Below are 55,305 nucleotides of genomic sequence, written 5' to 3'. Positions count from 1 at the left end.
CGGGGCCCACCCCTTACCATTCCGAACAGGGAAGTTAAGCCCGTCTGCGCCGATGGTACTGCTACACCAAGTGGGAGAGTAGGCCGCCGCCTTTTTTCGAAGTCTCCCCATCGCAAGATGGGGGGACTTTTTTTTTGCCCTATGCCCAAGCGATCTCGCAACTTTCAAGGGCAGGCCGCTGGCACGGTCCGTTCCCGCAGCCGCCCCTATAACGTTTTACCAGTATTTGTTGATGGACTTTGAACGCACGCCTTATTGCGTGATCAGTTCCCGTTTCACTTTGTGCGACGCTTCCCCTGCACCCAGGGACGGTCATTAATTGATACATTAATAAATTGGCACATTGATCTATTTAACAATTAGTACATTTCCAAATTGGCCCACCTTCAAATCTTTCAATTTCAAGATCACTTAATTGATACATTGCTACATTAAGCAATTGTTACATTGAACAAATGGCAGATTAAATTATTCTTTTACCAACGAGCAATATTCAACGCCATCCCAAAATAGTTTCAACAATACCTTTTGAGTAACCCATTTTTTAATATCTTGTCTCTTCATAAATAAAATAATACAATGAAAAACAATTTTGCATATCTAATGAGCCTAGTGCTGTGCCTAGGAATTTTGAATACTAGTACAGGTCAAGTTGGGAGTAAGGAGAAAAAGAAAAAAGATGGTTGGATCTCCCTGTTTAATGGCAAAAATTTGGATGATTGGAAAGTTGGGGAAAATGCCCATACCTTTTCAATTGAAGATGGTGCAATTAAAGTTGCTGGTCCTAAGGCCCATTTGTTTTATGTAGGAGATGTTGAGAACCATGATTTTGATAATTTTGAATTCAAGGCTTCCGTAATGACCAAGCCAGGAGCCAATTCAGGTATTTATATCCATACCCGCTACCAGGATGCCAGTTGGCCGGTATATGGTTATGAGGTACAGGTAAACAATTCGCAAGGGGATTGGAAACGTACCGGTAGCTTATATGATATAGTTAATGTTATTGAAACCTATGTTGGAGATGATGAATGGTATACGGAATATATCAAAGTAGAGGGCAAGAGAATTATAATTAAAATAAACGATATAGTTGTGGTAGATTACACTGAGCCGGAAAATCCTAAACGCGACGCGGGGGAACGCCAGCATAGGGTACTTAAAGGTGGGACTTTTGCGCTACAAGGTCATGATCCGAAAAGTGTTATCTATTACAAGGATATAATGGTGAAACCTTTACCTTAATTCCAACCAATAATAGAATTTAAATGTACTTACCTACGCCTTTAACTAAAATTATCTGTGTTATTATTCTTGGGTTTCTTAACATTGCCTGCCAGCAAGAAGCTGAAAAGGTAAAACAAAAACCCAATGTGGTTTTTATATTGGTGGATGATCTTGGTCTTGTTGATCTTAGTATTACTGGTAGTTCCTATTATGAAACACCTAATATTGATAAATTGGCCAAAGAAGGCATGATTTTTACTCAAGGATATGCTGCCAGCCGGGTATGTAGTCCGTCCAGGGCCAGTATCATGACCGGAAAATTTACGGCCAGGCATGGAATCACTGATTGGATCGGAGCAGCATACGGTTCAGCTTGGAGAGCTCATAATCGGCACGATAAATTGTTGCCTGCCGAATATGTGCATACCTTGCCGGCTAACGATGTTACCATAGCTGAGGCTATGAGGGAGAAGGGGTATAAAACTTTCTTTGCCGGTAAATGGCATTTGGGGTCCGAAGGCTCGTATCCTGAAGATCATGGTTTTCAAGTCAATAAGGGGGGTTGGGATAAGGGTAGTCCAATGGGGGGATATTTTTCACCCTGGGATAATCCAAAATTACCCAACAAGGTTAAAGGTGAGAACCTTAGCATGCGTTTAGGTAACGAAACAGCCGATTTTATTAAACAGCATAAGGATTCTACCTTTTTCGCCTTTCTTTCCTTTTATGCCGTACATGGACCAATTCAAACTACCGATCAAAAATGGCAAAAATATAGGGATAAAGCCCAGAATAGGGGGCTGGCAGAGAGTGGGTACAAAATGGAAAATGTTTTGCCTATTCGTATTGTACAGGACAATCCTATTTATGCCGGACTTGTAGAAAGTATGGACGATGCCGTCGGAGTAGTATTGGATGCAATTAAAAACGCCGGCTTGGAGGACAATACTATTGTTGTATTTACTTCGGATAATGGGGGAGTAGCTTCTGGCGACTCTTTTTCAACGAGTAATCTCCCTTTAAGGGGAGGAAAGGGATATCAATGGGAAGGTGGTATTCGGGAGCCTTACTTTATAAAAGTACCTTGGTTAAAAAATGGAGGTTCGCAAAGTGATTTTCCAGTTATTGGTACCGATTTTTATCCCACCATCTTGGATTTGGCCGATATCGACCTAAAACCGGAACAACATTTGGACGGTATAAGTCTGAGACCGTTGTTGGAAGGGGAACAATTGGTTGTAGATAGACCTTTGTTTTGGCATTATCCGCATTATGGCAATCAGGGAGGTGAACCCTCCTCTATAATTCGGAGAAAGGAATGGAAGCTAATACATTATTGGGAAGATGATAGGGAAGAGCTATATCATTTGCCCTCTGATACTGCAGAACAAAACAACGTTTTTTCGGAACACCCGGAGGTTGCCACGGCTCTTGGTGAAGAACTTAAAGCATGGCTTTCCGAGGTTGGGGCAAGATTTGCCGAGGAGGATCCTGAATACGATCAAAAATTGGCAAAGGAGCGAAAAGATATAATCAAAAGTGAATTGTGGCCAAGGTTGGAAAATGAACGGTTGAATGTTCTGTCCGAAGATTTTGAACCCAATGCCGATTGGTGGGGTAGCAAGGTAACCAAAGATTAGTTTTTGTAGATTGGTACGGTTTTTTCAAATGGGTTCGAGAGAAACCCTTCTAACAAAATTAGGACCATGGAATTTGTGTCCTAATCTTAGGCAATAAAGCCCTGTCCCTAGTTTTTGTCAAGAATGTATTTGGATTCTATCTTTTCCATAATCAAAATCTTGGAACTCAACTCCATTCTGTCTATTCCTTTGACCTCCAATAATACTTGGTAATATTTAGGGAGCACTCCAAATTTTTCCTTTAATCCCTCCTCCAATTCATTAAGTAATTTTGGAGATGTGAAATATTTTAAACTTTGCGAAGCCGCAGTATCCCATAGGCCTCCAAATAAAAATATATTGTTGTTGTTGGGTCCTGGGACCTTAGTAATTAATCCGTAATCCGTGTGATGTCCATTTGGGTCTCCGTAAGGGAGATACTCTATTTCTTTTCCTTCCAGATCTTCGCGATAAACAATACTTTGGTTTTGGCCATTGTAGAATAACTTGGGACTTTTTAAATAGTCCTTGAACATTCCAAAAGTTTTCATCATCCCTATAACCATAAAATTGTTGTCCGGCAGTTCTTTGGGATTAAAGCGCACCATATTCCGAATAGTAAAGTCACTTTGATTGTACGAGAATATTTCACTCAAATCTTTAATCCATAGTGCGCTGTTGTATATGAGTAGGCTATAACTCAAGGGCTCATATTTTATATTCGTTTGGGAGTGATCCAAGGTAAACTGGTCGTAGTCCTCCAATGAATTTATGAAGGGATCCCTAATTATTTTTTTTGTGCCTTTTGTGGTATCCTCTTCTTCGAATATAAAAAGGTCTCCTAGTACAACCATTAATGGTTTATGATCCGCCAATAAATCCGTCCAGAGACCGTCTTTGTTTATAGGATTGGTATTGTAGTTTGTGGGATAGAAGAAGGCATTATAGGCTAAGGAAAGTATTAATAGGAGGAATAATGTGATTCCAATTCTCCTATTTAAGAAATTGGAGTCCTTCTTTTTAACTAATTTCCTTTCAACAAATTTAACCTCGTAACTTCCCTTTGGTATCTGAACAATTATCTTATCGTGTTTTCCTTCAGTGGAATAGTATGTCCCCAGTTTTTTACGAAGGTTATATGCATATACCCTAACCAATGTACTCTGCGAGGGGTCAAAGTCGGTTTTTCCCAGAATTTCAGATGCTATTGTTGTTTCTTTTGGTATGTTTTTTTGTAAGGTACTGCTAACTAAATATTGTAGTAAGTTGGAATAGGTATTGGAGTTGCCAAAGGATTTACTAGCAATTATTTTAGCAATGATTTGGCTGTATTTATGATTATTTTTCATTTTAGATTGGCAATGGTTAAATATAATCAATAATTATTAACAGTTAATAAAACTGTTTATGAATGAATTAACAGTTAAATACTTATGTATATTTGGATTAGTCAGGTAAATAGGGATGAACTAAAATGACATGTACTTTTAGAAAGGAGTATGGATAGATTATTTGTTTTGACGAAAATGAACGTTTCAATCCATTTGCCACCAGAATTGTTTATTTGAAATTGCAATTGAGGATATTACATTGGGAAAAACAATTATGATATAAGTCCATGAAGTTTTATAGAATTTATGTAATTATAGGTATAACCGTCTTATTTAATAGCTGTGGTTGGAATGCACCAGCGGAAGTGGAATTGGCGCTACAACAAACACCGGATATAATAGATTTTAATTATCATGTAAAGCCAATCCTTTCAGATAAATGCTTTTCGTGTCATGGTCCGGATACGGATAATCAGAAGTCAGACTTAAGATTGGATAATGAAGAAAGTGCACTTTCTGCTCACGGCGACTCCAAAACTTTTGCAATTGTTCCAGGTAAGCCTGGTGCTAGTGATCTAATTAAACGTATTCTTTCTGATAATCTCTCTGAGAAAATGCCTCCGCCGGAATCTAATTTGTCTTTGAGCAATAAAGAAATTGCAATTTTGGCCAAATGGATAGAGCAGGGCGCGGAGTATAAACCTCATTGGTCTTTTATAAAGCCTAGTTCACCTGAACTGCCACGAATACAGGATTCGAACTGGGCGAAAAATGAATTGGATTATTTTGTTTTTGAGCGACTTGAAAAGGAAAAATTGGAACCTTCTATACGTGCTTCAAAAGAATCATTAATTCGTAGGTTGAGTTTTAATTTAACAGGACTTCCTCCAAGTCTGGTGGAGATGAATGCTTTTGTGGCCGATACATCGGCTGATGCGTATGAAAAATTGGTGGATAGGCTATTGTCTAGTCCGGCCTACGGAGAAAGAATGGCCGCTGATTGGATGGACGTTGCTAGATATGCGGATAGCGATGGTTATCTGGATGATAAACATAGGGATTTTAGTCCCTATCGGGATTGGGTAATAAAGTCGTTTAATGAAAATATGCCCTACGATGAATTTACTACCTTACAATTGGCTGGTGATCTTATACCCGAACCAACTAAGGAGAGTGTTTTGGCAACAGCTTTCAATAGACTCCATAAAAGGAATTCCGAGGCGGGAATTATTTTTGAAGAATACCGTGTTGAATATGTCGCCGATAGGGTGTTAAGCGTGGGGAAGGCCTTCATGGGACTTAGTATGGAATGCGCAAGGTGCCATGATCATAAATACGACCCCATAAGTCAGAAAAATTATTATGAAATGGCCGCATTTTTTAATAATACCAATGAATTCGGTTCTGCTGTCTACGGTCCTGCTCAGGTACCAGGACCATCGCTTCTTTTGACGGATAAAGAGGCTGATAAGGTTTTGGAATTTATTGACAATGATATTGTTAAAGCGGAAGACGATCTGAAATCCCTGCAAGTATCTGTTCCCGAGAATTTTCAAAATTGGTCGTCAAGCCCTTCAGCGATAAGGAAATCTGTAGAGAATGGGTATTCGGGTAGCCTGATCGCCTACTATCCTTTCGATTCGTTTTTGGAAAAAGGCAATAAGAAATATGTAAGTCCAAATAAGGTTGATAATTCTCAGGCTGCTGTGATTAATGAACCTATTTTTAAGAAAGGAGCCATGAACAATGGTGTTTTCTTAAACGACTTTACTTCGATAAGTTTGCCAGGGAAGATGGGTTGGTTTGATCAGACCGATCCGTTTACAATTTCACTCAGTGTTTATCCAGATACCCAATATGATGACGCTGCCCTGTTTTATCATTGTGAAGACTTGAGGTTGGGGTTAAAAGGGTACTCCATGTTCTTGGAAAACAACCAGCCAAAATTTATTATGGCTTTTTCTTGGCCAACAAATGCAATTCAAATTAAAGCCAAACAACAAATTCCGGAAAAGGAATGGACAAATATAGCTGTCACTTATGACGGTTTGGGGAAAGCTGGCGGGATACACATGTATTTAAATGGGAAAGAGATTCCAGTGGAAGTGGAAATAGACCACCTTTATAAATCTATATTGTTCCAGCCTAATTTGCATACCTATGGTTTTAATGGTTTTGGAATGGGTATTAGGAACCATATGAAGACCTTTATTAATGGCGGGATGGATGAACTTAAAATTCACAATGCTGAATTGTCGGCCTTGGAAGTAGCCTATAGTTTTGATGCCAGTATTCCTGACGAAATGTTTAAGAACCCTGCAACTTCTATAAATCTACCTATATTATTAGCCCATTATGAATTGAGGGAAAATGGCAATCTCAAGGATGTAAAGGAAAGCATAAGGGGGTTCAATAGGGAGAAGAACCAAGTTTTGGATACAATTCAGGAAATTATGGTCATGGGTGATTTGCCAAAACCACGGTCCACCTATCTTTTGGAGAGAGGTGCCTATGATGCCCGGGGAGAAGAAGTATTTCCAGGTGTACCCGAGGAGGTGCTTCCTTTTAGCGACACCCTACCTAGAAATAGATTGGGTCTAGCAATGTGGTTGTTCGATAAGGAAAATCCGGTTACAGCTAGGGTTTTTATGAACAGGTTATGGCAAATGCATTTTGGTTCTGGTCTAGTGTATTCCTCCGACGACTTTGGTAACCAGGGCGGTCTACCCTCACACCCGAAATTGTTGGATTGGCTGGCGGTTGAATTTATGGAATCTGGATGGGACGTAAAGGCAATGCACAAATTGATTGTGATGTCTGCCACTTACCAGCAAAGTTCCATGTTAACCCCTAAGCTTGAAGAAAGGGATAAAGAAAATATATTGCTGGCCAGGGGTCCTAGTTTTCGCATGACGGCTGAAATGATTAGGGACAATGCGCTAGCCATCAGCGGTCTTTTGTATTCAAAGATCGGAGGTCCTAGTGTCTATCCGTATCAACCTGAAGGACTTTGGGATGAGATAAGCAATAAGCCTTGGCGCTATAAATATTTGCAGGAACCGGGTGAAGGTCTTTACAGGAGGAGTTTATATACCATTTGGAAAAGGACATCGGGTCCACCATCCATGCTGATTTTTGATGTGGGGGAAAGAGGGGTCTGTACGGTAAAGCGGAGACAGACCAGTACTCCACTGCAGGCCTTAGTGCTCCTTAACGACCCCCAATTTTTGGAGGCCTCTAGAGTAGTTGCCGAAAACTTGATATCGGATTATGGCGGGGATGTGGATCTTCAATTGCAAAAGGCATTTGTGTTATGTACCGGTAGAAATCCCAATAAAACCGAATTAGGAGTTTTAAGTGAATTCCATAAGCAGGAGTTGGAGCGATTTTCCAAGACTACCGAGGATGCCTTAGCTTATGTAAGTATAGGAAGTTCCGAGGTAAAACATAATACTGATCCCGTTAAGTTGGCTGCTTTGGCAACAGTTGTAAATGGGGTGATGAATACTTTTGAAGGATATACTATAAGATAAAAGGGATATGGAAGATTTTAAAAAACACATGGAGTTTATGGAAACCCGCAGGGGATTTTTAAAGAAATCGGCCTTGGGATTTGGATCCATAGCCTTGAGTAGTTTATTAGGACCTTCATCCTTGTATGGTAGTGATATGCTGGCCAGCGCACCACGGAATAAATCGGGAGGTGTATTGGGGACTACCCATTTTCCGGCTAAAGCTAAAAGGGTAATCTATCTTTTTCAAAGTGGAGGGCCATCACAATTGGAAACCTTTGATTATAAGCCGGAATTGATAAAATGGCACGGAAAGGAAATACCCCCATCGGTTCAGGGAACCCAACGAAATTCTGGGATGGTATCCAGTCAATCTACTTTTCCTTTGGTCAAATCTATTTACGATTTTAAACAATATGGACAATCGGGTGCTTGGGTAAGTGAAATCTTTCCACATACGGCCAAGGTGGTGGATGATCTCTGCATTATTAACTCCATGCGTACCGATGCCATTAATCATGAGCCAGCCGTAATGTTCTTGCAGACAGGTAGTCAACAAAGCGGCAGGCCATCCATTGGTTCCTGGCTTAGTTATGGATTGGCAAGTGATAATAAAAACCTACCAAATTTTGTAGTCCTATTGTCTAAGGGGGGAGGGGCGCAACCCCTAAGTTCAGCTGCTTGGGGCAACGGATTTTTGCCATCTCATCACCAGGGTGTGCAATTTAGGTCAGGCAAGGATCCTGTGCTTTACTTGAACAATCCCCACGGGGTCCATGATGAAGATCGTAGGAGGGCGTTGGATTATATTTCTCAGCTAAACAGTCATCAATATGATATTTGGCAGGATACAGAGATACAATCCAAAATAAATCAATATGAAATGGCCTACAAGATGCAAAACTCTGTGCCCGAAGCCGTGGATACCAAAGAGGAGCCGGACCATATTTATAAATTATATGGGGAAGATGCCAGAATACCTGGAACTTACGCTGCTAATTGTTTACAGGCAAGACGATTGGCGGAAAGGGATGTAAAATTTATACAGTTGTACCATATGGGCTGGGATCAACATGGTGGACTCCCAGGCGGTATAAAGAAGCAAGCACTTGGAACAGACCAAGCCACCGCAGGTTTGATCAAAGATCTTAAACAGCGAGGTTTGTTGGAAGATACCCTAGTAGTTTGGGGAGGTGAATTTGGACGCACCAGTTTTTCTCAAGGTAGGTTAACGGCTGATAACTATGGTAGGGACCATCATCCGGGCTGTTTCACTATGTGGATGGCAGGGGCAGGGGTAAAGGCGGGCATGGTATACGGCAAGACAGATGAATTTAGTTATAACGTAATAGAAAATGAAGTGCATGTACACGATTTTCAAGCGACCTTGCTTCATCTTCTGGGCATTGATCATGAAAGATTAACCTTTAAACATCAGGGCAGACGGTATAGATTAACTGACGTTCATGGCCATGTCGTGAAAGACATTCTTTCATAAAGTTTAGCAATATGATTTCAGGAAGAAAATTTGTTAGTGCAACATTTAGGGGTAATACTTTTTTGGTGGCTTCTATTCCCTATTAACCAAACTATCCCATTTGTTATTACTATTGGCGATTTGGACTCATGGCTTCCGAAGACGCTTATTTTACCTTGAATTAATCAAAAAAAAACCCAACCCATTTTAATAGGTTGGATTTCTTAATTTATTGGAACAAATACAAAAGACTTTAAACCCTTGGTAAGTCTCCCTCTCCTTTTAATGGTAAATAGGACGTTCCCATCAGATAGGTGTCTACATGGTAAGCAGCTTGTCTACCTTCGGAAATAGCCCAAACTATTAAGGATTGTCCTCTTCTTTGGTCCCCAGCAACAAATACACCAGGTACATTGGTCTTATAATCCGCCTCACTAGCTTTAATATTGGTACGTGCGTCCGCTTCAAGGCCCAATTGCTCAGCAATAGTCATTTCGGATCCTGTGAAACCCATTGCCAATAGCGCCAATTCACATTTCCATTCCTTTTCAGTATTCGGAACTTCCTTAAGCGTAGGTCGTTTTCCAGGAACAGAAATCCACTCTACTTCAGCAGTAATAAGTCCTTTCAAATTCCCATTTTTATCACCGACAAATTTCTTAGTGGAAATGCTAAAGAATCTTTCAACACCTTCTTTGTGCGATGAACTTGTTCTTAAGCGCATGGGCCAAAATGGCCAAGGTTGATCATCAGGCCGCCCTACAGGTGGTTTTCCTAAAATTTCGAAATTGGTTACAGAAGTGGCTCCGTGCCTGATGGAAGTTCCAATACAGTCGGATCCGGTGTCTCCACCACCGATAACCACAACATTTTTGTTTGTGGCTTTAATTTCTTCGCCTAGATCTTTAATGCCATCTACACGCTTATTATTCTGTTTTAAGAAATCCATGGCTTGTACCACTCCTTTAAGGTCCGCCCCTTCTATTGGCAATCCTCTTCTTACGGTAGCTCCTCCGCTAAGGACAATGGCATCAAATTGATCATTAAGTTCAGTGGCTGAAATATCCACACCTACATTAACCCCGGTCTTAATTATAATACCTTCGTCGACCAATATTTTCACCCTTCTATCAATGATGGTTTTTTCCATCTTAAAATCAGGAATACCATATCGCAGAAGACCGCCAACTTTTTCATCCCTTTCGTAAAGTGTAACAAGATGACCAGCTCTATTTAGTTGTTGGGCTGCTGCCAGGCCGGCAGGTCCTGATCCAATAACGGCAACTGTTTTGCCGGTTCTGGTGGTAGGTGGTTTTGCCACGACCCATCCTTTTTTGAAGGCAGTTTCAACAATATTTTTCTCAATATTCTCTATTGTTACGGGGTCTTCATTAATACCTAAAACACATGCTTCTTCACAAGGGGCGGGACATAGTCTTCCAGTGAATTCCGGGAAGTTGTTGGTGGAGTGCAATATTTCTGCTGCCTTGTCCCATTTTCCAAGGTATACCGCATCGTTGAAATCGGGAATTAGATTTCCCAATGGACATCCACTATGACAAAACGGAATACCACAGTCCATACATCTGGCACCTTGGTCCTTTAGCTCCTTTTCCTTCATTGGAAGTGTAAATTCCTTATAGTTCTTTACCCTTTCATCTACCGGAGCGTACTCTTCTACTTTTCTATCGAATTCCAAAAATCCTGTTATCTTTCCCATATTTCGATTATATCGTTTCTAATTTTTCTTTTTCCAAACGTATCAATGCCTGCTTGTATTCCTCAGGGAAAATCTTGATAAATTTTGGCAAATAGTCTTCCCAATTCTCCAATATCCTTTGGGCAATTGGACTAAGTGTGGCATTATAGTGGTTTTCTATAAGGCCTTTTAGTTCTGCAATATCATTATCATCCTCTACCTTTAAAAGATTTAAGGATACTGAATTACAGTTTTTTCTGAAGGTATCCTTCTCATCAAAGATGTAAGCAATACCCCCACTCATTCCAGCTCCAAAGTTTCTTCCTACTTCACCAAGGATAATGGCGATACCACCAGTCATGTACTCACAACCATGATCTCCAATGCCTTCTACAACAGCCTTTGCTCCGGAATTTCTTACGCAGAAACGTTCACCGGCTTTTCCGTTTATATAGGCCTCACCTGAAGTTGCGCCATATAAGGTAACGTTTCCTGTTATTACGTTGTCCTCTGGTTTTAAGGTGGACTTATAAGGTACTTTTATTATTAATTTTGCTCCGGATAAGCCCTTGCCTAAATAATCGTTGGTATTTCCATTGACGATCATGGTAAGGCCTTTTGTTGCAAATGCCCCAAAACTTTGTCCGGCAGAACCTGTGAAATTTAGTTTCAAGGTATTTTCAGGTAATCCTTCTGCTCCGTAAATTTTAGAAATTTCGTTACTAGTAATAGCTCCAACGGCTCTATCTGTATTATGTATTGGGAAATCCAATGAAATTTTTTCTTTTCTGAACAAGGCCGGATGCGCCTTTTCTATAATTTCAAATTCAATGGATTTATCAATATCGTGCTGTTGTTTTTGAGTATTGTAGAATTTCGTCCCCTTTGGGACATCTACCTGATATAAAATTGGTGTAAGGTCTATCCCTGCGGCCTTGTAATGTTCCAAAGCTTTTTTACGATCCAATTTTTGAACCTGTCCAACCATTTCCACAATGGTCCTAAAACCTAATTGTGCCATTATTTCCCGAAGTTCCTGGGCAACAAAGTACATATAGTTGACAACGTGCTCTGGCTTGCCTTCAAACTTCTTGCGCAATTCAGGGTTTTGTGTTGCAATACCTACTGGGCAAGTATTCAAATGACAAACACGCATCATAATACATCCCGATGCTACCAATGGCGCTGTAGCAAAACCAAATTCTTCAGCACCTAATAAACAAGCTATGGCTACATCCCTACCTGTTTTTAACTGACCGTCACATTCTAAAACTACCCTATTCCTAAGGTCGTTCATCACCAAAGTTTGTTGTGCTTCCGCAATTCCCAATTCCCATGGAAGTCCAGCATGTTTTAATGAGGTTAATGGTGATGCTCCTGTACCGCCATCGTGACCTGAGATCAAAATAACATCTGCCTTTGCTTTGGAAACACCGGCTGCTACGGTACCAACACCTACTTCAGAGACCAATTTTACATTGATTCTTGCCTTGCGGTTCGCAGATTTTAAATCGAATATCAATTGTGATAAATCCTCAATTGAATATATATCATGATGTGGTGGTGGAGAAATTAGCCCCACATATGGGGTTGAATTTCTGGTTTTGGCAATGGACGGATTTACCTTCGGTCCAGGTAATTGTCCACCTTCACCAGGTTTTGCACCTTGTGCCATTTTAATCTGAATTTCCTTGGCATTGGTCAAATAATTGGAGGTTACCCCAAATCTACCGGAAGCAACTTGCTTTATGGCACTGTTTCTCCAGTCACCAGTCTGGTTCTTGTAAAAACGATCGGCATCCTCACCACCTTCGCCAGAATTACTTTTCCCGCCAATCCTATTCATGGCTATGGCCAAATTTTCATGCGCTTCCTTACTGATGGAGCCATAGGACATGGCCCCAGTTTTAAAGCGTTTAACTATTTCTGTCCATGGTTCAACCTCATCTAATGGAATAGGGTCGTAATTGGAGAATTCGAACAAACCGCGAATGGTCATCAAATCCTTGGTTTGCTCATTTACCATTTGGGCAAATTCCTTATAGGATTCTGGTTCGTTGTTTCGAACTGACTTTTGAAGCATGGCAATACTTAAAGGATTGAAGAGGTGTTTTTCACCATCCCTTCTCCAACGATATTGTCCACCTATTTCCAAATCCAAATTTGCGGCAATTTCTTTATCCATGTAAGCTCTACCATGCCGTTTGGCTATTTCCTTTTCTATTTCATAAAGCCCAATACCCTGTATCCTAGTTGGAGTGTTAGGGAAATATTTGTCTACTACTTTGGTATTGATTCCAATACATTCGAATAATTGGGAGCCTCGGTACGAGTTGAGGGTAGAAATGCCTATTTTATTCATTACCTTGAGAACACCCTTGCCAACTGCTTTATTGTAGTTGTTGATGGCTTCTTCAAAAGTATATTCGGTAATATCGTGTTCCTTAATCTGCTCGGCTATTATTTCGTTTACCAAATAAGGGTTTATTGCACTGGCCCCGAAACCAAATAATAAGGCAAAATGATGTACTTCCCTTGGCTCGGCAGATTCAATAATAACACTTAATTTGGAACGTTTTCCCAATCGTTGTAACCCGCTGTTAACAAATGAGCAGGCCAAAACTGCAGGAATGGGAGCTTTTTCCTTACTTACATTTCTATCCGATAATATAATAATATTGGCACCGTCATCAATGGCTTGTTCTGCTTGGTTTAATATTGATTCCAATGCATCCTCAAGACCGTTATGTCCTTTTTCAATATCATAAAGCATGGAAATGGAAACCACCTTGTAGTCCGGGCTGGAATCATAATTTTTTATCTTATCCAAATCCTCCTTGGATATTACGGGATTTTGAATTTTCAATTTTCTACAATGAAGCTCGGAAAATTCAAAAATATTTTGATCGCTACCAAGGGTTAGGCTGATATCCGTTATAAGTTCCTCGCGGATACCATCCAAGGGTGGATTGGTAACCTGTGCGAACAATTGCTTAAAGTAATTGTAAATTAATTGCGGCCGTTCAGACAATACGGCTATTGGGGTATCGGATCCCATAGATCCAAGAGGCTCCTTTGCCGTTTTTCCCATTGGAAGTATAATAGTATTTATATCTTCCAGCGTATATCCAAATATTGCCTTTCTTTTTTGTACGGTAGCTTCATTTAAGAAAAGCGGGCAGTCATTATAAGGGATGTCCTTAAGGTGGACCAAATTTTTGTCCAGCCATTTTTTATAGGGATATTTTAGCGCAATTTTTTCCTTTATTTCCTCATCGTTGATAATGCGGCCCTCTTCCATGTTTACCAAGAACATTTTTCCTGGTTCCAATCGTCCATGCAGTTCAATATTTTCCGGTTCAAGATCTACAACCCCAACTTCTGAGGACATAATAACATAACCGTCCTTGGTAACAGAATATCTAGACGGACGTAAACCGTTTCTATCCAATACGGCCCCAATGTAATTGCCGTCAGTAAAAGGAATTGAAGCGGGTCCATCCCATGGTTCCATTAAACAGGAGTGATATTCATAGAAGGCCTTTTTGGCTTCGGACATTTCATTGTTCTTTTCCCAGGCTTCAGGAACCAAAATCATCATTACCTCTGGTAGTGACCTTCCTGTCATTAACAATAGCTCCACTACCATGTCCATGGTGGCGGAATCCGACTTTCCTGGCAATATGACCGGAACAATATTTTTTATTTCATCTCCAAACCAATCACTTTTCATCAACTCTTCCCTGGAGAGCATTCTTGTAACGTTGCCTCTAAGAGTGTTTATCTCCCCATTGTGGCACATATAACGGAATGGCTGCGCCAAATCCCAGGTAGGGAAAGTGTTGGTTGAAAATCTTTGATGCACCAAAGCCAAACGGGTTACTACCCTTGGATCCATAAGATCTTTATAGTACAAACTTATGTCTTCCGGCATAAGGAGCCCTTTGAAGATGATAATTTTGGTTGAAAGACTGGGAACATAGAAAAATTTGCTTTCTGATAATTTAGAAGCGTTGATGGTATGTTCGGAAACCTTCCTGGCTATGAACAATTTTAAATTAAAGTGGAAGAAATCCTGTTCGTCATTTTCGCGTGCAACAAATATTTGTTTCACGAATGGTTCGGTTTCCGCTGCTATTCTTCCGGGAATTGATTTGTTGACAGGTACATCTCTCCATCCCAACAATTTTAATCCTTGTTTTTCAATATTGGATTCAAAAACCTCTATACAGTATTCCCTTTGATTCTCCTTTTGTGGTAAAAATACGTTTCCTACGGCGTAACTGCCCGGCTCTGGAAGCTTAAAGCTACATACGTCCTGAAAAAAATCATGAGGAATGTCTATTAAAATTCCTGCGCCATCACCAGTTTTCCCATCGGAACTTACCGCACCCCTATGCTCTAGTTTCTCTAATATTTCCAGTGCCTTATGAATAATGTCATTCGACCTTTTTCCTTTAAGACTACAAATAAATCCTGCTCCACAGTTGTCATGTTCAAATTCCGGTAGGTATAATCCTTGTTTTCTCAGCTTCATAAATTATCATATTTGTTCAAAAATATCAAAATAATTGCATTTAATGCAGTGGTATGCCAAATAGTGTATAAGAAATCCAACGTTTATAATTCAACGTTAAAAAAAATGCATATTCTGATATTTGAGCCTATAAAATTGGGATTTCCTCAATATTAGCGTTTGAATATTGGTGTTTTTCCTATTAATAGGGGGTTAATAATGTAAATTAGGTTTTTGTTGGTTGCACCCCAGCTTTAGTACAGGGGTTGTCGTGTAAAAATATTAATTAATTTAATAAATACCCTAAAAAAATAGAGGGTACTCATGTTATTTTTTCAAAATACTTCTTGAAATTACGATTTTTTGTATTTCTGAAGTGCCTTCGTAAATCTGTGTAATCTTGGCATCCCGCATCATTCTTTCCACGTGGTAGTCCTTTACAAAGCCATTGCCCCCATGAATTTGCACCGCTTCTATAGTGGTATCCATAGCTACCTGGGAAGCATAAAGTTTTGCCATTGCACTTGAAAGGTCATAATTATTGCCTTGGTCCTTGTCCCAGGCTGCCTTATAGACCAAATGTCTGGCGGCTTCGATTTGTACGTGCATATCGGCAAGTTTAAAGGCGATGGCCTGGTGATTGCTGATCTCGGTACCAAAGGCTTTTCGCTCTTTGGAATATTTAAGGGCCAGTTCATAAGCGCCTGCTGCAATACCCAAGGCTTGGGCGGCAATTCCTATTCTGCCCCCTGCAAGTGTTTTCATGGCAAATCTAAAACCAAATCCATCTTCGCCAATTCTATTTTTTTTAGTGACCTTAACATCGTTAAAGATTAAGGAATGGGTGTCACTTCCCCTTATTCCCAGCTTGTTTTCCTTGGGGCCTATTTCAAAGCCAGGTGTTCCTTTTTCTACTATTAGTGCATTTATCCCTTTATGGCCTTTTGAAATGTCCGTTTGGGCAATTACCAAATAAATTTCAGCGGAATTTCCATTGGTAATCCAGTTCTTGGTTCCGTTTAAGATGTAATGATCGCCTTTGTCCAGTGCAGTTGTTTTTTGGGAAGTGGCATCGCTGCCCGCTTCCGGTTCGGAAAGGCAAAATGCCCCTATACATTGTCCAGTGGATAATCGGCTTAAATATTTTTCTTTTTGTTCTTCACTGCCAAAAGTTTCCAGTCCCCAGCACACTAAGGAATTGTTGACAGATACAATTACAGAAGCTGAGGCATCAATTTTAGAAAGTTCTTCCATAACAAGTACATATGAAATGGTGTCCAAACCACTCCCACCATATTTAGGGTCTACCATCATTCCCAAGAAACCTAATTCCGCCATTTGTTTTACCTGTTCGCCAGGGAATTTTTGGGCATCGTCTCTTTCAATGACCCCGGGAAGTAATTCGTTTTGAGCAAAATCCCTTGCCGCCTGTTGTATCATTATCTGTTCTTCCGAAAGCGTAAAATCCATGTGTTTAAAAAAAATAGTGAGAATATTACAAATATACGAGTATACAATGGAATAATAATGGAGAATAAAAACATTAAAACCTAATCTATATTTTTATATTTGTTCGATCGAATACTTTTTTATCTGTAAAAGAACTTAACAATTATGAGACAACATTAGCTAGCCAGGTGAAATATACCCGAGGATTTGAAAAATCCCAATTAATAGCGAGTGGAATTCAATAGTTTAATGTTAATGTGCAATGAAAGAGTTATTAAAAATTTATGAAAATAAACCCCCTGAAATTGTTTTTAACTGGAAGGACCCAGAGACTGAAGCAGAAGGGTGGACAGTTATTAATTCCCTTCGTGGTGGGGCTGCTGGTGGCGGTACTAGAATGAGGGAAGGACTGGATATGAACGAGGTCCTGTCTTTGGCAAAAACAATGGAAGTGAAATTTACCGTTTCAGGACCTCCGATAGGAGGGGCAAAATCCGGTATTAATTTTGACCCCAACGACCCTAGGAAAATGGGGGTGCTAAAAAGATGGTACCATGCAGTGGCACCTTTGTTGAAAAGTTATTATGGTACTGGTGGGGATTTAAATATTGATGAGATTCATGAGGTAATTCCGATAACTGAAGATGCTGGGGTATGGCACCCTCAAGAAGGTGTTTTTAATGGCCATTTTAAGCCAACGGAAGCTGATAAAATAAATAGGATCGGCCAGCTGCGTTTAGGGGTGATAAAAGTTTTGGAGAGTGATCAATATTCGCCTCAAGTGTCACGTAAGTTCACGGTAGCAGATATGATTACCGGTTTTGGAGTTGCTGAAGCCGTAAAGCATTTTTATGACATCCACGGAAGTCAGGTTAAGGGTAAAAGGACTATTGTGCAGGGATTTGGTAATGTAGGTTCCGCGGCGGCCTTTTATTTGTCCCGAATGGGGGCGAAAGTGGTCGGGATTATTGATAGGGCCGGTGGTGTGATTAATGAGGAAGGTTTTTCAACTGAAGAAATAAGGTCGTTTTTTTTAAATAAAAAAGGGAATACCCTTTTTGCGGATGATATTATTCCGTTTGCGGAGATCAATGAAAGAATTTGGAATTTACCGGCCGAGATTTTTGTGCCCTGTGCCGCTTCCAGGTTGGTGACCAAGGAACAGATCTCACAAATGATCAAAAGTGGTCTGGAGGTGATAAGTTGTGGTGCAAATGTGCCCTTTGCAGATAAGGAAATATTTTTTGGTCCGATCATGGAATATACTGACGAGCGGGTTAGTTTAATTCCCGATTTTATTTCCAATTGTGGTATGGCCAGAGTTTTTGCCTATTTTATGGAAGGAAGGGTAGCCATGGATGACGAACTTATTTTTAATGATACATCGAATACCATTAGAAGCGCAATTTTAAATATATTTAACCAGAATAACACAAAAGTCAATCTCAGTAAAACCGGATTTGAGATTGCATTGAATCAATTAATTTAAATTTAACCAATAATAGCATGGAGACCATTATTATTATTTTATTCGTTGCCGGTTACTTGGCAATAACATTGGAGCACAACCTTAAAATAGATAAATTAATTCCTGCTTTGGCTATGATGGCGCTTTTATGGGCGGTTATAGCCTTGGCACATATGCCTGTTTTTGAGGTTAACGCCGAGCTCAGGGAGTTGGAGCCCACGCATATAGATGAGATTTTGCTACATCATCTCGGCAAGACTGCTGAAATATTGGTCTTCCTTCTGGGGGCTATGACCATAGTGGAGATAATAGATTATTTTGATGGTTTTGCCACAATTAAAGGTTTTATTAAAACGAAGAGTAAAAGGAAATTACTTTGGTTGTTCTCCATACTGGCCTTTATATTGTCTGCTATTATAGATAATCTTACTGCCACAATTGTATTGATAACAATACTGCAGAAGGTGGTTAACGATAGGGAAACCAGACTTTGGTTTGCCGGTATGATAATTATAGCCGCCAATGCCGGGGGAGCTTGGTCTCCAATTGGTGATGTTACCACTACCATGTTGTGGATAGCCAATAAGGTCTCTGCCGCGCAATTAATAGAACATGTACTCGTGCCTTCAATTATATGTATGGTTGTACCAACTTTTATAGCCAGCAGGTATAAGGCGTTTTCAGGAAATATCGAAACTGATCTGGAGGAAGTAGAGCCAACAAAATCCAAGTACGGGGCTACTATGCTTTATTTGGGATTGGGCGCCATCATTTTTGTTCCCTTTTTTAAGACAATAACACATTTGCCTCCATATGTGGGAATGATGCTTTCCTTGGCGCTTGTGGCTACATTTGCTGAAATATATAGTAGTTCCAAATTTAGTATTTCCAATATCGATGGTGAAAGTGATGCAGAATCGCATCACAGTCCGGTTCATAAGTCGCTTTCCAAAATTGAGTTGCCTAGTATTCTTTTCTTTTTAGGTATTTTAATGGCAGTAGCAGCTTTGGAGTCATTGGGTATGCTGTTCCATTTTGCTGGTACATTGGATGAGGTAATGCCCATGCTGGGAACCGAGTCTGGCGGAGAATTGGTGTCGGATTTGGTAGTCATATTCCTTGGTGTTGGTTCAGCTGTGATAGATAATGTGCCGCTGGTAGCGGCCAGTATTGGAATGTTCTCTGTAGGAATGGATGATCCTGTTTGGCATTTTATAGCTTATTCAGCAGGAACAGGAGGAAGTATGTTAATAATTGGTTCAGCGGCAGGTGTTGTTGCCATGGGCATGGAAAAAATAGACTTCTTCTGGTATTTGAAGAAAATAGCATGGTTGGCTTTCCTAGGATTTGCTGCTGGTGCCATTGTATTTATATTAATTAGAAATTTAGTGTTAAACGCATAATTTAATCGATAAAAGACCGTTATTAAGGCAACTTAAATAAATAAAATATATGTTATTGATACAAGACCTTGCTCAAGAGGCAGGATTAGAGGGAGTTGTGTCTGAGGAAAAGACACTTTCTGTTATAGATTTAATAGTAAATGGCGGTACAGGGAGTATCTTGATTATAAGTGTTTTGTTTGTAATGCTTTTTGTGGCCCTGTATATTTATTTTGAACGCATTTTTGCCATCAAAGCCGCGTCAAAAATAGATAGCAATTTTATGAACCAGATACGGGACCATGTTACCAATGGTAAATTGGAAGCGGCAAAAATATTGTGTGCGCAAACAGATTCGCCAGTGGCAAGGTTAACGGAAAAGGGAATATCCAGAATAGGAAAACCCTTGGACGATATTAATACAGCTATTGAAAATGCTGGTACCCTTGAAGTTTATAAATTGGAAAAGAATGTTAGTGTTCTGGCTACTGTGGCGGGAGCAGCACCAATGATCGGATTTTTAGGAACCGTAATTGGTATGATTTTGGCATTCCATCAAATGGCATCCAGTGGAGGGCAAGCAGAAATGGGTTCCTTGGCCTCAGGTATTTATACGGCCATGACCACGACTGTAGCTGGGCTTATCGTTGGTATTATTGCATATATAGGCTATAATCATTTGGTGAACAGAACGGATAAGGTGGTTCATAAAATGGAAGCGAATGCGGTAGAATTTTTAGATTTATTGAACGAACCTCTTTAGAACATAACAAATGAAACTAAAAGGTAGAAATAAAGTTAGTCCAGATTTTAGCATGTCCTCTATGACGGACATAGTATTCTTATTGCTTATTTTCTTTATGCTGACTGCCAATTCGCCCAATGCGTTGGATCTGTTGTTGCCTAAGGCAAAAGGTAAATCTACCAATACCCAAAATGTATCGGTAAGCATTAATAAGAATTTGGAATATTTTGTAAACAGCGAGAAGATTAACGGACAATATATAGAAATTGAATTAAAAAAGGCACTAAAAGGACAAGAGAAGCCTACTATTATTCTTAGGGCAGAAGAGAGCGTTGCCATAAAAGAGGCAGTAAACGTTATGGATATTGCCAATAGAAATAATTATAAGGTTATTTTGGCGGTGCGACCAAATTAATGTCATTACTTAACACGAGACACGAGAAAAAATCTTTTACACTTACCACAATTCTGCTAAGTGTGCTATTGCTATTGCTTTTTTATATTGGACTCACTTATTTAGATCCTCCAATAGAAAATGGCATTTCTGTCAATTTTGGTACCACCGATTTTGGTAGCGGTAGGGTACAACCTAAAGAAAAAATTAAATCCGAACCCCTTAACACCCCTATCAAAGAGCCAAAGGTTCAAGAGGAGAAGGTAGAAGATGTGGTAGAAGAGGTGCCTGAGGAAAAGGTAGCCAAGGAGAAACCTGCAGAAAAATTACTTACCCAGGAAAGTGAGGAATCCATAAAAATAAAGCAACAACAGGAAGTCAAACGCAAGGCTGAAGAGGCCGTTAAAAAGGCTCAGGCCGAAGCGGAACGGGTTGCTCGCGAGAAGAAGGAAGCTGAAGAAAAGGTTCGTAAGGAACAACAGGCAAAAAAGAATAAGCTCGATGAGTTGATCGGGGGTATTAATAAGTCCGAAGGAACAGCTTCTGGTGGCGAGGGCGATGATAATAAGGCTGGGGATAAGGGGCGGCCCGACGGAGACCCCTATGCAACCAGTTATTATGGTAGTCCTGGATCGGGTAGTGGTACTGGAGGTTACGGGCTCAATGGCCGATCCCTGGTGAATAAAGGTAAGATACAACAGGAATGTAATGAGGAGGGAAGGGTCGTTGTAAAAATCATAGTGGACCGAAATGGAAAGGTGGTTAGTGCTGAACCTGGGCAAAAAGGATCTACCAATACGCATCCCTGCCTAATGGCACCCGCAAAGAAAACGGCTTTTATGCACCAATGGAATTTGGATTCCAATGCTCCTAGCCAACAAGTTGGTTTTGTAGTAGTGAATTTTAAATTGGGCGAATAAAGCCTTCCTTCATTATCCAGAATCTATTTCCCTATATAAATTTTAAGTTTTCATTTGCTATTAAAGTGCATTGATGGTATTGTTGCAGCACTTTGTTCTAACTTCAACAGACAATAATAAATGACCTATCAGGAAACTTTGGAATGGATGTTCGCGCAACTGCCCATGTACCAACAAAAAGGAATTTCTGCATTTAAGGGTAAATTGGATAATATACTTACGCTTTCGGCCTATTTGGGCCATCCTGAACGAAAATTTAAAAGTATACATGTCGCGGGCACTAATGGTAAAGGTTCCAGTAGCCATATGCTGGCTTCTATTTTACAGGAAGCTGGGTATAAGGTAGGATTATATACCTCACCCCATTTAAAGGATTTTAGGGAGCGGATCAGAATTAACGGCAAGCCTGTAAGTAAAAAATTTGTTGTCGAGTTTATCAGGGATAATAAACTATTTCTGGAGGCACATGACCTTTCTTTTTTTGAAATGAGCGTGGGAATGGCTTTCCAGTATTTTGAAGAGAAGAAGATAGATATTGCCATTGTTGAAGTGGGGCTTGGTGGGCGTTTGGATTCAACCAATATAATTACTCCCGAAGTCTCGTTGATTACAAATATCGGCTACGACCATGTAGAAATGTTGGGCGACACTATTGCAAAAATAGCATACGAAAAGGCGGGAATCATTAAGCCTGGTGTGCCTGTGGTAATAAGTGAGCTTCAAGAAGAGACAGCGGTTGTTTTTAATACGGTTGCCACCGAAAGAAAGGCGAAAATAATTTTTGCTGGGGAAGTAATCCCTGGAAACTATAAAACCTCTTTATTGGGGAGTTACCAGGTCAAAAATGTTAAGGGAGTTGTGGCTAGTATTAAGGAGTTAAAAGGTTTTAATGTTAGTGAAAAACATATTTCCGATGGCTTAATGAAGGTTTCAGAAAATACGGGATTGTTGGGTAGATGGCAATTTCTTGGCAAGAATCCAACAGTTGTTTGTGATACGGCCCACAATACAGAAGGGTTGACCATTGTGGTGGATCAAATTAAGCAACAGGAATTTACGGACCTACACCTGGTAGTCGGATTTGTTAAGGATAAGAATTTGGAACAGATTTTACCCCTTTTTCCTAAAGAGGCCCATTATTATTTTTGCAAGCCCAATATTCAAAGAGGTTTGGATGAGGTAGTGCTTAAAACCCGGGCAATGGAATACGGTTTGAAGGGAGAGGCTTATCCCTCTGTAAACGAAGCGCTTAAATCTGCATTAAGGGTTGCTGTAAAAACTGATTTTGTGTTTGTTGGAGGCAGTACTTTCGTTGTGGCCGAAATTGTATAAATTTTTCTATTTTTTCCTTTGGGAAAATTAAAAACTATTCTATATTTGCACCCGCCTACCGTTAGGCAGGCTTGCTTCTGGAGAAATCAAGATGCGATTTTAAATACTGATTAATAGGGCTCTTAGCTCAGCTGGTTCAGAGCACCTGCCTTACAAGCAGGGGGTCACTGGTTCGAACCCAGTAGGGCCCACGGTAACAAAGACAAGGCTTCCAAGAAATTGGGAGCCTTTTTTGGTTTTACAAATTACATCTTTACGCTCACTTTACGCTCACTTTTACTTTTAACAAAACTTTAATATATTTTGAACCCAAATGACCTCATTTGAGTTCATTTGTAGTACTTAGTCTGAGTATTTGGACCTCCGACATGTTCGCGACGGATGGAGTCTAATTTTATTAACCCTTACATTTTTAGCATCGATCTGAATTTTGAATATTATTTACTTGTGTTAATTCCTACATTTATTGTATCTTTTTGGGAGTTAAATGTAAGTGAAGTCATTTTTAAAGATTATCCTAGTGATTTATAGATATTGGATACGTTGAGTAGTTTGTATCCTTTTCTAATTGGAACAATACATTTTAATGAATAAATTCATTTAGCTAGTTCGCCCAATCAACTTTTCCTGCAAGAATTCCATGCAGGAATTGCATAGGTTTTTGAGTACGATAAGTAGTTCGTACGATTTTTATCTGTAAAAGTTATTCAAGACTAATCGGTCGTCATTTATAAACCATCTTCAAAGTCTAAAGGTTCATCTGAATTTTTGGGTTATTTTGAGATATTGTAATTGGAATGCAGATGAAGTTTGGTACCAGCCATTTTCCGAATTACCGCCAGCTCGATCAAATGGATTGTGGTCCCGCATGTCTAAAAATCATCACCAAACATTACGGAAAGGATTATAATTTGGAGTATCTAAGACAAATTTCCAACCTTAGAAGGGGAGGTGCATCGCTAGCAGGACTTTCAGAGGCTTTGGAAACCATCGGGATCGACGCCATAGGAATACGATCTGATATCGAGGAATTGGTGAATGACGTTCCATTGCCAGCTATTGCACATTGGGAGAACAATCATTTTCTCGTGGTCTACAAGGCAACTAAGGGGTATGTATATGTTTCAGATCCCGCAATTGGGATAGCAAAATATGGTCATAAGGAATTTATTCAGAAATGGGCATCCCCGGACAATGAAAAAGGCATTCTTTTACTAGTGGAACCCAACCACAGTTTTACCAACATCCCAGGAGAGGATACCTCTCACACGGGGTTAGGCTTCCTGATTAAATATTTAATGCCATTTAAGGTTTATATTGGCCAATTGTGCCTTGGACTTTTACTTGCCACCACAATTCAATTGCTTCTTCCATTCTTGACACAGAGCCTTGTGGATTATGGAATTGATTTTGAAAATATTGGTTTTATCCACCTTGTTGTAATCGCCCAGATTTTTCTTTTTTTGACTCGTTTGGCCTCCGAGATTATTAGAGACTGGCTGTTACTACATATGTCCACTCAAATCAACATTTCCATGATTTCCGATTTTTTGGACAAATTGCTGCTTATGCCCTTTGCCTATTTTGATTCTAAGACCACGGGAGATTTTATGCAACGAATCTATGACCACCATCGCATTGACGAATTTTTGGGCGGTCGTTCCCTTTCCATTGTGTTTGATATGTTCAGCATCTTGGTCTTTGGAATTGTACTGGGTTACTTCAATATTGACATTTTGGTAATTTTTATGTTGGGCACTTTGCTCTTTATGGGTTGGACCGTATTGTTTCTAAAACGTAAAGCTCTACTTGACCATAAGCTATTCAATCTGAACCGCTCGGAACAGTCGCTTTTGATCCAACTGATAACAGCTATTCGTGATATAAGGCTGAATGGTTCCGAACGTCGGCGCAAAATGGAATGGAAGAAAGTCCAAGGAAGGTTGTACAGGTTAAAGATAGATATCTTGAAACTAGATCAGATCCAGCTCAAAGGAGGTTCCTTTCTTAATGAAATGACCAGCATTTTCATAATTTTTTGGTCCGCAAAAGCGGTGGTATATGGCGAAATTACACTCGGAACTATGTTGGCCATACAATTTATTGTAGGCAGTCTTTCCATTCCAATTTCTAATACTTTGGATTTTATAGTAGGATTACAACGTGCAACCCTTTCCCTAAAGCGTTTGTCCGAAGTCCATTCTGAAAAAAATGGGTCTTTGCCAATTGCCAAGACCGAAATCATTGAACCAGGACACATTGGCATTACAAATCTCGATTTTGTTTATGGAGAAAGTACTTCACATAAGGTGTTGGACAATATTACGCTAACCATTCCCAAAGGGAAAATTACGGCTATTGTTGGTTCTAGTGGTTCTGGAAAGACAACTCTTCTTAAATTATTGCTCAAATTATATGAACCTGTAAAGGGTAAAATAAATATAGGAAAGGATAACCTGAGATTTATGAACACGAAAAAATGGAGAGAACATTGTGGTGCCGTTCTTCAAGATAGTTCCTTGTTCAATGATACTTTGGGACGAAATATTACGGAATCGAGGGCAAACCGACCTACGGATCGGAACAGATTGTTCGAGGTGGTCGTCATGGCCAATCTTAGCGAATTAGTGGAGAATCTTCCCTTGGGCTTGGACACCTTGATAGGCGAACATGGCAATCTCCTTAGTGGTGGTGAAAAACAGCGCCTGCTAATTGCAAGGGCCATCTATAAAAATCCAGACTATCTCTTTTTTGATGAGGCGACCAGTGCCCTTGATGCCAAAAATGAGAAGGTCATTTCTGAAAACCTAAAGTCTTTTTATGTCGACAAAACGGTAATCTTAGTTGCCCATAGGTTGTCCACGGTGCGCAATGCAGATCAAATATTGGTCATGGACAAGGGAAAGATTGTGGAAAAGGGCAGCCATAAGGAATTGGTAGAACTAAATGGTTTTTATCATCAACTAATCCTTAATCAATTATAGAACACATGGAAGACCAGGGTATTTACATATATGAGAAAGAGGCCTATATAAGTAGGGAATCCAATTGGATGCTTAAATGGGGAATAGTATTGGTGATTTCTTTTTTTGTCCTTGTTGTAGTGTTTGCCTCTTTTTTCTCCTTTAACGAGAGCATTAAAGCATCGGTGGTATTGACCACATTGGATCCACCTGTACATTTAAGGGCAAAACAGACTGGTAAATTAATCGAGGTAAATTATAATCCAGGGGATACAGTTTCCAAAGGTGACATTTTAGGAGTGTTGGAAAACACTGGGGAAGCCAAGGACATGGTCATGCTAAAACAAAAACTGACATCTGGATATCCTTTGGTATTAAAACCGCAGACCTTATCATATCAATTCCCAAACCAATTGAGGCTTAGCGGGCAGATTCGACCTTTTTATAATAGATTTCTAAATGCCTATCGCAATCTTATATTTTATCGATCCCTGGACAACGAAGCGTTGAAAGAAACTGAACTTAAACAACAACTTCTTGGACAATCCACTGCCATTAAAAACAAAAAGGAAGAAATTATTGTTCTTCAACGTGACCTTGAAATAGCCCAAATTGATTTTGATCGATATCAAGAGCTTTTAAAAAAGGGAGTCATATCACTTGGTGATTTAGAAAAAAAGGAAAAGGAATATTTGAAAGTCCAACGTGAATATGGGAATCTAGAACAGGAACTAAATCAATTACGCATGGTGGAAACGAGTATTCGGAACACTCAATTGCAGTTCGATAATTCTCGACTAAAAAACGAGAATACGCATGGTTCCATTTTAGAATTGGAGCAAGAAGAACTCATATCTGCATTGACCGAGTGGGAGGAACAATATTTATTAACGAGCCCTATTGCCGGACGGATCTCTTTTTTCGATGTTTGGGGAAAACATCAAAATGTTAAGGAAAATCAGGTAGTTTTTACGGTGGTTCCATTAAGAAACCAAGGGTTATTAGGAAGGTGCCAGGTACCCATCCTAAACTCAGGAAAGATAAGGCCGGGTCAGCGTGTCATCATTAAATTGGAAAACTATCCCTATCGCGAATGGGGGTCCCTTAAGGGAGAAGTAAAAACAATTTCCGAAGTCCCCAGAACGGGCGAAAATGAAGGTTATGTGGTATATGTAAAGATCAAGGACTTAGTGACTTCATACGGTAGAACTTTGGAATTTAAACAGGAAATGATCGGCAGCGCCGAAATCATTTTAGAGGAGGTAACGTTACTACAGCGTATTTTTTATCAGTTTAGAAATCTCTGGTCAAATACACAATAATGACTAGGACCGTAATCAAATATAGAGTCTATAGATTTAGCCCTTTGGCAATATTAGTTTTGTTGTTTGCTACATTGAGCGTCTGCTTTGCTCAAGAACCCAACTTTCTCAAGGATACTCTTTTATTGACTACGGATTACTTATCGGATACGACCTATCAAAGCATTATGGACTTGGAGGATGAAGCCTATGAAAATGGTGATTTACAAAAGCTAAGATATCTAACCGAGGTCCATATCAATAAAGCTAAAAGCGAATCCAACGTAATGGAGCTTGCCAGTGGTTATTATTACCGAACTATTATTGAAGAACCGGAATTAGCAATTTCCTATTCCGATTCAATTATTTTGGTTACCGCTCAAAGTGACCATCTCGAATATCCCACTTTTGGTTATATACTCAAGGCTATTATTTTCTATGACAAAGGAGATTATCAACTTTCCCTGCATAATTACATTACCGCTTATAATCTAGCGGTAGAGAAAAACAATCTTAACGATCAACTTACATGTTCCATGGCCATTGCTGCAATTCGCAACCTTAATGGCCAGCCTCATGCTGCAGCAGATATTTACACCAGGTCATTAAAGGTGTTGAAAAAGGAAAAAGACTTTGAAAACACGTATTATAATGACTATATGATCTTGATGTACAATCTTGCCTTAGCCCACCTAAGGCTTTCACAATTGGACTCCTCACGGCAATATTACAAAGCCGGCATTGATAAGGCATTGTCCAATAATGACAAAATGGAATACCGTGATTTTGTTCTGGTGGGCGCTCAATTGGATTATTATGAAGGGGACTATCAAATAGCGAGGGATACTCTTCTAAAATATGTCTTTCAATTGGAAGGAAAAAGCAAGGCGATCAAACTTTATTATTTGGCCAAGATAGCTCAATACTCAGGTAACAATAAACAGGCCATAACTTATTTTCAACAAATCGATTCCATCGTGGGCGCGTCCCGGGAACCCTTTGATAATATTAAAGAGGTTTACCAACAGCTGGTTATGTATTACAGTTTGGAGGAGAATCAAAAACGTGAAATCGATGCCATTGAAAAACTTATATTTTTTGATAGCGTGATGACATCGGAACAAAAAGGAATTATAGAACAGGCCACTGTTGCCTATGATATTCCTTATCTGAAGCGTCAAAAAAGCAAAGCAGAGGAACAACTCAAGGCCAAAGGTATTTGGATATTTGTATTAGGGTCAATGGCAAGCCTTGCAATCTTGATAGGTGTATACTTCTATATTAAGGCCCAAAAGACTAAAACCAAAGTAAAGGAATTATTGGCAGGATCTAAGCGGCCTAAACCTCTTTCACCCAAAGTCGAGGAATATCCAACATCTGTACCTAAAGAAATAAGAGATGATATTTTGATGAAATTGGAGGCTTTTGAAAAGTCTGACCACTATTTAAGCAAAGAATTGGATATGGCTCAATTGGCACAGGAAATGGATACGAACACCTCCTATTTGTCCACTGTTATTAACCATTACAAAGAAATGAGTTTCCCGAACTACTTGAAGGATTTAAAAATCACAACGGCAATTGATAGGCTTTCCAGTGAGCCTGAATTGTTAAAATACAACTATCAGGGGTTGGCGGACACCTTTGGTTTTAAAACAGGGGAATCCTTTTCCAGAGCATTTTATTCCAAGACCGGAGTGTATCCTTCCAAGGTATTAAAGGAGCTTAAGAATAGACAAATTGGACGTCATTTATAAATGGTAGGATATATTATTTGTAGTTTTTTACAACACGGGCTATCTTGGGATAAACCTTTAATTTATTAACTATTAAAACCGGAAATCATGAGAAAAAAAATGGAAGACTTCAAAAAAAGAGCATTAAAGAACTTGACTAAAATTAAGGGCGGTGGAGATGGGCCTATCGATACTGATAAAATTAAAAGGCCGAAAAGGGGACACAGAGACTAATACTTTAAGTTACTATAAATTCAGCGATCGCTTCGGCCGGTCTTAGATTTCTACGTTTTAAAATTAAAAAACAATGATAAGGTACATCTTATTATATTCTGGTCTTTTTTGCTTGATTACTTCCTGTAACAATAGGCAGGAAGCGGATTCTTGGAATTATCCAGAAATTGCCGAATACTCTATATCCCATAAGCATTTTGGAATGTCAGTGGTGGATAGTTACCATAATTTAACGAATTTGAAAGACCCCAAAGTCCAAAATTGGTTGAAAGCACAGGATTCTTTGGCCGAAACTTATTTTTTAAACAATCAACGTTTTAGGCAGTTTAAAAAGCGTTTCCAGGAATTAGAAGGTAGGAGCAGAGGTAATATCAGTAACATACGTATAGATGAAAAAGGGAATTACTTCTATTTGCGCTATGACGAAACAAAGGATATTGACCTGCTATACTATAAGGAAAAACTGTCCAATAAAGAAACTGTTCTTTTTGATCCGAGTACTTATGCCATCAAGAGTAAAAATATAAGCTATTTAGAACCCTCTTTTGACGGAAGTAAGATAGCGATTGGGTTGGATCCAAGGGAGGAATTTACCTCTACCATTATCTTTTATGATTTGGAAACTAAAAAAATTTTAAAGGACCAAATAACACAAATTAATCCGGATTTTGGAGGAATACAGTGGTTGCCTGATAACTCAGGGATAATATATCTTTACTTTCCTTTTGTTGAACAGTCGGACGCCAGGTACAAAAGGCAATCTTTTTCAGCTATCCATTTTTTTGGGGATAATCCTCAAAAACGAACGCCTATTTTTGGAGATGATAGTTTTTTGGGAATTGCCTCTGATTATTTCCCCAAGGTAAAAATAGGCTCTAGTTGGGATTCCTACATAATAGGATATTCTTCTAAATCAGGCATGTTTTACGATAGTTTTATTGCCAAATTAAGTGATGTAATGAAAGGAAGTCCCCAGTGGAAGCCGTTCTTTAAGACTATAGATAAGATTTATTATAATCAGGGCGAAATAAGGGGCCAACATTTTATATATCGTAGAGCTACTCCAAACGGAAATCAACTTTGTCAAGTAGATATTGAACGTCCCAAATTTGATAAGCCATTAATTCTTGCTACCGGTAGTCGTGAAGAACCCATTACCCAATTTGAGATTACTAAAGACAACATATATTTTATTCGGGAAAAATATGGGGTTGAGATATCTATTTTTCGAATTGACAGTTTACAAAATACTATTCAACTAAAACCGCCCTTTGTACCGGGCTATGCTTCATTTTTAGGGGAATCGGTTACTCACAACAAAATTGGTATTGGTGTGGATGGTTGGACTTCAAATTACGTTCGATATTATATAGATCCACATGGAAAATTTATTAACGAAGGGCTTTTGGATTCTGCCAACTTTCCTGAATTCCGCAACATAACCTCCAAACAGATTTTGGTCACTTCCCATGATGGGGTAGAAGTACCTCTTTCCTTGGTCTATAAAAAAGATATAAAACTTGATTCCAATAACGAAGTATTTATATATGTATACGGCGCTTATGGGGAAAGTATGAGCCCATTCTTTTCGCCCACATATCTGGATTGGGTAAGTCAAGGGGGTATTCTTGCCTTCCCGCATGTTCGCGGTGGAGGGGAAAAGGGCGAAGAATGGCATATTCAAGGAATGAAAGCCTTAAAATATAATTCATGGAGAGACCTTATCGCTTGTACCAAATCTTTAATTGAAAAGGGGTACACTCGAAAAGGATTGGTCTCACTTTACACCAATAGTGCTGGTGGTATTACGGCAGGTATGGCTGTCAATGAATGTCCTGAATTATATTCTTCCTTTATTGCCGAAGTGCCTAGAATGCACCCGTTTGGACTCGAATCCTCTACGATGTCCAGCAGTACCAGTTATATTGAGTATGGTACGGTAAAAGATAGCTTGGAATGCCTTGGGCTTGTACAAATGGACCCATACTTAAACTTGAGATCCAAAAAAAATTATCCTGCTACCTTGATTATGCCTAGCAACAACGACGACAGGATCCCCTTGTGGGATAGCGGTAAATATATTGCGAAGCTTCAAAAATACAATCAAGGAAAAGTTCCTATATTGATGGATATCGATTATCATTATGGTCATGAGAATTCACAAGGTTATGACACTTCTATAGACCTGAATGCACGAATTTTTAGTTTTGCCAAGTCTAATATGAAGTACTAGACAATTTCTTCTCCCTTTTGGATGCTGTATTGGTTATTCTAATTTATTGGAATTCATAAGAGCGTTCAACTTAAAAGCCTAATTTACTTGATATCAATAATAGTGCTCTATTTAATTTCCTTGACCCTAATCTGAACTAGGTTTAGAATACACTGATAGTTTAAATTTTCATGATCTCAGAAAATTTCTAGTTATTACCCCGTCATTTATAAATGCACACCTTTCGTTTATAAATGAAGGTGGCTCCGGCTTTTTTTGCCTTACTTATTTCTAGATATTAGAGGTAATGACAAAGGGTTAAAAGAGAAAAGATGGATTGGGTAAGGTCACGAAGTGAAATTGAATCAGAACTGCTCCAGATTGAGCAATCGTTCAGCAACCCAATTGCGTCATTTGATAAGGCCATTTCTTTTTGCCAAAAGATATTGGAAGATTATCGTAAAGCAGTGATAGTCCATGGCTTTCCTGATGAAGCTTCAGAAATTCGATTCTTTAAAAAGGACAAGCCCTTGCTTTTTGGTCTCCTTTTGCGATATTCCCATCAACTTACATTTGAGTTGGACTTCCCTAATATAGCTTATGGTATGAACAACGAAATTATAGTAAGAAAGATCCGGGACGTAAATGCTTTTTTGGCTGGTCATAAAGATATGGTGCTATATCTTGAACTGGAAAACAGTGCATTGGATTCACAGTATTTTTTAAGAAAGAATAGAAATTTATTTGTCTGTACTGGTCGAATTGGACATAGTTTTGATTCGGAATTTAGTGCTTCCCATGATGTATTGATTGCCCAGATATTGGGTTACCAAGGATTCTTGCAATTTCTTCAACAAAAATTGAGTACTTCTATGCCCTTACCGAAAATACCTATTCCCAAAATCAACTGGACCGGGTCAAAAATTGCCCTCACTGAGCTGGGGTTCGCCTTATTTTATAGTGGCATCATAAACCATGGCAATGCCAGTTTAAAATCTGTGATGCTATTCCTAGAACAGGTTACTGGCGTGGGTCTGGGGGATTATCACCATACCTCGGTCCGAATTAGAAACCGTACCCACCCAACCAAGTTTCTGGATAAACTGAAAAATTCCCTACAGTATTGGATTACTGATCTGGACGATTAAAAAATGTCAGGTCATAGTCAATTGACTGTTTAACATTTCCAAACGGAATAAATCAAATTATGCCAAAATTTTTATTTAATTCGGGGTATTTTCCTACCAATTTCTTCGAATTTAATGCAATAATAATTTATGTCAACTGACTATGACTTGGCTATTTATTCCAAAACTCTTTTTCATTTTTGTGTCCGAATCACAGACTACAACAATTAAGTAGGTTCTGTATTAAATCAATCGATATGCCAACGGCTATTATCACTACGGACGATCTTCGGGAATTTAAAATTGAACTTCTGGGGGAAATCAAGGAACTTTTACACGAAAACCAGGCCAAGGTCATTAAAAAGGAATGGCTCAAGAGCACCCAGGTTATGAACATGCTCAACATTAGCTCTGGAACGTTGCGGAGTCTGCGCCGCAGCGGCATTTTATCCTTTACAAAAATAGGAGGGCTTATATTTTACGATGCGGAGCAAATACAAAGAATTCTAATGGATAACCTTGTTAAGAACTCAAAACAAAAAAAATGAACTATATAAGACACCTCAATTCGGTATTCCAACATTTTGCCAAAGATTCAAGGCTAAACCCCACCCATGTGAGTTTGTATATGGCCCTGTTTCAATTTTGGAACATCAATAGATTTCCGGAGATTTTCTACATCAATCGCGAGGAAGTCATGGAAATGGCAAAAATAGGATCAAAAGCCACCTACCACCGTTGCCTTAGAAGACTTGACGATTGGAAATATATTCATTATATGCCATCCCATAATCCATTCAAGGGCAGTAAAATCAGGTTGCTCAAATTCTGTACAACTAGTGGTACGACCACTGGGACAAGTAATGAACAAGTAGTGGAACAAGCATTAGTACCTAATATAAACTATAATAAACAAATTAAAACAGAAAATAAACGCTCTAAAGAGCGCCATCCAAAAAATGAAGATGCTGTTATTAAATTTTTTAAAAAAAATAAATGGCCAATAATGGAGGGTACCAAATTCTACAACCACTATCAAGGTGTGGGATGGAAGGTAGGAAGGAAATCAACAATTGAGGACTGGAAGGCTATGGCAAAAAAATGGATGCTTAGGGCAATGGAATCAGATCGAGAGGGTGCTTTTTTAGGACGATCGAACAATAAACTTAAAAAGGATTTCTTGGATATTTCAATAAACAAAAATTATGGGGAACCCTTGTGATAAAATGGTAAATCTGTGCCCACATATTTTGATGGAAGGTGGCATTGAATACTGCCTGGGAAGCTTTGATGGCAAGCGTATTGATTACGACTTTTCCAAAGTGCTCACTTATCTGGATGCCAAGGGCAGGTCGCTATTCGGAGAAAGTTTTAAGGTTAGAGGAGAGGATAAGGGCACTTTCCTAAAGCTATGCAGTTACATGGTAAAGGATATCGAGAATTGCAGGAAAATGGAAATAGACACAAACAAAGGTATATTGTTGACCGGCCCTGTGGGATGTGGCAAGACAAGCATGATGCGATTGATTCGACATCTTGTCCCGCATAAAAGGACCTATGAAATTATTCCTGCCCGTAACATCACTTTTGCATTCAACCATATTGGATACAAGATTATCGAAGATTATGGTAATGGCCGCTTCTATTGCATTGACGATTTGGGTGTAGAACCCTTGGGGAGATATTTTGGCGACGATTGCAATGTAATGGGGGAGGTGTTGGTCTCCAGATACGAACTCTTCCTAAAAACTAAGATTATTACCCATATAACCTCAAACCTAAATGCTGAAGAATTAGAGGAACGCTATGGAAAACGTGTACGAAGCCGTATGCGCCAAATGTTCAATCTGATTTCTTTTGACAAGAACACTAAAGATAAACGAATCTAAAAACAACAAACATGAAAATCGCCAGCTTCAATATTGAAAACCTCTTTCATAGGGACAAAAGCTTGATAAGAAACGGCCTGAGCAAATGTGTGACCAATTGGATTTCGGAATTGGATGCCCTAATGCCAAGAATGCAAAAAAGTGCAAATGATATGGAACGCATTCGGGAACTTACCTTTTTATTGGGATTTGAAAAAATAGATAACCACCCTTATGGGGTACTTAGAAAAAGACAGGGGGAATTATTTTTAAAACAAAGAGGCTTTACTAATGAAAATAGGGCTTCGTTGCTTACCGATTGGAACGGATGGATAGCCCTACATTCAGTAGCAATCGATCATAAAGCAATCCTAAATAAGGCGAGGTTGGTCGCGGAAATTGACCCGGATATTTTAATACTACAGGAGGTTGAGGACAAGGCGTCGTTAATGGATTTCAATAGTATATTTTTAAGGGAATATGATATCGCTCCCTATGACCAAATCTTGGTCCTGGAAGGGAATGATTCCCGCGGATTAAGTATGGGAATATTGACCAAAAACGGTTATCGATTGGATGCCGTAAAAAGTCATGGATTGGATTTTGTGGATAGGGCGGATCCCATTTTTGATATTGATTGCCAAGAATATACTATAACCACCCCTGAAGGGGAAACACTTTATATCCTTTCTAGTCAGTTTTCATCAGACAACGAATCTAAAAGAAAAATACAAGCCAGGAAGGTTGCCTCCATCTATGACAAAATGAAAGCAGAAGGAAAGGAATTTATTCTCGTCTGTGGCACCCTGAACGATGTGTCGTATAGTGACTGTCTTTCTCCACTCCTTCGGGAGACCGATCTGGAAGATGTGTCCAGAAATCCAAGGTGTAGGGCGGACAAGGACAAGGGCAAAGATGCAGGATATTTCAGAATGGGTGCCTATCGTATGGGAGTTAACATTAAACAGAAGGACTATATGTTACTTTCCTTTGAGATGATCCAAAAGCTTACTGCTTGTGGACTTAATCGTAAGGGGATGTGGCCGGAGAGAAATTCAAAATGGGAAGTATATCCTACATTAAAAAATAAGGTGCATGCCGCTAGTTCCCATCCCTTGATATGGGGAGAGTTCGATAATGCTAAATGGCAATCAAGAACATACTTTCCCATATTGGAATAAATATTGGAATGTTATTTAAGGGTGCCGACTCTTCGGCACATTGCTCCTACATTACATTTCGGGCAATAAGCCTCATGCCCATCTTAGATACGAGCCATTGTTTTATGGCCCCCAGCCTCTCCCCATCCATAAAAAAATAGCTCAAGTCCGCTTTGCCAACTTCATTCAAAAAATTAATCGTTGTAAAACTGAACAAAGGAGCTTCATATGAGGGTAAGAACTGATCGGAATCTTTAAAGTTCATTTTGTACCGTTTCATAGGTTCTGTTTTCTTTTCATTGGATGTTGTAGACCTACTATTCCTCAGTCCCTCTAACCTTTTTTCGATAGCGAAATAACAACATTCGGTCTTGTGCGACGGCATAAACCAGGCTCTCTTCGCCTGCACTCTAGGCAGGCTCCACTCGCTCCTATTTATACGTCTTGCCAAGTTCGAATGTTGTGCACTGTATAGCATCAAAAAAGGTAACAGTGAGAGCACTATGGGAAGTAAGTCTAAATCAGGAAATCATGAAAGCGTATCCAAATCCTAAAAATGAAACCGTACAAAAAAATCAAAAAAAGGAAAACGCTCGAGATATAAAAAGTAAATCATTTTTAAATCAATTATTAACCGTCTGCAACAATGTGGACATAAATATTTTCAATTATGAGCAAATTAAGAAACCATGTACAGTTGATCGGGAACATCGGGGATGTTCCAGCGATTACGAATCTTGAAAGTGGTAAAAAGGTGGCACGTTTTCAACTGGCAACCAATGAGCATTACAAAAATGCCAATGGAGAGAAGGTCCAAAGTACCGACTGGCACACCATTGTAGCTTGGGGGAAGACTGCCGAGATCGTGGAGAAGTACGCCGGAAAGGGCAAGGAAGTGGGTATAACAGGTAAACTAAAAAGCCGGACTTATATCGCGGACGATGGTAATACGCGCTATGTTACCGAAGTGGTAGCAGATGAAATTCTATTGCTTGGAAACAAGTCATAGCAGATTCAAGAAAACAAAAGAGGGCGTTCCCGAAATTAAACGCCCTCTAAATCTTATCATTATTAACTATAAATCTATCAATAATGAACTGCAAAACTAAGGAAATAAGGGAAGGACTACAACATTTTAACGGTTCTGAAATGCTATTTCAAATACCCCTATTGAAGACTAGGTTTACCAATGGGATAAAATACCTTGCCAATGAAGCCGAATGTTTTTGGCTAGTTACGGATGCCTCCGTAATCGCCAAAAGTTTGATGAACAAAAGTCGATTTATTACAATCGATTTCAGAAGATTTTCAGAGGAAGAAAAAGAGGTCATGGGATACGAAGCCAGCATTGATTACAGTGATGGCAATGGCAACATCTTCGAAAGCCATAAATATCATATTACAGATTTTCCGTTGGACGAACTCAAGTTGTTCTTTGTGGACAATACCTTGATGCTGCCCAGCGAATATTAAAAATAAAAGAGGGCGAACTGACCATAGTACCGCCCTCTTTTCATTATTAACCTTAAATAAGAAAAACAATGAAAAGCGAAGTTAACGAAATTAAGATAAGTTATTGCGACAAATTAGGGACTTTTGACTCTGCCTCCCTTTGCGATTCCACGCATGTTGCCAAACTATTGTATGAAACATGGAACAAGGACACTATAGGGTTACAGGAAACCTTTAAAGTTCTTCTTTTGAACAACTCCAATAGGGTTAAAGGAACCTATCAGGTATCTACTGGGGGAATTACGGGCACTTTGGTGGATTTGCGAATACTCTTTGCCGTAATCTTAAAAACCTTATCTACGGCCGTAATTTTGGTCCATAACCATCCGTCAGGAACTTTGAAACCAAGTAGAGCGGATACGGATTTGACCGAGAAGATAAAAAATGCCGCCGTTCTTTTCGATATAAAGGTTTTGGATCATTTGATACTTGTGCCCAATGGGAAATATTTCAGTTTTTCAGATCAAGGAATATTGTAAGCTGAACAGAATCGATTATGAAAAATCATCATGGAGGAATCATTTAAAAAACGCTATACCTATAAATTTATAGATAAAGTTTAAAAATATTTAATCCAAAAGTAAAAGGGTAGCCAAGAGCTGCCCTTTCTTTTTTTGCGGGATTCGAAGCGTTTTTAAACATTAGTTGATAATTCCTCAAAAATCCATCTTCAAAACTCTTAAAATTTTTCAAGAAGAATTCAGAAAAACAAGACAACACTAAATTGGGAGGAAGTCTAAAAATTTGACCCTGCGGGAAAAACGGAATAGCAAGAGGACAACGCGCGTTGCGACGTTGTGGAGTTTGATTTGTTTTTAAATAATTGATTATCAGTTATTTAAATTATATAATTAAATTTTAAACCTGTTGAAAAAGAAGCGTAATAGGATAGAGGCCTTGGGAAGTCCCACTATACCTGGGCAGCACTGTCCCAGTAAATATGAAAGTCATGAAAGTACAATTTGCACGTATCAATTTTCTGTTGGAAACTGTGAATCGGTTTCGGATTTTTTCAAATAAACATGAAAGAACACATAGCGATGTTCTGGAAGGAATGATGGATTTTTTTGAGAAATATCAGTTATCCCCTTTTCAAGATTTTGGTCCCAATTTGTGGGACATGGAGGCTAATATCAAAAGGCGTATCAATTCTATGATCGGGATCATAAAGGATATAGAAAAGCATCAGACCAAACCCACAACTGCCATGCTGGAACTTATATTCGAACACTCGCCCAGAAAGAAGTACCGACAAGCACCATTGTTAATGGAAGGTCAGGAGGACAACCCGGAAAGAGATGCTTTTTTTCAGAAGATAGAGGAAGCTATAGTCCTAAAAAGGGAGCATACCAATCTTCAACGCGACCTAAACCAAAAAAAGTCGGAATTGATGGCGCTGGTCAATAAGGTAAACTTGGTGAAAAGCAATTTTGGTAAACCCAAACTGCAATTGGATATGACCACTGAAGAGTTCGAACAATTGAAAATGAAATTAAAAACAGAATAGCGTTATGTATATCAGTATCACCAAACAACATTTGGACACGACCTTTTCCCAGAGCTCTTCGGATTTTGTCGACTATTTGGAAAAGGAGAACGAGGGAAAAGGATTGGATCAGCAAGAACAGTTCTTTGATCAAAACCATGACCGTATCCCCCCGGAACAGGTGGTCAAGGAGATCGACGGCAATACCGCCAAACTGAAAAAGCAGGAACCCAAGTTTTATTCCATCACCATTAACCCAAGTCAGCGGGAACTTAATCATATCAACAATGACCCAAAACTTTTAAAGGAATATGTGAGAGAGGTCATGAAGGACTATGCGGCTTCTTTCCATCGTGATAATCCTGTATCTGTAGACAGTATCAAATACTATGCGAAGCTGGAATATGAACGCACTTTTAAAGGGTTTGATAGGCAGGTGAAAGAAAATCAGGTGTACAGAGCACAGATCGTAAAACTTGAAAATGAAATCCGTAAAGTGGAACGGGGGGAGGTTGCCGGCAATGCCAAAACTATGCAAAATGACATCGCCATGCTCAATGCTCAAATCCCACATCGTATCGATGGCAAGGTCGTTGTTCAGGGGATGAATAAGCCAGGACCACAGACCCATGTCCATATCATTGTCAGTAGAAAGGATGTTTCCAATAGATTTAGTCTTTCCCCAGGGAGCAAATACATGGCGTCAGAGTCCAAACTTAACGGCAAAATGGTCAAACGTGGGTTTAGGAGAGATCAGTTTTATGACAATGCGGAAAAGAGGTTTGATACCCTATTTAAATACAAACGAAATTTTGTGGAGTCGTACCAAGCCCGTAAGACTTATATCCATGACCCTAAAATTTATTTCGCCCATCTCTTGGGACTTCCGACCAATGAACGTAGCGCTGCATTTAAACTTATGGGTACTGCCGGGGTACATATTCCAAAACTTAATATTCCCACCAATAAGGTGGAAGCAGCCCTACAGGCCATTAAACAATTTAAAAAGGTAATAGACGTGGCCAAATCCTCAAGTTCCATAGCTATTTAAGAATGCCAGGAATTATTAGATGTTTCTAAAATAATCCAAGATGAAAATTACGGTTTTACTTTCTGTATTTATCTATGTGGCGGCCATGGCTTTGCAATATCTGTCCTTTAAGAAAAACAAGTATCCATTTGCTATCAACTTTATATTGTTGCTTGTTCTAGGAGGCGCATTACTAACCTTATTTGGGTGGCCAGTTTTTATCAAAATAGTATTGTTTTGGTTAATACCTTTTCAGGTGACAAACTTGGTATTATTTATATACTTCAATTATAATTTTGGAACTGCTATAGAACCAAAAAGATATAAGGTGAAGTTCGATTTATTGAACGGGAACCTGGTCCTGAAGAACATTAGGCGAGGGGCTTCCATAATTGGATCGGCGGGAAGTGGCAAAACGGAAAGCGTGGTCTATAATTTTTTGAAACACTTCAACGAGCATCAATTTGCAGGGGTCATCCATGATTACAAGGATTTTGAGATTACAGAAATGGCCTATCCCTTATTTAACAATACCGAAATACCGTTTCATATTATTTCCTTTGACGATATTCATCAGCGTGTTAATCCTATCGCACCTCGCTATATGGAGGACGAAGAAAGCGTTAATGAGGTTTCCAGGGTACTTTTGGAGAACCTTTTGGAGCAACGCGAGACAATTGCCATGGGTTCCTCAAAGTTCTTTAACGATGCCGTGGAAGGACTTTTGGGTGGCCTTATTTGGAAGCTGAAGACCAGCCATGGGAAATATTGTACCCTACCACACTTGATTGCTGCCTACCAATATTTGGATACGGAAAATCTGATACAATTTTTAAGTTCCGACTTTACATCCAAGGCTATGGCGGATGCCTTTATTTCAGGAAAGGATTCCGAACGTCAAACAGCCGGGGTAATGAGCACGCTGGCCAATGCCCTTAAAAAGATCAGTACCCAACGCATATTTATGGCACTGTCCGCCGATGAAGTGCCTTTGGATATAAATAATCCCGAACATCCCTCCGTAGTTTCCATAGTGAACAATCCTAAATTTGAAACGGCCTATTCCCCGGTGATAGCCACAATAATCCATACCATTACCAAGCAAATGAGCAAACGTGGCCGCCACCGTTCTTTCGTTTTGATGGAAGAAGCGCCTACGATACGATTGCTTAATATGCATAGAATTCCAGCGACTTTAAGAAGTTATGACGTTGCCACGATCTATGTGCTCCAGGATAAAATTCAAAACGATATGATGTATGGGGACAAAGCCAGCCGGGCCATTTTAAGTAATCTATCCTACCAGTTTTTTGGAAAGGCGAATGATCCCGATACCGCCAGATATTACGAACGTTTTTTTGAACTTGTAAAGCGGCCGACGAAGAGTGTTAGTAAGGGGGAGAATACGTTGAATTTTGATACCAGGATAACAAAGGGAGAGAGGGAGGTAAGCAAGATCCGGGCAGAGGAATTTTTTAGATTGAAGGAAGGGGAGTTTATTGCCTTCGCGGATGGCAAGGATAAAAAAGTAAGATTTCCAAAACCCAATATTGAGAAGGGGCTTCCAAAACCCAAATTTCGAATTAGAGATGGAGCGATAACGGAAAACTTTGAGCGGATCCATATGGACGTTCGAAAATTTCTGCCGTTAAAGCTGAAATAGTCTTAATTTGTTGATAACTAATGGATTTGGGTTTATATTCGTTTTAATAAGAGCATCGGATTTTGTAATTTAATAGGTCAACAATAATAAGGAAACCATGTATTTTAATCAGGCCATCTGCGATGTATATATCGGTACTGGAGCCGGCAAAAAATTGATGGAAGAAATTGAGAATGCAAAACGATCTGTAAAAATAGTATCGCCGTTTCTTTCTCCCTTTCTGGTCAAGAAATTGATCGACCTGCATTATAGGGGTGTTGAGGTACAGTTGATCACTATGGATACCATAGAGGACTTTTACGGGGATAGACAAAAGAATATCTGTCAACTTATTATTCAGGACAAAAGTATTGATATAGATGCAAAGGCCCTCCGATTAAAATGGATCAACATAAAAAGATGGCTTTACTTTTTTTTGATGGTAATGATTCTAGAGCTTGTTGTTATTGCATATAATATTCAGGATCGTATGGTTTTATGGGGAGGTATTCCTTTACTCCTAGCTTGGCTGTTGATTCGGAATTACACTTCGAAAATTAGGAACGCCAAAATCTACAAATATTCTTACCGACAGTTATTTCCTTTCAAGGTGTTTACAACTGCCGATTCCCATTCCTACTCACATCCTTTTATACATGGAAAATTGTACTTGATCGATGATGGGATTGCCTATTTGGGCTCATTGAATTTCACTGGTAATGGGACCAAGAATAACTATGAAACCAGGATCCGAATTGAGGACAGAAAAGCTATTAAAGAATTGGTAGGTGAATTTGATGCCTTGTTCCATAATGAAAACTACTTGGAAAAGGAGTTAACCGAGTGGGGTAAGGAGTTGTATCTTGAGCAAGGGAATTGAATAATAAGGCAATATTATACATTATAATAATAAATTTTAATCTGTTCCATTAAACATTCAGTTTACTGAATTACTTAGATTTATTACTCATTCATTAATTAAATCCAAATCATAGAAGGTTCTAAATCCAAAAATTCTAAATGTATCAATTCAATGCCTATTGTGAATCTTAAATTGAACTAATAATCCGAGCCAAATAGACCTTGGCAAACAATTTGTTACTCAAGGCCTGAAATGGTTCAGTTATATATCCGAAGATTTTTTATTTACACTAATTCCGGGGCGTCAGCAGCACTGGTCGGGCTTTTCAATACCAACTGATAAACACAAGGAATCACGACCAAATTTAAAATGGTAGCAGATAACAATCCCCCCAAAATAACCACCGCCATGGGGCTTTGTATTTCACTGCCAGGCTCGCCTCCTTTTAGGGCCAAGGGAATCAAGGCCAGGCCTGTTGTAAAGGCTGTCATTAAGATCGGGTTTAGGCGATCTAAAGCTCCTGTTTTTATCAATTCAAAACCTTTCATTCCTTCCTTTCTCAAATCCTCATATCTGGAAACCAATAGGATTCCATTTCGGGTTGCGATACCGAAAAGGCTAATAAAACCTATGGTCACTGCGATACTGATAATTCCGGAAGTGAAGTACACTATCAAAATACCACCGATTAAAGCCAAAGGCAGATTGATCAATACTACAAATGCCAGTTTTACATCTTTAAATTCATAATACAATAGCAGGAAAATGATAGCTATTGCAATGATTGCAGTGAACATAAGTAATTGTGATGCTTTGGACTCGCTTTCAAACTGTCCGCCATATTCCACCCGATAACCTTCAGGCATTGCTACATTACTGGCAACAACATCCTTTATTTCGTTGACGGCACTTCGTAAATCCCTGCCCTGTACATTGGCAGCTACTACAATTTTACGTTGCACATCCTCTCGGTTAATAGTATTTGGACTGCTCACGGATTGAACGGTGGCCAATTCACCTAATATTGTGTATCCGCCATTAGGAAGGCTCACCAATGTATTGTTGATGTTCTCAATGTCATTCCTAAATGGTTTTTCGTAGCGCACAACCAGATCGAAATATTGTTGACCTTCATAAATCTCGCCAGCCTCTTCCCCGGCAAAAGCAATATCTAACTGCTCCATCAAATTTCCAACTGTCATTCCATAGGCCGAGAGAATTTGACGTTTAGGTTTGATGCGTATCTGCGGAACTTCTATTTGTTGGTCTACCGCTACATCCGCCAATCCATCAATATCTTTGATGTTCTGCTCTACACTCTTGCCTACTTCAAATAAACGTTGTAGATCGGAACCATAAATCTTGATCGCAATATTGGCACGTGTACCTGATAACATATGGTCTATACGATGTGCTATAGGTTGTCCCAAAGTAATATTTACTCCTGGGGCAATGCTTAGTTTAGTACGGACCTCTTCGAAAAATTCTTCCTTGGTTTTGTCTTTGAGAACAAAAGGGACATCAATTTCTGAAGCATTTACACCTTGTGCGTGTTCATCCAGTTCTGCTCGTCCTTGTCGTCGGGTAACCACTTCAACTTCGGGCAGGTCCAGTAATATCGTCTCTATCAATTTTCCTGTTTTGTTGCTCTCTTCCAAAGACATTCCCGGGGGTCCTACCACACTGATCACCAAAGAACCTTCATTGAATTCGGGAAGAAAACTTCTTCCCAATTGCGTTAAAACCAAAAGACTTATAATAAAGGCAAGGACGGTTGTGCCAATGACAATTTTTGGAATTTTTGTGGCACGTTCCAAAATATTTCCATAATGTTTCTGTAACCAACGTTCCACCCGTGTCCCCTCTGCTTGTTTGTTTAAAAGCTTTTCGTTATTTAACAAATAGGAACACAATATTGGGGTTACCGTTACAGCCACGATCAAAGAGGTTAGAACAGAGGTTACAAATGCAATGCCCAACGGTTGCAATAATCGACCTTCCATCCCGCTCAAAAAGAATAGCGGTATAAATGATACAATGATAATCAAGGTGGCGATAATAATAGAACTTCGTATTTCTACGGATGCGTCCCGCACAACAGTAATTGTCGATTGTCGATCAGACTTTGGTTTTCTGATATTTTCGCGCAGGCGCTTATACACATTTTCTACATCAATAATAGCATCATCTACCAAGGCGCCTATAGCAATTGCCATCCCGCCTAAACTCATGGTATTAATAGTATAACCCAGCCATTTTAAGATGATAATGGATACCAATAAGGAAATAGGGATGGCAAGCAATGAAATTACCGTTGTTCTCCAATTCATTAAAAAGATGAAAAGGATGATCATAACAAAGAATGCACCTTCCATTAAGGTTTGATTCAAATTACTAATCGAGGCATCAATAAAATCGGATTGTCTAAAGATTTGACTTTTAATGTTTACACCTTTAGGCAAAGTTGCTTGTAAATCAGTAATAGCTTCATCCAAACGGTCTGTAAGTTCCAATGTGTTTACATCCGGTTGCTTTGAAATGGTTAAGATCACCGCAGGGTTTGCATTCAATGAACCATCCCCGATCTTATCGGCAGCTCCAATTTGAACCGTGGCCACATCCTTAATTTTGATGGTTTGACCATTGACTTGTTTTAAAACTGATTCCCGTAAATCCTCCAAAGCATAAGCTCTACCACTCCCTTTGATAATGTATTGATTGCCATATTGGTTGATAACACCACCTGGCGCATTGGCATTGGCCTCTTTAACCTTTTCGACCAATTCTGAAAGACTTAGGTTGTAATACTTCATCTTTTCAGGGTTTGCAAATACTTGGTATTGCTTATAATCGCCACCTATGACCACCACATTTGCAATACCGCCAATAGCTTTTATACGTGGTCTAATGGTCCAATCGGAAAGAGTTCGTAATTCCATTGCCGAAAGGCTATCCGACGTAACTCCCAGTAGCATTATTTCGCCCATAATGGATGAAATAGGAGCCATAGTCGGCGCACCTATTCCTTCTGGTAAATTTTCCCTTACCATTGGGATCCGTTCGCTCACAATTTGTCGTGCTCGATAGATATCGGTTCCCCAATCAAATTCTACCCAAACAATGGATATGCCTGCTGCCGATGAAGAACGGATTCTTCGAACATTTGGCGAGCCGTTCAAGGCTGTTTCCAGTTGATAGGTTACTAATTTTTCGACTTCTTCAGATTCCATTCCATCGGCTTCGGTAAGAATGGTTACCGTAGGTGCCGTAAGATCTGGGAATACATCGACGTTCATTGTCCTGGCATAGTAAATACCCAACACGCTCAATGCAACCGCTCCCAATAGAATGAGCAATCTATTTTGAAGTGAAATTGATAATATTTTGTTTAACATTTCTCTTCGATTTTTTAATGTTCGTGACCGTGTGCAGGTGTTGAACCGGACATTGAAGCCATTTTAACCTGATATGCTCCTGTGGTTACTACTACTTCCCCAATCTCTAGACCTTGGAGTATTTCTACATTTTCCCCATTGCGCTTTCCAATTTTTACAGGCCTTCTTTCAAAACTTTCTCCTGAAAGTTGTACCATAACGGAATAACTACCATAATCTTCCAACAAAGCATTTACAGGAATCATTGTGTTTTGGGTTGCGTTGCCCATTGCAATTTGAACCTGGGTCAAGCTCCCTTCCGGCATTTCAATATCGTCATTGACCTGGGCAAAAACAGAAATTAGCGGTCTGTTGTTATCTACATCTTTAGCAATGGAAAGGATCGAACCTCCAGAAGATGCCACATTGCGCCATTGGGCATCCTTGGTTTGATACCAAATGCTTTGTGCATTCTCCATGGTGAGTCCATAAGAAGGTGCAATTTGGGTCTTTAAAACCCTGGATCGAAGCGTTCCCAACGTTAACATTGCGGCGCCTTGGTCTACATATTCTCCGTTGGCAACATTTATCGCTGTGATATAACCATCGAATGGTGCCCGAATTTGCTTTCCGTCACCAGCAACTCCTGCCGCAAGGCCTTGATAATTGGATCGGGCGATATTGAAATTGCTTTCTACTTTTTCAAACTCTGCTTTAGGAACAATTTTCGATTCGTACAATTGCTTTTTACGTTCATATTCGGACTTAGCCTGTTCAAAACTGGAACGTGCCTTTGCAATTTCTGTACTCAAATTATTGGATGCCAAACCTTGACTGCTTATATTGATCAATAATTGGCCTTTTTTAACTGGCGTACCCTCGGTAAGATTGCTTTCTGCAAAATCCACCACCCCGTTAGATTTTGCTACCATTGTCTTAACGGAGCCTGGCGCAGGCATCCAAACACCTGAGGTATTTATAACATCATAGATTTTACCATTGACCGCAGCCGCTGTCTGAAAGTCTATTTTCCAAGCTTGTTCCTTCAAAAATGAAATGCTCCCATCATCTTTAGCTGCACCCAAGGCCTTTATGGCTTCATCCGCATTGGCAAATACGGTAACACTATCAATAACGATCTTATCTGAATATCCGGGCGTAGTTAATTCAAAGACCAACTGATAGTTCCCTACTTCTTTGGGCTGAATTGCAGGTGAAAATATCCCAGGTGATGTGGGTGCATCCGCCGTATTCCTGATGCCCTTACCATCTTTTATCAGGCTTACGGTTACCGAACCTTCCCTAACAGGCTGGTGTTTATCCATTTCGGTAAAATGAGCAGCGAATCTACTTCCTTGGCCTACTATTAGTACCGGAAACTCAACAAATAGTTCTGTTTTGTCCGTCCAGATCGTATGGTCCAAACGGGGAATTTCTTCTCCAACATGACTACCATCTGCATTATGTGCGTGTGCATCTTCTGTCTTGTCATTACAAGACATTGCCAAAAAGGCAAGCACTATAATTATATATTTCATTTGCTACAACTATTTATATATTAATGATTGTGGTGCTCAGAACCATCATCATGTTTATGGGTTTCAGGTTTAATTTCCATAGAATCCTTATCAACATGGAACTCTTCTTGTTCTATAGTTTCCTCGTGCATATGACCACCGTCAGCATCGTGTTCATGACCGTGCTCTTCTGTACTTTCTGGCTTTGATTTTGTGTCTCTACAAGAAGTTAAGGCCACAGTTGAAACTAAGGCTACTGCGAATACTATTTTTGAAATTTTCATAATGTTTTGTTTTAAAATTTATAATTGATGTTTTAATAATTCTGCTTGAAGCAAATGCAAATCTTTTTCCATTTGCAGCATTTTATCGAAGGCATTTCGGTAAAACTGAAGCTCTACATAGTAATCCATAAAAGAATACTCACCCAGCATATAGGCCTTAAAAAGTAATTTCTCACTTTCCAAATTGCCCATCGTAGTTTGATACTCATGGTACTTTGAACGCATTAATTGGTAGCGATTAAAAGATTCTTGAAAATGGGCGTAGAGCGTAGTTGAGATTACTTGCGAATTGGATTGCTGATACTCATGGCTTGCTTGAGCAGCTTTAACTTTGTTCTTACTGCCCCATAAGGGAATGGAAAGTCCACCGTAAAATCCCGAATAATTATTGCCATTTACACCCTGATGGTTGTAGCCTAGAGCGACATTTGGAAGTACCTTGTTTTGCTCCAATTTCATTTTTTGCAAGGAAGCAACCTCATTGGTCTTTAATTCCAGGAGGGCAGGGTCTTGCACTAATTTTTCCTGCCAAAGGTTGTCCTTACTTCCTATTTCTACGGGCAAATCAATTAGCATTGAAAGTACATCCAAAGGTTTGTTGCCATTTAAGGTTTTTAGTTTGGATACCAGGATTTGGATGTCATTTTCGATCTGTCCAAGCACAAATTGTTCCTGAATCCATGCAATTTTGGCTTTATTCAAATCTAAAATACCTACTTGCTCCTTGTCATAGAGCTCCTTAAGCTGATCAAATACCTGTTTGCCCTGAGCTCTTCTTTCGGCCTCAATTCCTTTTTGCCTCCTTAAGAAAGCAAGTTCTATAAGAAGCTCCTTCGCATTTAATAGCACCAACTGTCTCCTTTTTGTATAGGCAGTTTGTAGTTGCGCCGACCTTAAATGGTTCCACTTACCCCTTGCAGCATAAACCGTTGGGAACTCAAACGATTGTGATATTTGATATTCCGTATAAGTATCTGTGGTATTAGCGCCAAAGGGCAGATAATACCCAGAGAGCTGTGGGTCTGGCAAATTGTTGGTGCTCTTGTTTTCGAGCTGTTGACTTTCAATATAGGATTGATAGCCTTGTAACTCGGTATTATTCTGTTCTATTTCAAGAAGTAATTCCTCCAAATTTCTATTTTGAGAGAAACCACTAACAAAAGACAGGCATCCGCAAATAGCGAATACTATATGTTTATTCATTGTTTGTGAATTTTAGGTTTAATCTAAATTTATAAAAGGATTACTACCATAGCGGTAATTGCTCCTAAACGATTAACCTAAAGATGGGGGACCTCGTGTATCGAGGCATGAGAGATAAGAATTAAAATAAGTATTCGGTGGATGATAAATAGGAGATGTTCTATTTTGCCCATCATCAATTAAAAAAAGACCTTGAATGTCAAAAACACCATTAGCAATCTCTTTACCAATAATGGTCTGCTTTTCAACAATGTCTCTGTTAAATAGGCCAATATCACTAGACACCGTAGAATGGACGTGCATATCCAAAAAGAATCCAAAGAAACCTAAAGGTGAATTTTCGTCTTCTTGGGAATGGTCATCATTGTGATGGTGTTCGCCAGTATGTGCAATTTCTGAATGTGAATATGTTTCCTCATGTTGATGATGCAAATGAGGAAAGGCTTGATGCAGCATCATAAAGCTGAACAGGCCTAAAAAGAAAAATACTTTTATGTGATTGTACTTTTGCATCAAAAACAAAGATAACTTTTCCGATTTAATTTTAAACGGATCTAAAGCTTTTTTAAAATTTTGAATGGGCTACGGTAAAAAAGGGTTTTTCCGTTGAAATATAAACTCAAGCAGTCCCAAGAAACTAGTTTTTAGTATGGGGAATGTGCCTAAAAAGGTATGTTTTAAACCATTTTGCGATTATTGCAATGAAAGTTTTGCACAACATGTACTTTTAGATACTAATTCAATGTACGAGGCAAATTTTTGCTACTTTTCATTTTTTGAAACATAAAGGATTTAATATTGCAAGTATAGTAGACAACCAAGTTAGAAAAATTAGCAAGCTCAATTGTTGGCTATGTGACGTTAGAGGATATGTTATGCATGCGTGAGCATTTCTTTTTCCCAAACTATCGCTATATTATATATATCCTGTTATTTACACTATACCCATTTCACGATTTTACTTATCGGAGAAAAGCAGGTAAAAGAAATAAAAAATAGCCTCAAAAAAATAAATTATTAATCCTACAATAAATATTCCAGTGATTACAAGGGTGCCACATAATCTATCCTTCTTGGTCACCGTCCGTCCTTTAGGTTCTTCAAGTTTGTTATTTTCTCTTCTCTTTCTCCGACTTTGAGACATTTCATAGGTATATTTATATATATATTCACTTTTTATGAGTGCCAAACCATTTTTTGGAGCCGTATGGCATTGAGTATTGCCAAAAGTGCCACGCCTACATCCGCAAATACGGCTTCCCACATTGTCGCCATTCCGAACGCTCCTAGGGCCATTACCAACACTTTTACGCCAAAGGCAAGACCAATGTTTTGCCAAACAATTCGACGTGTAGAACGCCCTATTTGAATAGCACGTGCAATCTTACTCGGTTGGTCGTTTTGGATAATGACATCGGCAGTCTCGATAGCGACATCACTGCCAAGACCTCCCATTGCAATTCCTACATCACTTGCAGCCAAGACAGGGGCATCGTTAATACCATCGCCAATAAATGCAACTTTGGTATCGAGCTGCTTTTTTAGTTTTTCGACTTCGTTAAGTTTATCTTCGGGTAATAGACCACCCTTCGCCCAATCGATTTTCAATTCTTTTGCTATCTGTTGGGTAATGGAATCCTTATCGCCAGAAAGCATGATGATTTTGGAAATCCCTGATTCCCTAATTTGCTTTATGGCTTGATGCGCATCGGCCTTTAATTCATCCGCTATGGTCACATAACCTGCAAATTTTCCATCAATGGCAACCATTACAATTGATTCTACGATGCCATCTGTTTGTGAATTGACTTCTATTTTGTTCGAGGTCATTAAGGCTTTATTTCCTACCAACACGGTTTTTCCATTGACCGTTCCTTTTAATCCTTTCCCGGCGACTTCGGAAACCTCGGTCGCTTCAAAATCAGCACCCTCTGCCTTGTATTCCAAAATTGCCTTTGCAATGGGATGGGTGGATTGTTCTTCCATCGACATTAGGTACTGCATAAATTCCGCTTCGGTAAAAGCCGAGCTGTTTACAACTCCTTTGATTTTAAAGACCCCTTTGGTTACCGTCCCAGTTTTATCCATTACCACGGTATTTACTTTTGTCATCGTATCTAAAAAGGATGCACCCTTGAACAGTATTCCATTTCTGGATGCCGCACCCAGGCCGCCGAAATAACCCAAGGGAATAGAAATTACTAGGGCACAGGGACATGAAATCACTAAGAATATCAGCGCACGGTAGAGCCATTCACGGAACACGTAACCATCTACAAAAAAGTAGGGCAGGAATGTTAGCCCGATAGCTAGGAAAACAACGATGGGGGTATAAATCCTTGCAAACTTTCTGATAAAAAGCTCCGTTTTGGACTTTCGGGCGGTGGCGTTCTGTACCATATCCAAAATTCGTGCTATGGAACTGTCCTTAAATTCCTTTGTCGTTTCCACTTCTATAACACCATCGAGGTTGATGCTACCGGCAAATACCTTTTCATCCTTTGCAATGGTATCGGGTTTGCTTTCTCCTGTCAAGGCTGCCGTATTAAACGAACCTTTTTCAGAAAGTAGCATACCATCAAGCGGTACTTTCTCCCCCACTCGTACCTGAATCTTCTCACCTATAGAAACCGTTTCTGGATTGACGGAAATAAACTCGCCATCGCGAAATACCAGTGCTTCATTGGGGCGTACGTCCAGCAAAGCTTTGATGTTTCCTTTAGCACGGTTGACAGCGGCATTCTGGAACAGTTCGCCTACAGCATAGAATAACATCACGGCCACACCTTCCGGATATTCGCCTATAGCAAATGCCCCCAAAGTTGCAATGGACATCAAGAAGAATTCTGTAAAGAAATTGCCATTTTTAATACTGTTCCAGCCTTCTTTTATCACAGGGAAGCCTACAGGAAGGTATGCTGCTGTGTAATAAACAATACGTATCCAGTCTTTAAAATAAGGTAACGCATAAAAATAGTCTATGGTAATACCGACTATCAGCATCACAAAACTAAAAATAGCAGGTAGGTAGGTTTTAAATTTACTTATCCTTTCTGAACTGCTGTGCTTATGACCATCGTCGTGAGCATGTTCTCCTTTATGTTCTTCGATATTGATATCACGAAGATTATGTTTTTTCTTGCTCATTTTATATTATTGAAAATTTATCCATTGCTTAGCTTGTTCCTTGTTCCTTAAATCGAAATATTTCACTTCAGAACTTGTGAAAAAATTAGTTGCTTTTGCAGCCCATTCCTGCCATTCCTTTTCTCCTATAAAAGCCATTTTTCCATAATCTGAAAGGTGGGAAACATCGACTTTAATATCAGCCCAAAGACCTTGCAGCTCATATCCGTGGAAATCGTGCATTTCAAAATAGAAATCCACTTTATTATTGGTCTTAAGAATTTTGTGGATTAGCGGATGGACTTGTTCAACATCTTCTTTTGAGATTTTACCTTCCAATTTTACTGCAATCAAATTTTCATTTTTTGAATTTATTAACTGTATCATAATTTTAATTTTTATTCAATGTATTGAAATAAAGAATGCAACGGAAGTGCATTTAATGGCCGCTACACTTCTCACAAATTCCCGTTATTACCAGGTTTGCATCCTCGGCGATGTAACCGTCGGGTAAGTTGATATGAGGAATTTTATGATCTGTTAAGCAAACTGTTTTATCGCAATTACTACAATGAAAATGTAAATGTAGGTCTTGATCCAGCTCGCAATTACACCCTTGTTCGCATAAGGCATATTTTGAGATACCTGTACCATCATCAATATGATGAACAATCCCCTTGTCCTCAAAGGTTTTTAGTGTCCTGTATAATGTCGTTCTTTCAGCTTTAACAAAGGCATCCTCAATATCTGTAAGTGCTATGGCTACTTCTTTTTGAGCCATAAATTTATATATGAGAATACGCATCGCTGTTGGTCGTATTCCATTGTTTTCCAATTTTTTTTCTATTTCGGTCATTATTTAATTTATACGTTTTAATGATTCGCCCGTTTTAATCTGAAAGGCATCTTCAACATTGGAAACATAAATAATTCCGTCTCCTGGTTCGTCAGTTTTACTATTCTTCGTAATTATTTCAATAGCGTTTAGGGATACTTCAGTTTGGCAGACCAGTTCCAATTTAATCACAGGGCTGTCTGTAACATGAAAATCCAAGGATGGTCTTGAACCTTTAGACTTGAATGCGCCTGTACCTTCTGCTTGTGAAAGGGTCATACTTTTAAAGCCATTATCAGTAAGGGCATCTATTACTTTTTGAATCCTGTTTGGTTTTATAAATGCTTTTATTTCTTTCATCTTTTCCAATTATTTAATTATGAATTAATCATCGTGTCCCAATTCGCCCTTTATCATTTCTGATGATAATGTATACGCACCTTTGGTAACCACTTTTACATCTTGTACAATTTCTGTAGGAAGATTGATTTCAACATATCCTAAATCTATAATTCCAACGTTCACTGGAATCATTTTAAATTTCATTTTGTTATCTCCTTTTTCGTCATCTGCATCCAATATGAATATAAAGGACTGTTCGCCCTCTTTTATGATGGCATCTTCGGGTACTGCAAACGCCATTTTTTGGTCTTGGACTATTCTTCCTTCCACATACATTCCGGGAAGCAATTCTTTATCTTCATTATGAACGTCTGCGTGGACGTGCAATGCTTTAGGGTCAGTTTCAAAAGTTTTACCGATGGCGTGAATTTTTGCCTTTAAAAGCTCGTCTGGTTTGGCTGCAACCGTAAAATATATTTCCTGACCTACCTTAACTTTTCGGATATCCTTTTCGTACACTTTAAAATCCACGTGAATTTCAGAATTATCGCTTACTGTGAACATTTTGGACTGGGGTGCTACATAATCGCCAAGACTTATCATTACTTCATCCACGTATCCGCTTATAGGGGTTGTTATGGGAACTGCGGAGTAAATCTGCCCTTTAAGTACTTGGTCGGTGTTTATGCCTAACAATCTCAATTTAGAACGAAGTCCGTTTACAGAAGAACTGGTGGAACGGAACTTGGATTGTGCCATTTGAAATTCCTTGCCAGACGAAACTCCCTTATCGTACAAAGTTTGCTTACGTTCAAAATCCTGTTTTAAAAATACAAGTTCATCATTTTTTTCTTGATATTCCTGTTGCATCGTTATAATATCGGGATGTTCCAAATATGCCAATACTTGACCCTTGTTTACCTTATCACCTTCAATGACCTTTATGGATCGCACGTTTCCACCCACAAAAGGACTTATGTTTGCCCTGTCTTGCGGAAATAGTTCCAATTGACCAGTAACTTTAATGGTATTGCCTAAACTCTTTCTTTCCAGGGTATTCATTTCAAGACCAATAGTTTCAGCCTGCTCCTTTGTAAGTTCTACCACACCCTCTTCATGCTTTTCTTCGCTGTGCTCTGTATTTTCCTCATTATGTCCCGAACCTGAATCTACTTTGTTATTGCAACCAATCATCAAAAAGGTTACTAGTGCTATACTGATTATAGATATATATTTCATTTTTTTTTCTTTAATGTTATAGATTGCCCAACTGGTATTGTACCTCGATGGCCTGTTGGTTAAATTGATTGATATATTGTAAATGTGTTTGTTTTATCCTGATGGCACTATTTAGGATAGTGATATAGTTCACATATTCTATCTCGCCTTCCTTGGATGCCAATTGTGCCGTGGCTATCTGTTCTTCTGCCAATAACAATGCACCATCCTCATAATATTGCAATATCTTTTGTGTTTTTTCAAGGGATTTGAGCAATTGGGAAACACGGCTTTCAGTTATAGCTTTTTGTTCCAAATATTGATTTTCTGCGACCATCGCATCTGCCTTGGCTGCCTTTACCCTTGATTTCTGAGGATAAAACCATAACGGAATACTAATTCCTGCCTGATAGGTATTGAAGCCTGAAACATCATCTACCACTTGCCGTCCATAGGAAAGACTGAATTTTGGCAGGAACCCCGATTTTTCAACACCCACATTGGCTTTGCTTACTTCTACATTTTGAAGCGAATATTGCAATATGGGGTTATTTGCCACGGTCGTTGAATCCATTATATTGCTCAAATTCATTGGCTCATATAAAACCGAAAACGTTTCAATAGGTGCTTCCGTTCCCAAATACTGCTTTAGGGCCCGTTTGGCAATTTCAATATCATCATAGGCCTGTTGTCGCAATACTTGAATCTGCTGGTATTCCGAGGAAGCAGAAATAAATTCCAACTTTCCGGTTTCGCCCGTATCGTAACGCAATTGTGCTGCGGTCTTAAAATTGGCATAAACACTATCCAATTGTTCGGCAAAAAGAAGTTGCGCTTTATTATAATTTATTTGGTCATACGCTTGCATTACATTTCTTATCAATTGTTGCTCGTTTACCGCATAGAATTTTTCGCCCAGTGCCACACGCTGTTTGTAAAACTTCGATTTTGAAAAGCCAGAAAGCAAATCGATATTGCCCTGCTGTACACCAATAGTAGTCTGTATTCCAGGAAGATTATTGCCATATTCTTCTTTTCCTGTAAAAACCTGCGTGCTACCCATGTCGAAACTTGTACCTTTCATTGCTTGTTCGCGTTCAATAAAGGCTTGACTTTCTTTAAGGGATGGATAATTTTGCTTTGCCATTGCAATAGCTTCTTCCAAAGTAATGGGCTTCAGAACTGAAGTGGCCTGTTTTGTT

General features: G+C 39.2%; 43 protein-coding genes, 1 tRNA gene and 1 rRNA gene (1 of these 45 cut by a window edge). 29 read left to right on the top strand and 16 right to left on the bottom strand.

What is annotated here, in order from left to right; translation table 11 throughout:
* From rrf to CWD91_RS10810, 3 genes are all read left to right on the top strand, one after another.
* Positions 1–95, top strand: a 5S ribosomal RNA gene (gene rrf / locus CWD91_RS10820); the annotation flags it as partial.
* A gap of 484 nt (positions 96–579) precedes the next feature.
* Complete coding sequence (locus CWD91_RS10815; RefSeq protein ID WP_103440946.1) at positions 580–1,245, top strand: 3-keto-disaccharide hydrolase; 666 nt, start codon at positions 580–582, stop codon at positions 1,243–1,245.
* Positions 1,246–1,268: 23 nt separating this feature from the next.
* Complete coding sequence (locus tag CWD91_RS10810) at positions 1,269–2,867, top strand: sulfatase (RefSeq protein WP_103440945.1); 1,599 nt, start codon at positions 1,269–1,271, stop codon at positions 2,865–2,867.
* Positions 2,868–2,974: 107 nt separating this feature from the next.
* Here the strand turns inward: CWD91_RS10810 and CWD91_RS10805 are convergent, their stop codons facing one another.
* Positions 2,975–4,195 (bottom strand): hypothetical protein, encoded by a 1,221-nt coding sequence (locus CWD91_RS10805; protein WP_103440944.1) that lies wholly within the window; start codon positions 4,193–4,195, stop codon positions 2,975–2,977.
* A 269-nt stretch (positions 4,196–4,464) separates the two neighbouring features.
* Between CWD91_RS10805 and CWD91_RS10800 the strand changes: the two genes are divergently transcribed.
* Entirely contained in the window at positions 4,465–7,710 is a 3,246-nt protein-coding gene (locus CWD91_RS10800) for a DUF1553 domain-containing protein (RefSeq protein ID WP_103440943.1), read from the top strand.
* Positions 7,711–7,717: 7 nt separating this feature from the next.
* On the top strand, positions 7,718–9,187 hold the full coding sequence (locus CWD91_RS10795) for a DUF1501 domain-containing protein (protein WP_103440942.1): 1,470 nt from the start codon (positions 7,718–7,720) through the stop codon (positions 9,185–9,187).
* Between the two features lie 232 nt (positions 9,188–9,419).
* Here CWD91_RS10795 and CWD91_RS10790 read toward each other — a convergent pair whose 3' ends face one another.
* The 3 genes from CWD91_RS10790 to CWD91_RS10780 all read right to left on the bottom strand — a co-directional run bounded on the left by CWD91_RS10790 (position 9,420) and on the right by CWD91_RS10780 (position 16,851).
* On the bottom strand, positions 9,420–10,886 hold the full coding sequence (locus CWD91_RS10790; RefSeq protein ID WP_103440941.1) for a glutamate synthase subunit beta: 1,467 nt from the start codon (positions 10,884–10,886) through the stop codon (positions 9,420–9,422).
* A 7-nt stretch (positions 10,887–10,893) separates the two neighbouring features.
* Positions 10,894–15,402: a glutamate synthase large subunit gene (gene gltB / locus CWD91_RS10785; protein WP_103440940.1), complete on the bottom strand. Its 4,509-nt coding sequence runs from the start codon at positions 15,400–15,402 to the stop codon at positions 10,894–10,896.
* A 306-nt stretch (positions 15,403–15,708) separates the two neighbouring features.
* Positions 15,709–16,851, bottom strand: coding sequence for an acyl-CoA dehydrogenase (locus CWD91_RS10780; RefSeq protein ID WP_103440939.1), 1,143 nt, complete (start codon positions 16,849–16,851; stop codon positions 15,709–15,711).
* A gap of 241 nt (positions 16,852–17,092) precedes the next feature.
* Here CWD91_RS10780 and CWD91_RS10775 point away from each other — a divergent pair, with 241 nt between their 5' ends.
* The 17 genes from CWD91_RS10775 to CWD91_RS10700 all read left to right on the top strand — a co-directional run bounded on the left by CWD91_RS10775 (position 17,093) and on the right by CWD91_RS10700 (position 35,693).
* Positions 17,093–18,319 carry a Glu/Leu/Phe/Val dehydrogenase dimerization domain-containing protein gene (locus CWD91_RS10775; protein WP_103440938.1) on the top strand — a complete coding sequence of 409 codons (1,227 nt, stop codon included), beginning with the start codon at positions 17,093–17,095 and terminating at the stop codon, positions 18,317–18,319.
* 17 nt (positions 18,320–18,336) lie between these two features.
* The gene (nhaD, locus tag CWD91_RS10770) at positions 18,337–19,701 is read left to right on the top strand and encodes a sodium:proton antiporter NhaD (RefSeq protein ID WP_103440937.1); all 1,365 of its coding nucleotides are present in this window, start codon (positions 18,337–18,339) and stop codon (positions 19,699–19,701) included.
* 49 nt (positions 19,702–19,750) lie between these two features.
* Positions 19,751–20,443 carry a MotA/TolQ/ExbB proton channel family protein gene (locus tag CWD91_RS10765; protein ID WP_103440936.1) on the top strand — a complete coding sequence of 231 codons (693 nt, stop codon included), beginning with the start codon at positions 19,751–19,753 and terminating at the stop codon, positions 20,441–20,443.
* Between the two features lie 10 nt (positions 20,444–20,453).
* Positions 20,454–20,840: an ExbD/TolR family protein gene (locus tag CWD91_RS10760; RefSeq protein ID WP_103440935.1), complete on the top strand. Its 387-nt coding sequence runs from the start codon at positions 20,454–20,456 to the stop codon at positions 20,838–20,840.
* Complete coding sequence (locus CWD91_RS10755) at positions 20,840–21,739, top strand: energy transducer TonB (RefSeq protein WP_103440934.1); 900 nt, start codon at positions 20,840–20,842, stop codon at positions 21,737–21,739. Before CWD91_RS10760 ends, CWD91_RS10755 begins: the two co-directional genes overlap by 1 nt.
* A 120-nt stretch (positions 21,740–21,859) precedes the next feature.
* Positions 21,860–23,071 carry a bifunctional folylpolyglutamate synthase/dihydrofolate synthase gene (locus CWD91_RS10750; RefSeq protein ID WP_103440933.1) on the top strand — a complete coding sequence of 404 codons (1,212 nt, stop codon included), beginning with the start codon at positions 21,860–21,862 and terminating at the stop codon, positions 23,069–23,071.
* A gap of 116 nt (positions 23,072–23,187) precedes the next feature.
* A tRNA-Val gene (locus CWD91_RS10745) sits at positions 23,188–23,262 on the top strand.
* Positions 23,263–23,874: 612 nt separating this feature from the next.
* Positions 23,875–26,055, top strand: coding sequence for a peptidase domain-containing ABC transporter (locus tag CWD91_RS10740; RefSeq protein ID WP_103440932.1), 2,181 nt, complete (start codon positions 23,875–23,877; stop codon positions 26,053–26,055).
* Between the two features lie 5 nt (positions 26,056–26,060).
* The gene (locus CWD91_RS10735) at positions 26,061–27,356 is read left to right on the top strand and encodes an HlyD family secretion protein (protein WP_103440931.1); all 1,296 of its coding nucleotides are present in this window, start codon (positions 26,061–26,063) and stop codon (positions 27,354–27,356) included.
* Positions 27,356–29,092, top strand: coding sequence for a helix-turn-helix domain-containing protein (locus CWD91_RS10730; RefSeq protein ID WP_103440930.1), 1,737 nt, complete (start codon positions 27,356–27,358; stop codon positions 29,090–29,092). The genes CWD91_RS10735 and CWD91_RS10730 overlap by 1 nt, the downstream gene beginning before the upstream one ends.
* 87 nt (positions 29,093–29,179) lie before the next feature.
* Positions 29,180–29,305 carry a hypothetical protein gene (locus CWD91_RS23080; protein WP_262509682.1) on the top strand — a complete coding sequence of 42 codons (126 nt, stop codon included), beginning with the start codon at positions 29,180–29,182 and terminating at the stop codon, positions 29,303–29,305.
* Between the two features lie 73 nt (positions 29,306–29,378).
* Complete coding sequence (locus tag CWD91_RS10725; RefSeq protein WP_103440929.1) at positions 29,379–31,538, top strand: prolyl oligopeptidase family serine peptidase; 2,160 nt, start codon at positions 29,379–29,381, stop codon at positions 31,536–31,538.
* Between the two features lie 311 nt (positions 31,539–31,849).
* Positions 31,850–32,665, top strand: a complete 816-nt coding sequence (locus CWD91_RS10720) for an RteC domain-containing protein (protein WP_103440928.1) — start codon at positions 31,850–31,852, stop codon at positions 32,663–32,665.
* A gap of 236 nt (positions 32,666–32,901) precedes the next feature.
* The gene (locus CWD91_RS10715) at positions 32,902–33,192 is read left to right on the top strand and encodes a helix-turn-helix domain-containing protein (RefSeq protein ID WP_103440927.1); all 291 of its coding nucleotides are present in this window, start codon (positions 32,902–32,904) and stop codon (positions 33,190–33,192) included.
* Positions 33,189–33,866 (top strand): hypothetical protein, encoded by a 678-nt coding sequence (locus CWD91_RS10710; protein ID WP_192877654.1) that lies wholly within the window; start codon positions 33,189–33,191, stop codon positions 33,864–33,866. The genes CWD91_RS10715 and CWD91_RS10710 overlap by 4 nt, the downstream gene beginning before the upstream one ends.
* A complete protein-coding gene (locus CWD91_RS10705; RefSeq protein ID WP_394335718.1) occupies positions 33,850–34,533 on the top strand; it encodes an ATPase in 684 nt (227 codons plus the stop codon). Before CWD91_RS10710 ends, CWD91_RS10705 begins: the two co-directional genes overlap by 17 nt.
* An 11-nt stretch (positions 34,534–34,544) precedes the next feature.
* Positions 34,545–35,693: an exonuclease/endonuclease/phosphatase family protein gene (locus CWD91_RS10700; protein ID WP_103440925.1), complete on the top strand. Its 1,149-nt coding sequence runs from the start codon at positions 34,545–34,547 to the stop codon at positions 35,691–35,693.
* Between the two features lie 46 nt (positions 35,694–35,739).
* Here the strand turns inward: CWD91_RS10700 and CWD91_RS22685 are convergent, their stop codons facing one another.
* A complete protein-coding gene (locus CWD91_RS22685) occupies positions 35,740–35,952 on the bottom strand; it encodes a hypothetical protein (protein WP_157943766.1) in 213 nt (70 codons plus the stop codon).
* Positions 35,953–36,342: 390 nt separating this feature from the next.
* Here CWD91_RS22685 and CWD91_RS10690 point away from each other — a divergent pair, with 390 nt between their 5' ends.
* From CWD91_RS10690 to CWD91_RS10660, 7 genes are all read left to right on the top strand, one after another.
* The gene (locus tag CWD91_RS10690; protein ID WP_103440923.1) at positions 36,343–36,681 is read left to right on the top strand and encodes a single-stranded DNA-binding protein; all 339 of its coding nucleotides are present in this window, start codon (positions 36,343–36,345) and stop codon (positions 36,679–36,681) included.
* Positions 36,682–36,764: 83 nt separating this feature from the next.
* Positions 36,765–37,145: a DUF6876 family protein gene (locus CWD91_RS10685; protein WP_103440922.1), complete on the top strand. Its 381-nt coding sequence runs from the start codon at positions 36,765–36,767 to the stop codon at positions 37,143–37,145.
* 68 nt (positions 37,146–37,213) lie between these two features.
* Positions 37,214–37,663 carry a JAB domain-containing protein gene (locus CWD91_RS10680; protein ID WP_103440921.1) on the top strand — a complete coding sequence of 150 codons (450 nt, stop codon included), beginning with the start codon at positions 37,214–37,216 and terminating at the stop codon, positions 37,661–37,663.
* A 470-nt stretch (positions 37,664–38,133) separates the two neighbouring features.
* Positions 38,134–38,691 carry a BfmA/BtgA family mobilization protein gene (locus tag CWD91_RS10675; protein ID WP_103440920.1) on the top strand — a complete coding sequence of 186 codons (558 nt, stop codon included), beginning with the start codon at positions 38,134–38,136 and terminating at the stop codon, positions 38,689–38,691.
* Positions 38,692–38,695: 4 nt separating this feature from the next.
* Positions 38,696–39,721, top strand: coding sequence for a MobB family relaxase (mobB, locus tag CWD91_RS10670; RefSeq protein ID WP_103440919.1), 1,026 nt, complete (start codon positions 38,696–38,698; stop codon positions 39,719–39,721).
* A gap of 40 nt (positions 39,722–39,761) precedes the next feature.
* Complete coding sequence (locus tag CWD91_RS10665) at positions 39,762–41,363, top strand: type IV secretory system conjugative DNA transfer family protein (RefSeq protein WP_239985735.1); 1,602 nt, start codon at positions 39,762–39,764, stop codon at positions 41,361–41,363.
* Positions 41,364–41,460: 97 nt separating this feature from the next.
* Entirely contained in the window at positions 41,461–42,222 is a 762-nt protein-coding gene (locus tag CWD91_RS10660) for a phospholipase D family protein (protein ID WP_103440918.1), read from the top strand.
* Between the two features lie 266 nt (positions 42,223–42,488).
* Here CWD91_RS10660 and CWD91_RS10655 read toward each other — a convergent pair whose 3' ends face one another.
* The 11 genes from CWD91_RS10655 to CWD91_RS10600 all read right to left on the bottom strand — a co-directional run.
* The gene (locus tag CWD91_RS10655; RefSeq protein ID WP_103440917.1) at positions 42,489–45,599 is read right to left on the bottom strand and encodes an efflux RND transporter permease subunit; all 3,111 of its coding nucleotides are present in this window, start codon (positions 45,597–45,599) and stop codon (positions 42,489–42,491) included.
* A gap of 14 nt (positions 45,600–45,613) precedes the next feature.
* Positions 45,614–47,116: an efflux RND transporter periplasmic adaptor subunit gene (locus tag CWD91_RS10650; protein WP_103440916.1), complete on the bottom strand. Its 1,503-nt coding sequence runs from the start codon at positions 47,114–47,116 to the stop codon at positions 45,614–45,616.
* Positions 47,117–47,136: 20 nt separating this feature from the next.
* Entirely contained in the window at positions 47,137–47,379 is a 243-nt protein-coding gene (locus tag CWD91_RS10645) for a hypothetical protein (RefSeq protein ID WP_069859106.1), read from the bottom strand.
* Positions 47,380–47,397: 18 nt separating this feature from the next.
* Positions 47,398–48,582, bottom strand: a complete 1,185-nt coding sequence (locus tag CWD91_RS10640) for a TolC family protein (protein WP_103440915.1) — start codon at positions 48,580–48,582, stop codon at positions 47,398–47,400.
* Positions 48,583–48,654: 72 nt separating this feature from the next.
* A complete protein-coding gene (locus CWD91_RS10635) occupies positions 48,655–49,095 on the bottom strand; it encodes a hypothetical protein (protein WP_103440914.1) in 441 nt (146 codons plus the stop codon).
* A gap of 663 nt (positions 49,096–49,758) precedes the next feature.
* Complete coding sequence (locus tag CWD91_RS10625) at positions 49,759–51,729, bottom strand: heavy metal translocating P-type ATPase (protein ID WP_103440912.1); 1,971 nt, start codon at positions 51,727–51,729, stop codon at positions 49,759–49,761.
* 6 nt (positions 51,730–51,735) lie between these two features.
* Positions 51,736–52,095: a SpoIIAA family protein gene (locus CWD91_RS10620; protein ID WP_103440911.1), complete on the bottom strand. Its 360-nt coding sequence runs from the start codon at positions 52,093–52,095 to the stop codon at positions 51,736–51,738.
* A gap of 52 nt (positions 52,096–52,147) precedes the next feature.
* Entirely contained in the window at positions 52,148–52,564 is a 417-nt protein-coding gene (locus tag CWD91_RS10615; RefSeq protein ID WP_103440910.1) for a Fur family transcriptional regulator, read from the bottom strand.
* Positions 52,565–52,567: 3 nt separating this feature from the next.
* On the bottom strand, positions 52,568–52,903 hold the full coding sequence (locus CWD91_RS10610) for a P-II family nitrogen regulator (protein WP_103440909.1): 336 nt from the start codon (positions 52,901–52,903) through the stop codon (positions 52,568–52,570).
* Between the two features lie 24 nt (positions 52,904–52,927).
* Positions 52,928–54,124: an efflux RND transporter periplasmic adaptor subunit gene (locus CWD91_RS10605; RefSeq protein ID WP_103440908.1), complete on the bottom strand. Its 1,197-nt coding sequence runs from the start codon at positions 54,122–54,124 to the stop codon at positions 52,928–52,930.
* Between the two features lie 16 nt (positions 54,125–54,140).
* Positions 54,141–55,305: the end of a CusA/CzcA family heavy metal efflux RND transporter gene (locus tag CWD91_RS10600; protein WP_103440907.1), read on the bottom strand. Its footprint extends 3,251 nt past the window's final position; 1,165 of the gene's 4,416 nt are visible here — the last part of the coding sequence; its start codon lies off the right edge, out of view; it ends in the stop codon at positions 54,141–54,143.

It is taken from the genome of Arenibacter hampyeongensis, from assembly GCF_002909255.1.
In the GTDB taxonomy this organism is placed as follows: domain Bacteria; phylum Bacteroidota; class Bacteroidia; order Flavobacteriales; family Flavobacteriaceae; genus Arenibacter; species Arenibacter hampyeongensis.
The sequence above is the reverse complement of the archived record's forward strand: the minus strand, read 5'-3'. Positions and strand labels throughout refer to the sequence as shown.

What these genes read in the sequence shown, in the direction of transcription:
- CWD91_RS10815 (WP_103440946.1), top strand. Translation starts at nt 580, where the DNA reads ATGAAAAACAATTTTGCATATCTAATGAGCCTAGTGCTGTGCCTAGGA.
- CWD91_RS10810 (WP_103440945.1), top strand. Translation starts at nt 1,269, where the DNA reads ATGTACTTACCTACGCCTTTAACTAAAATTATCTGTGTTATTATTCTT.
- CWD91_RS10805 (WP_103440944.1), bottom strand. Translation starts at nt 4,195, where the DNA reads ATGAAAAATAATCATAAATACAGCCAAATCATTGCTAAAATAATTGCT.
- CWD91_RS10800 (WP_103440943.1), top strand. Translation starts at nt 4,465, where the DNA reads ATGAAGTTTTATAGAATTTATGTAATTATAGGTATAACCGTCTTATTT.
- CWD91_RS10795 (WP_103440942.1), top strand. Translation starts at nt 7,718, where the DNA reads ATGGAAGATTTTAAAAAACACATGGAGTTTATGGAAACCCGCAGGGGA.
- CWD91_RS10790 (WP_103440941.1), bottom strand. Translation starts at nt 10,886, where the DNA reads ATGGGAAAGATAACAGGATTTTTGGAATTCGATAGAAAAGTAGAAGAG.
- gltB (WP_103440940.1), bottom strand. Translation starts at nt 15,402, where the DNA reads ATGAAGCTGAGAAAACAAGGATTATACCTACCGGAATTTGAACATGAC.
- CWD91_RS10780 (WP_103440939.1), bottom strand. Translation starts at nt 16,851, where the DNA reads ATGGATTTTACGCTTTCGGAAGAACAGATAATGATACAACAGGCGGCA.
- CWD91_RS10775 (WP_103440938.1), top strand. Translation starts at nt 17,093, where the DNA reads ATGAAAGAGTTATTAAAAATTTATGAAAATAAACCCCCTGAAATTGTT.
- nhaD (WP_103440937.1), top strand. Translation starts at nt 18,337, where the DNA reads ATGGAGACCATTATTATTATTTTATTCGTTGCCGGTTACTTGGCAATA.
- CWD91_RS10765 (WP_103440936.1), top strand. Translation starts at nt 19,751, where the DNA reads ATGTTATTGATACAAGACCTTGCTCAAGAGGCAGGATTAGAGGGAGTT.
- CWD91_RS10760 (WP_103440935.1), top strand. Translation starts at nt 20,454, where the DNA reads ATGAAACTAAAAGGTAGAAATAAAGTTAGTCCAGATTTTAGCATGTCC.
- CWD91_RS10755 (WP_103440934.1), top strand. Translation starts at nt 20,840, where the DNA reads ATGTCATTACTTAACACGAGACACGAGAAAAAATCTTTTACACTTACC.
- CWD91_RS10750 (WP_103440933.1), top strand. Translation starts at nt 21,860, where the DNA reads ATGACCTATCAGGAAACTTTGGAATGGATGTTCGCGCAACTGCCCATG.
- CWD91_RS10740 (WP_103440932.1), top strand. Translation starts at nt 23,875, where the DNA reads ATGAAGTTTGGTACCAGCCATTTTCCGAATTACCGCCAGCTCGATCAA.
- CWD91_RS10735 (WP_103440931.1), top strand. Translation starts at nt 26,061, where the DNA reads ATGGAAGACCAGGGTATTTACATATATGAGAAAGAGGCCTATATAAGT.
- CWD91_RS10730 (WP_103440930.1), top strand. Translation starts at nt 27,356, where the DNA reads ATGACTAGGACCGTAATCAAATATAGAGTCTATAGATTTAGCCCTTTG.
- CWD91_RS23080 (WP_262509682.1), top strand. Translation starts at nt 29,180, where the DNA reads ATGAGAAAAAAAATGGAAGACTTCAAAAAAAGAGCATTAAAGAACTTG.
- CWD91_RS10725 (WP_103440929.1), top strand. Translation starts at nt 29,379, where the DNA reads ATGATAAGGTACATCTTATTATATTCTGGTCTTTTTTGCTTGATTACT.
- CWD91_RS10720 (WP_103440928.1), top strand. Translation starts at nt 31,850, where the DNA reads ATGGATTGGGTAAGGTCACGAAGTGAAATTGAATCAGAACTGCTCCAG.
- CWD91_RS10715 (WP_103440927.1), top strand. Translation starts at nt 32,902, where the DNA reads ATGCCAACGGCTATTATCACTACGGACGATCTTCGGGAATTTAAAATT.
- CWD91_RS10710 (WP_192877654.1), top strand. Translation starts at nt 33,189, where the DNA reads ATGAACTATATAAGACACCTCAATTCGGTATTCCAACATTTTGCCAAA.
- CWD91_RS10705 (WP_394335718.1), top strand. Translation starts at nt 33,850, where the DNA reads ATGGGGAACCCTTGTGATAAAATGGTAAATCTGTGCCCACATATTTTG.
- CWD91_RS10700 (WP_103440925.1), top strand. Translation starts at nt 34,545, where the DNA reads ATGAAAATCGCCAGCTTCAATATTGAAAACCTCTTTCATAGGGACAAA.
- CWD91_RS22685 (WP_157943766.1), bottom strand. Translation starts at nt 35,952, where the DNA reads ATGAAACGGTACAAAATGAACTTTAAAGATTCCGATCAGTTCTTACCC.
- CWD91_RS10690 (WP_103440923.1), top strand. Translation starts at nt 36,343, where the DNA reads ATGAGCAAATTAAGAAACCATGTACAGTTGATCGGGAACATCGGGGAT.
- CWD91_RS10685 (WP_103440922.1), top strand. Translation starts at nt 36,765, where the DNA reads ATGAACTGCAAAACTAAGGAAATAAGGGAAGGACTACAACATTTTAAC.
- CWD91_RS10680 (WP_103440921.1), top strand. Translation starts at nt 37,214, where the DNA reads ATGAAAAGCGAAGTTAACGAAATTAAGATAAGTTATTGCGACAAATTA.
- CWD91_RS10675 (WP_103440920.1), top strand. Translation starts at nt 38,134, where the DNA reads ATGAAAGTACAATTTGCACGTATCAATTTTCTGTTGGAAACTGTGAAT.
- mobB (WP_103440919.1), top strand. Translation starts at nt 38,696, where the DNA reads ATGTATATCAGTATCACCAAACAACATTTGGACACGACCTTTTCCCAG.
- CWD91_RS10665 (WP_239985735.1), top strand. Translation starts at nt 39,762, where the DNA reads ATGAAAATTACGGTTTTACTTTCTGTATTTATCTATGTGGCGGCCATG.
- CWD91_RS10660 (WP_103440918.1), top strand. Translation starts at nt 41,461, where the DNA reads ATGTATTTTAATCAGGCCATCTGCGATGTATATATCGGTACTGGAGCC.
- CWD91_RS10655 (WP_103440917.1), bottom strand. Translation starts at nt 45,599, where the DNA reads ATGTTAAACAAAATATTATCAATTTCACTTCAAAATAGATTGCTCATT.
- CWD91_RS10650 (WP_103440916.1), bottom strand. Translation starts at nt 47,116, where the DNA reads ATGAAATATATAATTATAGTGCTTGCCTTTTTGGCAATGTCTTGTAAT.
- CWD91_RS10645 (WP_069859106.1), bottom strand. Translation starts at nt 47,379, where the DNA reads ATGAAAATTTCAAAAATAGTATTCGCAGTAGCCTTAGTTTCAACTGTG.
- CWD91_RS10640 (WP_103440915.1), bottom strand. Translation starts at nt 48,582, where the DNA reads ATGAATAAACATATAGTATTCGCTATTTGCGGATGCCTGTCTTTTGTT.
- CWD91_RS10635 (WP_103440914.1), bottom strand. Translation starts at nt 49,095, where the DNA reads ATGCAAAAGTACAATCACATAAAAGTATTTTTCTTTTTAGGCCTGTTC.
- CWD91_RS10625 (WP_103440912.1), bottom strand. Translation starts at nt 51,729, where the DNA reads ATGAGCAAGAAAAAACATAATCTTCGTGATATCAATATCGAAGAACAT.
- CWD91_RS10620 (WP_103440911.1), bottom strand. Translation starts at nt 52,095, where the DNA reads ATGATACAGTTAATAAATTCAAAAAATGAAAATTTGATTGCAGTAAAA.
- CWD91_RS10615 (WP_103440910.1), bottom strand. Translation starts at nt 52,564, where the DNA reads ATGACCGAAATAGAAAAAAAATTGGAAAACAATGGAATACGACCAACA.
- CWD91_RS10610 (WP_103440909.1), bottom strand. Translation starts at nt 52,903, where the DNA reads ATGAAAGAAATAAAAGCATTTATAAAACCAAACAGGATTCAAAAAGTA.
- CWD91_RS10605 (WP_103440908.1), bottom strand. Translation starts at nt 54,124, where the DNA reads ATGAAATATATATCTATAATCAGTATAGCACTAGTAACCTTTTTGATG.